This is a genomic window from Marseilla massiliensis (genome assembly GCF_023336985.1).
In the GTDB taxonomy this organism is placed as follows: Bacteria; Bacteroidota; Bacteroidia; order Bacteroidales; family Bacteroidaceae; genus Prevotella; species Prevotella intestinigallinarum.
Genome location: NZ_JAMBLP010000006.1, coordinates 115,344 through 170,944, shown reverse-complemented (window position 1 = coordinate 170,944; position 55,601 = coordinate 115,344). Strand labels below are relative to the sequence as shown.

Sequence of the window (55,601 nt, the reverse complement as noted above, 5' to 3'; positions counted from 1 at the left end):
GCGGTGAAAGACACAACCTACCTCAGCGACGACGGCACCACCATCACGGCGCTGCTCGACCGCAGCAAGCTGTGGGCCGGACAGGCGCCCGAGGCGTTCAGGCTCGCCAAGTACCTGGCGGCCCACCGCGCCATGGACGCCGCAGAGCTGATGAAAATAAACGGCAGCACCGAACTGGCATTCAAGTCGGGCCTCAGTTGCCGCATCATCGAGGGCGACCCGATGAACTTCAAGATTACCACGCCCGAGGACTTGAGCAACTTCAAGACCATCATCAAAGCAAGAAAGAAATGAAAGCATACGTACTACACGCCGTGGGCGACCTGCGTTACGAAGACGCCCCAACGCCCGAGTGCCCCGAGGGGTGGGCCCTGGTCAGGGTCAAGGCTGCCGGCATTTGCAGTTCCGACGTGCCGAGGATATTCACCAAAGGCACCTACCACTTCCCCACCATACCCGGCCACGAGCTCTCTGGCGTGGTCGAGAGCGTGGGCAGCCCCGCCGACGGGGGGCTGTGCGGGCGCCCGGTTGGCGTGTTCCCGCTCATCCCCTGCCGCCGGTGCCCGCAGTGCGAGGCCGGCAACTACGAGATGTGCGACCATTACGACTATGTGGGGTCGCGCCGCGACGGCGGCTTTGCCGAGCTTGTGGCCGTGCCGGTGTGGAACCTCCTGCCGCTGCCCGAGGGCGTCTCGCCAACGGTGGCGGCCATGCTCGAGCCGCTGGCCGTGGCCCTGCATGCCGTGAAGCGCAGCCGCCTGGCCGCCGGGCAGTCGGCATGCGTTGTCGGCACGGGCATGATTGGCATCGGGGCGGCGCTTTGGGCCCGCATGCTCGGGGCCTCTACGGCAGACGTGGTGGTGCGCAACGAGGCCAAGCGGCGCATGGTCGAGAGACTGGGGCTGACGGCAGTGGCCGCCGCCGATGCCTGTGCAGGCCGCTATGACGTGGCCATCGAGGCTGTGGGCACGCCCGGGGCTGTGGCCCAGGCCGTGGGGCTCACGGCGCCGGGGGGCACGGCCGTGCTCATGGGCAACCCGTCGGGCGACATCACCCTGGCGCAAGACGTCTACTGGCGCGTGCTGCGCAAGCAGATCACGCTGCGCGGCACGTGGAACTCTTCTTACCACGGGGCGCAGCCGTCCGACTGGACCGAGGCCGCCGAAGCCATAGCGCGGGGGGCCATCAGCCCCGAGAGGCTCGTCACCCACGTGTTCGCCCAGAATGAACTCGGGCGCGGCCTGGAGATAATGCGCGCCCACTCAGAACCCTATTGCAAGATAATGACCACATGGAACTGATGGAAAGGAAAGGCGAGATATCGGCTTCGATGATGTGCTCCGACCTGGTCAACCTCAAGGAGACCATCGAGATATTCGAGCAGGAGGGCGTCGAGCGCCTCCACATCGACGTCATGGACGGCATATTCGTGCCAAACTTCGGGCTCGGCGTAGACTACATACGGGGCTTGCGCAGCCTCACGGGCATACCGCTCGACCTGCATCTAATGATAAAGGAGCCGGAGTACAAGCTGCAATGGATAGGGATAGAGCCTACCGACATTGTCTCTATACACTACGAGAGCAGCTTCCAGGTGCAGCGCGTGCTCGACTGGCTCGCTCCTTACGGCTGCAAGCGCTTCCTGGCCATCAATCCGGCCACGCCGATAAACTCGCTTGAAGAGGTGCTCGACTATATCGACGGTATCAATGTGCTCATGGTCAACCCCGGGTTTGCAGGCCAGAAGATTGTGCCGAGCACCATGCGCAAGGCCGCAAAGATAGCCGAGCTGCTGCGGCGCGAGGGCCGCGAGGACATAATAATGGAGGTTGACGGCAACATAACGCCCGCCAACGCCCGCAAGCTGCGCGATGTCGGGGCCAGCATCTTTGTCGCCGGCACGTCGTCGATATTCAAGGGCGACATCAGCAAGTACCGCGACAACATCGAAGAGTTGCGCCGCGCCATCGTCTGACGGGGGCTTTTTAGGAGTTAAGGAGTACAGGAGTGCAGGAGTACAGACAATGGTTTAGTGTGTTTTTAGGAGTAAAGACAATAGTTTAGTGTATTTTTAGGAGTTAAGGAGTTAGGGAGTAAAGGAGTTAAGACAATGGTATTTGACTATCTTCCTGCACCACTTTCCCCATGCTCCCACAGCTTCCATGTTTCCATAACTATTGTCTGTACTCCTGTCTACTGTCTCCCGCCTCCAAAATATATACTAAACCATTGTCTGTACTCCTGCACTCCTGTACACCAGCACTCCTGAAAAAGCCTCTTGGATTTTATCTGGTGAGCATTGGTTTCAGCCCAGCATGAAGCCCACAAACAGCGTGCCGTTGTATGCCCACAGCCATGCGGCAAGGCAGCCCGTGGCCACCCGCAGGGCCTTCAGGGCGGCGCCTTTGGCCCTGAGCATGGCGTAGGCCATGGATATTGGCATGACGAAGAGCCAGTGGGGGCCCATTATGTATAACTCGTTGATGGCGAAGCCGAGCCCCATCGACAGCGTCATGTCGACCGCAAACCACGAAAGGCACAGCCAAGCGAACCGCTCGCGGCGCCCGCACCAAGCCCCCAGCGCGAAGAGAAGCACGAGCGCGGCCTCGACCACGTAGTTGGCGGCCAGGCTGTAGCGCACCACCACCGGCCTGTCTATCCACACATCGCCCAGCAGATGGTCGCTGTGCAGCTGCAGGGATTCGCCGAACAGGTTTTCCACGGCGGCGTCAAGGCGCGACGTGGTGGCGTCGGTCCAGTTCATGAACCCCACCGTGCTTATCGGTTCGCCGCCGTGGTCGGCGTGGGTGGGCATATTGTTCTTGCGCAGGGTGGCGTTTTCCTGCTGCAGGTCGGCGTCGGTCTTGGGCTGGGGCACGCCCCCCACGCTGAAGCCGGCCCACAGCAGCAGCGCCGAGGGCAGGGCCACAGCCACCAGCAAGTTGCGCCAAGCGAAAAACCGCCGGCCGTTGGCCATCCACTGGCCGAGCGCCACTTTCACCCCGTTGCTCAGCGTTACGCCAGCCGTGACCACCATGAGCAGCGCGGCGGCCGGGGCCGACAGCGGCGTGCCGTCGCGCATGTGGCGGCCGCACACGTAGAGGGTGAGCAGCAGCAGGCACAGCGAGAAGGCGAAGTGGTCGGGCACAACCATGGGCACCATCACATAGGCGAACGAGAAAAACAGGGCCGTGAGCAGCGCCGTGTCGGCCCGGCAGAGCCCCACCACGTCGCGCAGCAGGCGGTGGAAGAGCACAAACGAGGCGAAGTCGGCCACGGTGAGCATGGCCGCCGTTATCAGTTGGGCGCAGTTGATGCCCGCTATGGGCATGAGCCACTCGTTGAGGCAGGCCGCAGGGTAGAGCATCCACAGCAGCAGCGGATGGCGGAAGCCGCTGAAAAGCACCCGCCATACCGACATGACAAGGTAGAGGATGGGGTCGTAGCCCGACACATGGAACTTGCCGGTGAACATGCCCCAGAAGCCTCCGTGGATGTTTTTGGCAAACACGTCGTAGTATTTGCCCACCATGAGCACGTTGAGCGCCACGATGACGGCCAGCGCCACGAGGGCCGGCCAGCGCTCTTCGCGGCGCAGGCATAGCTGTCTTGGGATTTTCATAAGATTTGACTTACATTTCCGGGCTGCAAAGTTAATAAATTATCTGCACTTAGCCTGCCGGCCGGGGGCAAAAAGCCTGTGGCGCCATGGCCGTTCGGATAAGTTTTAGTATCTTTGCACCCGACATTCAGGCGGGCGGCCCCCGGCACTGGGGGCTATGGGCCTTGTGGGGCAGGCGTGCCCCGGGGCCGGGCCGGCAGGGGCCATCGCGGTGGCGGTGGCATGGCTGTGGGCACGGCGGCGGCTGCCCCGCATCAGGCTACTTGACATAACATCCTACAATTGAACAGTGTAATGGACGTATTGGGTAAACGTGTTTCTATTGTTATGTGCACCTACAACGGGGAGCGGCATTTGCGCGAACAGCTTGACTCTGTGCTCAACCAGACATACGGGCTGCACGAGATAATCATACAAGACGACGGCTCCACCGACGGCACCATGGCCATCGTGGAGGAATATGCTGCACGTAACAGCATCATAAAGCCGTGTGTAAACAAGGGCGGAAGGGGCGTCAACGCCAACTTCTTCAGCGCAATGGCCCTTGCCACGGGCGACTACATTGCCATTTGCGACCAGGACGACATCTGGGAGCCCGACAAGATAAGGCTGCAGATGGAGGCCATCGGCGGCAAGTTGCTGTGCACGTGCCGTTCGGTGCCGTTCAGCAACGACAGCGGCATCAGCCTTAACTACGACAGGCGCTGCCCTAACTACGGGCTCTTCAGGCTGCTCTTCTCGTCGCTCCCGGGCCACACGCTGCTCTTCAGGCGTGAGTTGCTTAACCTATTCCCGCACAAGGGCGAGATATTCAACCGCACTTATTATGACGTGATACTGAGCATCACGGCCGCTGCTTACGACAGCATAGTGATGGTGGACAGGGAGCTTGTGCACCAGAGGCGGTGTGCCACGTCGGACACTTACATCGTGCCCGACAAGCGGCGCGAGCGCTCTGCGGCCAACGGGGCCTACATACTGTGGTGGGCCGTGTGCAACTATGGCCGCATGAAAAAGTACATCGCGTGGCACTTCAGGCCCAGGCTCGACTTCCTCAGGGCCATCAAGTCTGACAGCCGGGTGTGCCGCGACGGCGTGAGGCTGCTCGAGTGCGAGTGCTCCGGGGGCCTGTTGCCGCTGCTGCGCATGGTGCGCCTGTTTGTGAAATACCGCCATACGCTGTTTTACACCTACGAGCCCGACCCCGTGGCCCTGCTCCGCAGCCTGCTCTACCCGCTGATGCAGGCCTACAACTACCGCTATCTGCTCGAGCGCGGCCAGCGGTTGGATTAGCCTCCGAGGGTGCCGCCCGCGCGGGGCGGCTGCGCGGGTGCTCTGCAAAACGGGCCGTTTCACCGTCTGAAACGGGCCGTTTCACAATGCCATACGTGCCGTTTTGCACTGCAAAACGGCACGTATGGCCAACCGGTTGGCTATCAGCGGGTTGATGGCGGCGTCAGCACTGCTCCCTGACGCGGCCGGCCCTAACCTCTATCATCTCCACTCCGCCTATCCTTGCGGCCATGGGCGAAAACGAGCTTCCGGCCGAACCGTATATCCGCTGCGTGCGTGCCAGCGTGTACATGTCTGCCAGTCCGCCCCTGATGCCGTCGGCGCTGCTGCGCGATGCCGCCGCCGCTGCCGTGATGACCCTGCTGCCAAACTCTGCCGTGAGCTCGGCTTTCACCCCCTGGTCGTCGGTGGCGAGGAATATCTTCAGGCCCGGGTGGGCTGCCAGTTCGCGCCTGCCGGCCTCGATGAACAGCGAGGTGGGGCTCTGGGCTGTGGCCTCTCCGTGGTCGGTGCGGCGTATGTGCATGCCTATGGTGTAGTCGGCAAAGAGGCCGGCGTTGGCCTCCACGCTCCGCATCACGCTTGCCACAGGGCGGAACAGCAGCCTGTAGGTGTCGTCGGGATATGCCCCAAACTCTTGGTAGCAGCTCATGTAGCACCGCCGCCCTGCGGCCCACGCCTCGAAGTCGAAGCCGCGCTGCTTGAGCGGCGTGACGCTTTTCTCGTATATCCGCCGTTGGTACGCTAGGGCCTGGGGCAGCGCCGGCAGCCACAGATTGCGCCTGCGGGGGCGCCCGTTGACAATGGCGTCGGCCACGCCTGCCTCGCGCAGGTCGATGCCCGGTGCCGCTATAGGCTCGAAAATGTCGGCGAAGGGCGCGTTGAGTGCCCAGTCGCGGAACCACACCACGTGGAGCCGGCTGCCCACGGCGAGGCACAGCCGGTAGGCAGACGCCACGGCCCGCATCCTGTTTGCCAGTCCGCCTGCGGGCACAAGCGTCAGGCTTCCTTTGTGATTTGTCGTTTTCATGGTCGCAAATTTACGAAAAAGACTTGACAATACGGGCACTGTCAACAAATAACTGCTATTTGCTTTGAATATACGCCTACTTTTCTTATATTTGTTGTAGACTTGAATAATTTATCAGACTATCAACTTTTTATAAGAAACTCGCACGAGAACGGGCAACGGATAAGAAAATGCCGGACTGTTCGGAAGCGCCATATTTCTCATGCTTTCAAATAACGCTTTATCTCATTTGCAAAGGTAACATTTCTTTTTGAAAGAGCTTCATAAAAAGTCCGCAATCTCATAGAATAAACATATCGGGAAGTGCAAGGCATACCGCAGCCGAGTCCCCATAACCACAGGCAAAGGTAATTCGTGTTCTTTTCGTACAAGCAAGGCCAAGCCCTTCTGGTTCGTGGAAAAAATCATCCTCGCCCGGAGGGCTTGCGGTATTTTTTCCCGAAGCCTTGCATGTACGGAACACGACCTTTTTAAGCCTGTAGTTATGGGAACTCCGGCCCCGAAAAGCCGGACTAACAAAAAATCAATCTCATGTTACAGAAAGAAAAGAAAAAGTATACGGTGGAAACACTCAAGCCACTGAACGTTCTGTATGATCGCGAACATAGGCTGACACAACAGGACGTGGATATGGTCAACAACTATGTGGAACTCATCGAGCAGACCCGTTCGGAGCTTACCCCAAAAATCGGTGACAGACTGGTATATGTAACCGAACACGGGGATTATTACGGGCATGCCCTTATTGATGACAGGCACACAAAAGAAGGATATTTTTCCGTTTGTGAAGAACCTTATGTACCTTTCGTATGGGAAGAGGACGGGAATATCCGTCTGAGTGTCAGCGGAGGCGCATTCCATTCCGTAAATCCGAAAGACATGAAATTTCTGAAATGGACGGAAGGCGCATTCAAGAACTGGGGGCATTGCGGAGGATGCGCCAACGGCACGGTGACATTCCTGGCGAGAGTGCCGTTATGGTTCTATGCCGAACCCAATCCCAGGTATGCCGGCTTCACTACCGAAACCTACCGGAAGTTTTATCTGAACAAAAGGAAGGAATCGGAGAAAGGCAATCTCTATCAGAGCTTTGATATCGCTTTCCGTAACGAATCCGAGTTCCAACAATTCCTGAAGGACTACGAAGGAACCGTGTTCAAGGGCAACCGGGAAAACCAGGTCGTGCTCTGGTGCTTCCGCCATGAAAACCGGTTCCTGACATGGCACGAGTGGGACAAGATAGATGCCCCCTCCGTGGAACGCCGGCTCAATTTCTTCCCCGAACAGGTGAAACTGATCAAGGACATGGACAGCCACATCACCTATTGTTACCGGCTCAAGCCCGAAAATAATAATCTCTAAAACATACAATCATGCAGACAACGACAGCAATGACAGCAGGCAGCCAGACTGACCTGCTCACAGGAATCCTTAACGTGCAGATAAGGAACGAGGAAAAAATCACGGAACAAGACAGACGGTACTGCCAACGGCAGCAGGAACTGCTCTACAAGACGCTCGACCAGATAGACAAGTGGTACGCCATCTTCAGGGAAGACGCGGAACGATACCGTGAAGAGAAGAAATTCACCTATGAGGACAACGGCAAGATCTCCATACGGAACTTCCATTTCAACTACAACGAAAAAGAGGATTACACTCACAATGAGTTCAAACCGTTCGACATCATCAATGAGCTTGTGGACAGCAACTGTAATGCCAACGCCAATTTCGCCAACCGCATCGTCTCCTACTTCAACAAGACCTACAATGTGGCGGTTCCCGTACCGGAGATTGACGGGAAAACGCTACGCATGGGCTTCCGTCCCGTCTATGAGACCTATGTGGATGCCGTCATTGAACATCTCGGAGGCAAGAGTTTCCGGGAAACGGCTGAGGAAGAACTGCTGGCCCGTTTCCTGAAGACGGCACAGCCTTCCCGCTGGAGCAAGGTCAAGCCGGAACTGAAAAATGACAGGATCATCCTGCCGAACATACTCCGGTTCGACGACTTCTACATCCAGCATTGCCAGAAATACCATCTCTGTTACAGTTACGACGGAAATCTGGAAAACATCTGTGAAGGAGTCGCTTATGGAGCCGACGACATACTCAACGGCAGTTCCAAAATAATCATGGGCTTCGACAGTCATGACGTGGACATTTCACAATGGTACAATCTCACCCTGTCCAACGCCGAGCAGATCAAGTTCTACAAGAACGGACGCATCGACATCCGCTTCAAGGACGGCCAGACCGCCGGGAACTGCTACAGACGGCTGCGGCTGGACGAAATCACGCTTCCGGAAGACTGATTCATGAAAAAAATATTCCGGCACCCCGTAAGGCATCCTTGCGGGGTGTCTTCGTTTCCAACCATCAAGACAGTAAAGACATGTATGCCATCATACCACAGAAAATACCGCAGGACAGGCGTGCCGAGATCAACGGGAAGATACTTTTCGCCATAGACTCCGGCAAGGACCTCATCCCGAAGGAAAGCATCTACAACTGCTACACGGGCATCGGAGGACTGCACAGCCTCAGACAGTCGGACTTCGCCAGCTACCACGAATATGCCGAGGCCAAGAAAGAGTCCGAGATGGGACAGTTCTTCACCCCGCATGAAGTATGCAGGGACATGGTCGGGATCCTTTCCCCGACATCGACGGAAATGGTCCTTGACATGTGCTGCGGCATGGGAAACTTCTTCAACCACCTGCCCAACCCGCACAACGCCTACGGCTTCGACATAGACGGCAAGGCGGTGGCCGTCGCAAGACACCTCTACCCGGAAGCCCATATCGAGAAATGCGACATACAACAGTACAATCCCGAACATCGTTTCGACATCGTCATAGGCAACCCTCCCTTCAACCTGAAGTTCGATTACAGGCTGTCACAGGAATACTATATGGACAAGGCTTACGACGTGCTCAACCCCGCCGGCATCCTGATGGTCATCGTCCCGCTCTCTTTCATGCAGAGCGAATTCTGGGAAAAGACCCGTGTGGCAGGTGTCAACTCAAATTTCTCCTTCATCGGCCAGACCCGGCTGGACCCGGCAGCCTTCGCCCCCGTCGGAGTGCGGAACTTCGCCACGAAGGTCATGGTATTCCTCCGCCGTTCCATCCACATGGAAATGCATCCCTACAACGCGGAAGAGTTTGTCAGCATGGAGGAACTTAAAGAACGCATTACCGAAGCGCGGAGGATGAAACGCCGGCTGCGCCTTCAACTGATGCGGGAGGCCAGCCACATAGACAGGGAGGAACTGGAAACATTCGAGTACAGGCTGGCCAAGTACATGTACGAGCTGAAGGCACATCCCGCACTGAACAGGCACATCAAGAAAGCGGAGGCCCTGGTCACGAAGTTCCGCAACCAGAAACCGCCGGAGGGTGCCACCAAGGAGCAGATGAAGGAATGGGAACGCAGGAAGCTCACGACGGGCAAGGTCCTCGGCATCATCCGCAGGTACATCACCTTGCAGAACATGGTGCCCCGCAAGGAGGTGGCGCTGGTGAAGACCTCCTACGGCTTCAAGCTGAAACAGTACGCCCCCCGTCTGCTTGACAAGGTCACGCACAAGGCGGCAGGCATCAACGACCTCGTGCTGGGACGTGCCGTACTGCCTGTGCCGGAACTGCCGACAGAAAAGAACATGAGCCAGATCCGTGCCGCAGAGAAGCTGATACGGCGCAAGCGGAGACAGTATGAAATGCAGGACCGGCAGTTCCCGGAAATGGAGGAGGACGGCAGGCTGAAAGAATACCTGGACCGGTGCACATTCATCAACAGGGACGGCGAAATCTGCGAATTCACCTCCCTGCAGAAACACGACCTGAACCTCGTGCTTCAGAAACGCTACGCCCTTCTGAACTGGCAGCAGGGATCGGGCAAGACCGCCGCCGTCTATCACCGGGCGAAATACCTGCTCAAGTTCCGGAAAGTAAGGAACGCCGTTATACTTGCACCGGCCATCGCCACCCACATGACCTGGATACCGTTCCTCACCGTAAACAGGGAGAGGTTCAAGATGATAAAAACGGAGAGTGACCTTGAGAATATCCCGGAAGGGATGTTCCTTGTCGTCTCCACCTCCATGCTCGGCAGGCTGAAACGGGGACTGACACGTTTTGTCAAGCGCACGTCAAGGAAACTGTGCCTGGTCTTCGACGAGTCGGACGAAATCACCAATCCCATGTCACAGCGTACAAGAAATGTCCTGTGCATATTCAGAAGGCTCAGGTACAAGATCCTTGACACCGGGACGACCACCCGCAACAACATAGCGGAACTGTACAGCCAGTTCGAGCTGCTCTACAACAATTCGATAAACATGATATGCTGGAGTCCGCAGATCTACCGCGAGAACAGGAACCGGGAAATAGAAGAGGACAGCAACCCCGATTACGGCACCCCGTTCCCCGCCTTCAGGGGGCATGTGCTGTTCCGCGCCTGCCACTGCCCCGGCAAGGCCACCGTGTTCGGGATAGAGAAACAGAACCAGGACGTCTACAACAAGGACGAACTTTCCGGACTCATCGGCAAGACGGTCATCACCCGGAAGTTCCGTGACTTCGCGGGAGAGAAATACCGGATACGCACACATGCCGTCCGTCCTTCGGAGGGGGAACGCGAGGTGTACCGCGTCATCATAGAGGAGTTCTACCGCATCTGCGAACTGTACTACAACAGCACGGGTGACACGAAAAAGGATGCCGGCCTGAGACTCATAAGACAGATCAAGCTGCTCATCAAGGCCTGCTCGGTGCCGCACCTGATAGACGGATATTACGGAGACGGGTATCCCTGCAAGACAAGATACATTGAAAGGCTTGTGAGGAGAATCCCCGGCAAGGTGGCCGTCGGCTGCACCACGCTGGCTGCTTTCAACCTCTACGACAGCTACATCAGGGAGCGTTTCCCCGACAGGCCGGTGTTTACGGTCAAGGGAGACGTGGCCTTCAGGAAACGCCAGGACATCGTGACGGAGTTCGACTCCACCATCAACGGCATCCTGGTATGCACGCAGCAGAGCCTGAGCAGCTCGGTGAACATCCCCACCTGCAACGACGTGATACTGGAATCCCTGCAATGGAACATCCCCAGGATGGAGCAGTTCTACTTCCGTTTCATACGCCTGGACTCCAGGGAAATGAAGAACGTGCATTATGTCACCTACGAGGATTCGGTCGAGCAGAACCTGATGGCGCTGGTGCTGGCCAAGGAACGCCTGAACGAGTTCATCAAGACCGGGGAGGTCAGGGAACAATCCGAGATCTTCGAGGAGTTCGACATCACGATGTCTGTCATCGACAGCCTGCTTGTCCGCACGGAAGACAGCGAAGGAAAGATACACATCAGCTGGGGCAGCCAGCGCATCAAGGAGTGAGAGAATGAGAATGATGGCAGCAGACCGCAGATTCCATTCCACAGGCAAAGGTAGCCCGTGTCCTTCCTGGCCGTGCAAGGTCAGGCCGCAGGCGGTTTTACGGAAAATCATCCTCGCTTTTGCAGGCTCCGGTATTTTCCGTAAAAACCCTGCACGGCCGGGACACGGCCCTTTGCCGGCCCGTGGAATGAAATCCACGGTCATGAACCATTCATTGACAACGACAAAAAAACAGAAGATTATGGACTTGAACCGCTCAGAAGTGTCCGTGACGACACAACACCTCATAGACATGAGACAGGAAAAGGACAACTGGCTCCGGATGTCGGATTTCGGCGACATGGGCGAATTCCTCAATGCCTGTTCGGACCTGTTCCCGAAGGAACGCGAACCCGAGTACAGATACCTCGGATGGGAAGACATACCCGACCTGCTGATCAGCCGGGAATGGCTGTGTCCCAACTTCTTCGACATCAGGGACGCGCTTGAAACGCTCGGCGGGGAAGACGCGGAGCATTTCATCACATGGAGCGGGCATTACGGGTATGACCTCACCGCCGATGACCCGTACATGATGGTCTCGCACTACCTGGACCTGTACGGGCATATCCTCACGGAACCGGAGGAAGACCCTGCGGACATGCCGGCGGGCGAACTTATATACACGGGAGTCTCAAGCAATTACCTTGACATGGCTCCTTACCGCTACGAGTTATTTGACGATGACTACAATTAAAAACGACGGACATGAGAATCAATTTCAAAGGACCGGTAATGCCGGTGGACCCATATTCACAGCTGGCATTCGTGGAGATACTGAACATCATCCTGGCGGCCAGAAACATCGTGGACGTGAACAGGCTTCTGATAAACAGGAACGTCAACCCGACATTCGGCTCGCTGTCCGGCTATTTCAGATGGTCATTCGCCGGGGACCGGTTCACGCTATGGCAACGCATGGACTACAACTCCATGCTATGTTTCAACCCCGGGATACTGGAAATACACTTCGGTGTCCTGGCCGCAAGGGACAACAGGAGAGACACCAATATGTTCAACTGACAAAAACAACGGAATATGGCAACGACAGTCCCCAGCAACCCAAAGTCGTGAGTCGGGCAACTCAAAGTTCTGAGTTGGGCAACTCAGCTCGGCGAGTTGAGCAACTCAGCAAAGTGAGTCGGGCAACTCGGCAAAACGAGTTGGGCAACTTGGAAAAGTGAGTTGCCCGACTTGGGAAAGCGAGTTGGCGGGAGCTGGAAAATACCAACGAGTAGTCTATGAAGAGGACAAATAACCGGAGGGCGGCCGAAAAGCCGCTCTCTGCATTTATAAACGACATAAAAAAGTAAGAATTATGGCAAAGTACGATGTAAGAGTAAGGTACACCTTCGAGGGCACCTACAAGGTCGTGGCGGAAGACCGCGACGAGGCGGAAAGAATGGTAACGGAAGACTGCGGCCTGGTACTGGGCGGCAATATCCACACTACCCGCGACGATGACGAGGTGACAGACTGGAAATTCGGCAGTCACCCCGACATGCAGATACTGTCTCTCAAGGAAAGGGACAACAAGGGCAAGGTCAAATACACGGCCATGTATTTCAGCGACAGGATTGAAGAACTGCGGAAGGACATCATCGAGGCCACCAGGCAACTGCTTTACGCACATGGCCTGAAAGAGTTCTCATTTACCAACGACGATGAAGACCCCGTATGGGTCATCTGGTTCGACAAGAACGGAGATCCCTATGAATGCCGGGTGACGGGCTTGGAAGTTACGGACAACAGCCTGACGGTATTCGCATGGGAAAAGGAAAGCGGATGCGAAGTGGCCTGCCACACTCCTTACGAGCTCGGTGCCTGCAACATCGACTGGCTCAATCAGATGTACGAGGCGGCCTTGCTGCAACTTGAACATACAAACGGAAACTCTTAAAAAGAACATTATGGTAACTAAAACAATATACAAACCAATTTAATTTAAGATATTATGAATACAAACAATGTAAGCAAATGGTGGCGCAGCCTGCCAGAAAGCATCAGGCTGAAACTCTCCGGACATGGTGTCACGGATATATTGCAGGAACCGGACACTTCAGTCCGGGCGGCTTTATACAAGTATGCCCGGCTCAGAACCATCGGAACAGAGAAAGACAAGAACAAGGAACACTCGCTGCTCAATGAAGTCGCCTGCGGACTGAGCGGCCTTGCCCTCGCCGGAAACAACAGAATGGCACTTGCAGACATGCGTAACGAAGACGGTGAGTTCCTTGAAGAATACCAGGAACAATTCGACAAACTCTACGATCACTATGAGAAAACTCTGGTGGAGATAAACTGGGCTCTCATCATTTCACATACAGGGATGCCGACCTCAGAACTGATCTGGCTGTTGAAAAAGTACGGATACAAACGGGTGAAAATAAGTGAGGACAAAGGAATCCCCAAAACATTCTACACCTATCATAGGAGTCTTAACATCAACGGCACAGAAGACCTGTCCTTCCACATCATGCCGCCCAAAAAGGGCATTATAGGACGCTTTAGTATGTGTGCGACTAAAGACAGGAAAGGTACGCAATTGGATACAGACTATGCCCAGCTTTTCTTTCCTGATTTCTTCGCATTCTTAAAAGGCGAAAAGAGCGAAAAGGAAATCATAGATGAAGTATGCGATTGTGACTGCGAATGAATCCATAGAATATGTACAACGACATAATATAATATGTAATGAAAACAAAAGTTTTGAGATACAAGTTTGACGGCAACACCGTCGTCGCCCCATACATGGAGCTTGAACCGTATGCCGAGAACGTATATGTTTCCCTGTCCAAGAAAAACGAATACGGCAATGAAAGCGAGGACTATTTCCATGTGGTATGCAAGATAAACAACGTCTATTTCTCCTGTGGGCAATATTCGCGGAGAATCCTTGACGAGGATGGACACCGTGAAGAAGCGGCGGCCTATTGCAGGAACTGGATTGCCAATACCCTGAAAGATGCGGAAGAAGAAAAATACATATCAGTCCTGCCCATCCGGGTATTCAACGCGCTCGGCCTTGACCCGGCTCCTTTGGTGAAGGCGCGTGAAGCATACTTAAAAAGGCAGGAACAGAAACGCATGGAATGGAAAATGAAAGAAGAGGAAAAAAGGAAACTGGAGGCAGAGCAATGGCAACGGCAACTTGATGATGCCAAACGGAATTTTCTGGCCGGTGAGAAAATCACGGCGGAACAGTTCCTTGAAATTACCAAACGTGACGGCTTTGACATCCATATCCGGACAAAAGGCACATTCAACAAGCATGTGACAGGCATTAACCGGGACGGAACCATCAGTTACCGGAAATACAGGGGATGCCGCACTCCGGACTTTACGGGATGCCACAAAGCAATCAGAGATTATCTTGTATTCCTTGCCGGAAAGTAAAAGCAATCTGCCAACGGAACTCTTTTATGGGAGCGAATCATAACAACAACAAATCGCCGCCTTGTTATAAGCTCAGTTTCTTGGTCTTATAATTGGAAAGGTCATGACGCTGTCTTTAGGACTGCCATTAATTGATAAATGGCAATTCCCGATAAATGTATTGTTCTCATCTATGCGAAAAGACTTAATGTCGTATAGGTTAATCACATCATCTGCATCAAAACTACCGATATATTTTTCTATCATCCCTTGTTTCCTATATATCCTTTTCTCATTATAATCGTCAAAAAGGGAGGCGGTGACGTAAAGGCGTATGATATATTGTCCGTTTTCCGCAATCTTGGTGCTGTTACTCCCGTATTCATATAGTAAAGCGAAAAGAAGGAATAGACCTTTGGGTATGAATATCAAGACCAATACTCCCACCCAATAGACCGCCCTATAAATCCGCAGGCTGATTTTCATCCATCGGGGCAGACCTTTTGGGAGGAAAGACAAGAGAACGAGCGAGAGAAAGAACAGATAGCCGACAAGGTATCCGAACCCCCACCGTACATGGTCTTTTTCCGGAACAAGGCATATTATCATCACACCTAAAATTCCGCATAGGATATGAACACATAATACAATATTGAAAAATCTGTTCTTTGTTACCATTGTATTTAATCATATCCGGTAGCTACCGATGCTTTATTTTTTTGAATATTCTTTGTTTGTCATCAATCTCAATCAAACCTGTCTTGCGTATTAAGAACTTGTAAACGATGCCATGGTTCAAAGCTTCTTTCCTGTTTTCTTCCCATGCAGGATAACGAAAACAAAGAATCTGTCCGTCATAACGCCTTTGTATTCTCGGAGGAAATAATTCAGGTTCTACATTGCACATAAGGGTGTCTTTGTTTACATACCATCTTCCAATAAGATAATTTCCACCTTCTCCGTCCAAGTTAAAGATATTACCGATATATTCAAAAGTGCCATCAGCGACAAGTTTCATCATCGTCCATACAAGCTCTTCGCCTGCGATATGTAATGTCTGCTGATAGACTCCGACTAATGTTGAAAGGTAATCCTCTTTTTTAACGGGCAGATGTTCTGTCCTGTTATCACCAAAGCGATGCCAACCATTATACGATTTGGGAAAATTCCAAACATGAATATCAGTCGGGGTATCGCTGTTTGCGATACATTCTACTTGAAAACGGAAAGGAGAAGCTGATAACACCTCCAAAACAATGGTATCTCCTCTCAAACACTTGATTGCAAAAACAGTCGTATCTAATGGAATCCTGTTTCGTGGATTACTTTTACAAAATAGATTGTACCTGTACTGTGCTACAATATCCTCTTCCTCCTTCATGTCGTTCACTATATTCCCATGAAAGATGATAGAATCTTGTCCTGTTTGCCCCTTTATTATCAGGGAAGGTAACAATAGCAATATAAGACAGAAAGGTATTCTCATAGATGTCTGTTACATGGTTGTCTGCTGCCAGTCCATCTGTCTGTTTGAATAGGTTATCCAGATTACGGCACGATTTCGTAAACCGTCCGGCTGTCGTTGCGGAAGATGTCCTGCTCAATCTGCCGCCCGACTTTCACGATGCTGTCAATGTCCGCATTGACCTTCAGGCTGAGGACGGGGGCGTATTCCGGATGGTCGTAGTCGATGGGGATATTGTTATAGGTCGTTTCGACAACGGGATAGCCGTGTTCCTCGGCGAACCGTTTCAACGAGTCCAGATAGGGAAGCTGCTCCTTGCCCATGGCTTCAAAATCGATGTAGAATTTCCCGTTTTCCTGCATGAAATAGATGCAGTCCGTGCCGTTGCTACAGATGCCCGTGAAGTCAAACTCCGTGCGCCCTGCCTGCACGTTCCTCAGCACTTCGGGGAGCTTGTCCATCGTGATACGCGCGGCGGTTCTGGCAGGAGGAAGCATGGCGCTCCAGTCCTGCTGCGCCTGCTTGCCCGTGTTCCTGCACCCTGACAGCCCGAAAACAAGGGCCAACATTTCCATCATTATAACTTTCATACTTTTCATATCTATTCCAATTTTTATAGGTTCGTATTCTGTTTTTATTCATTTCCGCAACTAATCGCTATTTGGGTGATTAAGTCGTTTGCTTCCGGCATATAGTTTCATAACATACGAGATTGTCATTGCCACCGCAAGATAAAGCATGATGATTGCGCCAACAATCCAACAAAAGTAGAAATTGTTTTCATCAGACGGTATCATATTCTCCGGCAGCATCCCTGTGCGTTCATATTCCGCTTCGTATGTGCCAAGTGTCGGCAATGAACTAAACCATAATAGGCTCCAAAGGTTAAAAACGGCTTGCAACAGCAAGGCGGACAACCGACACAACGTATTGCGTATAGCCATGTCATACAATACATAAATGGGGCAAATGCCAATCAGTACCATCATGCTTGCCAAAGGTCTGCGGTCGTCATGGGCAATCCATTCTCCTTCTTGCATTCCTATCGCATAATATTCAAAGTATAGAATAACAGCGAAAAGCAAGAAGTATATCGTGAACTTTATAGCATTGGCTTTTCTCATTTTACTTTCCCATATAGCAATTAAAGTCTTTGAATTAATATTCCCTTTTTCATTTATCAGAAAAAAGAGGAAAGCCTCTTGTCAGCATCAAGAGGAATGTTTACCGCATGATGACGATGCAATGCATCTGAATAAAACCGGACTCTCAGGGAGTCACCGGAAATAAGTTCTTTGAGGAACTTCCGCTGGCCGATGGATAGCGAAGAAGGGGCAACAGGCCAACGGGATTCCTTATGGGAACGTGCCATGGCCGCAACCGTATCCTCAAACAGCTTCTGAAAATCCGGATTCTTATAAACAAAAATCCGTGGCATGATAATGACGCGTTTGGATTCGTTTGGAAAAATGGATTCCGCAGCAGAATTCAGATAATCTCCTATAGAGTCGCCTTCACTCCTATAAATGAGTTCGTAATTCCACCTCTTGTAAGGATTGTTTTTAAGCTTATATATGGCTTCATTGACACAGCCGTAATAGAATCCAGAAAGCACTGACAGCCTGTTTTTACCTATGTTATGTATCATAAACTCGACCGGACATTCTATCCACATCAATTTGCCTCTCTTGGAAGAGTAACCGAACACCGGATACAAACCGGTACTGGTTTGAACAATTTCGTATTCCTGAGCAATGTTCCGGTGAATCAATTTTTTGACAGTCTGGATTGAAAAAGCGCATAAAGTAAGTGGTTTTTCAGTGCGGAACTTGTATTCCACGGTTTTACTTTCCGATTCAGGAAACGGCCTGTCTATAATTTCTTCTTTGTATCCCGCCAAAACAAAATCATCCAGCCTTTCTGAATATCCAAATCGGGCATAGCCGATATAAAGGTAGAAACCTTCGCAGTACGAACATTTGATTGTAAATCCCTTGTCCGAGCCTTCAATGCTTATATCTTCTTCATCAGGACAGTCGCCTGGTAACGGAAAGACGCTTTCTCCTGCCGGCTTCCCTCCCTTGGTAAGTTTCACGGACACGATAACCGGGCTTTGGGCACATCCGCCCTTAGCGGAGTCCACGGACATGGTAAGTTCATACGTCTGTTTATGAACCTGAATCCTTACGGTATCCCTCATGCTTCCCTTACCATAAACCATGATAGGGAAAAGCAGGCACAATATGAATGATTCTATCTTTATCATTGTTTTACGTTGTCAATAATGTCATACTACCAGCGGAATCCGCCGTCATTCCCGCCAAGTCACTTTTCCCAGTCGGGCAACTCGCCTTTCCAAGTTGCCCGACTCGTTTTGCCGAGTTGCCCAACTCACTTTGCCGAGTTGCCCAACTCAGAACTTTGAGTTGCCCGACTCACGACTTTGAGTTGCCCGACTCACGGAAACGGGTCGAGCAAATTACAAAGATAAAGGATTCACCTGTAGATGATAAACTTTTTATGCAAACAAACGTTAAAGCCAAAATCGGTGCAAAATCCCGCTTATTTTATTTCCCACCAGCAAAGGTAGCCCCGCGCCTCGCGTACCGTACAAGGTCGGGCCCCGCCGGGGTTGGCTGAAAGAAAATCATCCTCGCTGCGCTGCGGTATTTTCTTTCGCCAAACCTTGTTACGGTACGGGCACGGGACAGCCGGGCAGGTGAGAAATAAAAATACCGGCTCCCGGAGCCGGACGTGTCTAACAGATAAAATACAAGAGTTATGAAAATTCCGAATCAAGAACATTTCGAGAATGTAAAGCGTTATGCCGAATCCATCGGCGACACCTCGTTGCAGAAGTGCCTGGACAGGCTGAAACAATGGGAGGAGAATCCCAGTCATCCCTGCGAGATCACACTCTACTACGACCACGCCCCGTACTCGTTCGGCTTCACGCAGCGTTATCCCGACGGGCGTGTCGGCATCGTGGGAGGCCTGCTCTACCACGGGATCCCCGACAGGTCCTTTGCCGTCACGCTGACACCGTTCCACGGATGGCAGATACACACCTAAAGAAACAGCAAACAACCATAGTATTAACTTCATAAAAAATCAAGATTATGGACACATTAGCAGTATTGGAAAGACAGCGGCAGTTCGACTTCCAGAAAAACGGAATCGAAACGATGAACTTCGAGACACTCCAGCGTACCTACAAGGAAAACGACATCTACAACAAGCCCGTGCAGGGCATCTACCATTACCAGGTCATCCAGCGCATGATGGACATCTGCGAGAAGTACAACCTCGACTACGAGGTGGAGGAAATCTTCGCGGCACAGAACCGGAACAAGACACAGCCCGGCGTGAGCATTCTCCCGCAGGTGGAGCAGACGCACGGGGAAAAGGCCGTGGAAGCCCATATCCTCCGGCGCATCTTCGCCACCATCCGCATCAAGGACTGGGAGACGGACGAACTGACGACCACGCTGGTCGTCGCCTACCATCAGGACGGCATACAGGCGGCCATAGGCCCGTGCGTGAGAATCTGCCACAACCAGTGCATCCTTTCGCCCGAACGGAGCGTCTGCAACTACGGCAAGAAGAAAGTGACCACGGAAGAGGTGTTCGAGACGGTGGACGGCTGGCTGGCCAACTTCGAGGTGAACATGAACGAAGACATCGGGCGGATACAGCGGATGAAGCGCCGGATCGTCTCCCTGGAAGAAATATATATGTATATCGGTCTGCTGACGGCCATGCGCGTGGCCCACGACAGTTCGGACAGGAACCTGTCATCTTCCGTGGAGACCTATCCGCTGAACCAGGGACAGATATCCCAGTTCACGGAAGAGGTGCTGAAACTGGTCGCGGAAAAGGGGCAGATTACCGCCTGGGACCTGTATAACGTGGCCACCGAGATATACAAGCCAGGCAAGACGGACTTTCCGGCACTGATTCCGCAAAACGGAGCAATGGCGGAGCTCCTGCTTTCCCGCCTGCCCGCAGAGGCGGAAATACAGGAGGCTGTTCCGGTGAACTGAGACACGACAAAATGAAAAAATCATACTATAAAGGGAGAACCTGACAGTCAAAGGACTGAAAGATTCTCCCTCTTTTTTATTCATCGAACAGCAGCCTGAACTCTTCCTTTCTTCTGCGCTCGATGCTCGGAACCACCTTGCCCCGGTAACATCGGAAAGAAACATACTCGTCATAGATGTCCCGGTCGCCGGCCTCCAACTTTTTCAACAGCCGGCTCTTGGGCATCTTCCCGTACCCCTTTAGACGGAAAGCTCCCACGTTGTAGGCCAGTACGCTGACCAGCAAGGAATCACGCCCCAAATAGCTGAACATACGGCACAGTTTGCGCAAATCCGCCCTCAGAATGGAATCCCCCTGAGCTTTGGAGATGTTGTTGGTGAATTTTTCTCCGGGCAGTACCTTGTGCCCCCAACCTACATAAGGCCAGTGCTTTCTTTCTCCATGCCAGCCTTCGAACCGCTTGATGCACTCGACGGCAAGGTTGAACTTGTCCTGTCCCTCCTTTACCGGATTTTCCGCCCGCAGCGGTATGCTCAAAAGACAGACGGCAGCCAGTATTCCAATCCTCATGGCAACAAGGGCTTTATTGCCATACTGACAGCTGGATGAAGGGCAACGGCCGTATCGCCAGGCTGCACTATAATCTGGGTGCCGTTGTCTCCGCTGCCGTCGTCATCTCCTTCATCCTCTCCATCGGCACTCTCGTTGTTGAAGTCGAAGGTCAGCAGGCAGAGCTGGGCGGGCTCGCTGTTGTCCTCGAAATAGATGTCTATGCTCTGCTGGTCCTCGCATTCCGAAGTATAGTACAGGCGGAATACCTCCCTGCCCAGCGGATAACGGTCGTTGGGCAGCAGCACCATGCCGTCGTCCATGCGCAGCGTGCCCTCACCGTCCGGCTGGAAATAACGGACGGTATAGCGGGCGTCGGAGAACCTCCCTTCCCGTTTCAACTCGCATCTGATTTCCACGGTCTCGCCTTTCACGATGCGTGTGGGTACGGGCATCGTCTCCACCGTGAATGGATAGGACTGCTGCACATCAAGGTCATCGCTGCACGAGGCCAGCATACTAAAGGTCATGCCCGTCAGGGCGCACACAAGGGCAGACAGCCCTTTCCTGTTCATAATCGTTTTCATATTCATTTCTTGTTTTAACGGTTTGTAAAAGATATTTCTGTCCGGACGGGAAATTGCTTTCCAAATATTCGTTCAGATCCTTGCAGCCGGCATACAGGTCGGAACAGTCGTCAATCCTGTCCCCGTAGCGTTTCCGCAGTATAGCCAGCGTCTTTTTCCCGGCGTCGTCATTGTCAAGGTAACACCGTATCTTCCCGTAACGGTCCAGATAAGGGAACGCGCGTTCAACCAGGGCCACCGAATTGAGTACCAGATAGTCCTCGCCGCAGCTGATGCCGAGCACCATCCACGAAAGATAGTCGATGAATCCCTCGAACAGGTTGCAGGTAAGGGAGCCGTTACGGATGACGGAAATGTCCTTGGGCGGCAGGCACCATTTTATGAACCTGCTCCGCAGCTCGTAACCCCCGCTCACGTTCCTGAACCCGACGGCGAAATACCGCTTGCTGTACAGCCGGAACCGGACCTCCTCGCAGTTCGCCCGTGCGATGCCGGCAGGGATGCCGCGCCCTTTCAGGTAGCCGAGCAGGGCTTCGGAGGACAAGGGACTGCGGACCACCTCCTCGAACCGGGAGGCTTCCTTCCGCTTCGCCGTCCGTGTCCCGTCCTTCACACGCACCTTTCCGGCATGTTCCGGTACCGTGCCCCCATACACCCCGGCGATGAACCTCGCCTGCGCCAAGAAGCTGCCGTTTCCGGAAAGTTCCCCGGCGAGGGTGAAGATGTCGCCGCCATGCCCCGTGCCGAAGTCATGCCAGACCCCCTTTCGGGTGTTCACATGGAACGACGGCGTCCTTTCCTCCCGGCACGGGGAGAGATACCAGCATTCGTCCCCGTGCCGTCTGACCGGCTCATGCCCCAGGCGGGACAGGAATTCCTCGATGGGAATGCCTCTTATCATTTCTATATCCATAGGCGGCTAATTGATGATGAATTTCAGTCCCAGCCCGAACTGTGTCGTGAACACACCGAGCGAGCTTCCCCAGAGGGCACGCTCCCGCACATGGGCAAGCAGTACGATGCGGTCCGTGATGTAAGTCTCAAGCTCCAGTGTCAGGGCGCCGCCATAGATGAAGGCGTCCCCGTCAAGGAGCGTGGAGCCGTCGGGCATCATCCTTTCGCCCCAATTCACCGTCTCATAGCCGGCCAACGCCGAACCGCCGATGGACAGGAATAGGGTCTTGGTCGGATCGGAGAGGAATTTCAGGTAATAGCCGCCTTCCGCCGTGAACTGCGCACGGGGAACCGGGCTTTCACGGTAATCGTAATTCCTCAGCAGGTATTCGGCGCCGGCTACCCAGTGGTTGGCCTTTTTCGTATATCCCGACACGGCGAATCCCGTGTACCAGTTCACCGGAGCTTCCGAGCCCCCGGCAAAGCCGCCCCTGAGTTCCACGCCCTTCATCCCGGGCAGGTACCGCTGGGCGTATGCCTGCCCCGACGACAGGGCAAGCGATACGCAGGCGGAAAGTAAAAACAGGCACCTCTTCATGGTCATTTCACTTTAAGTTCATTGATTACCCTCGCTCTCACGATGTCCTCACTTTCCACGGTGAAAGTCTGGTGACGGCCTCCGCTCTTCTCGTGCATCTCCACCACCAGCATCTTGTCGGCGGGGATGGTGAACTTGTCGAATACGAAGACGGTACGCTCATCCTTCTTTCCGGCAACAGCCGTGGCATAGTTGTAGGCACGCAGTGGAAATATCACCTGCTCCTGGATGGCCGTGCGTTTGAGAACTTTCTTGTCCACGATCTTGAATGTCACGAAATCCACCTCATAAGGCACGTTCGATGTATTCTTCACCTGGGTGTGGAAATAAAGCAGCCCGTTATGGGTATAGAGTCCGCGCAGCAGGTACTGGATGCCGAACGCCTTGCTCCCGATATGCTTGACATGGCGCCGGTTGTCCTTGTGGATGGCCTTGGAGATAAGGTGCACCAACTTCGGCGACTCGCTGCCGAGTTCCTTCAGGTAGATGTCCATGGCATTGTTCGGGCGGTTCACCTCGCTGCCGTCATGGATGAAGTCCTTCATCTCGATGTTGAGCAGCAGGGGTTCGTCGGCATACTTCACATTGAAGGTGTAGAAACTTCCGCTTTCGGTAATCACCGACATGTTGGTCTCCTCACGGAAATTCCTCACCGTGGCCTTTACACGGATGACATTCTCCGCGCCGTCGGCCTTGCCCGCAATCAGGTTCGGGGAACCGAGGTCCACATACCGCACCGCCGAGGGGAAGATGATGTGGGTAGTCTTCCCGTATGTCACTTCCAGGCCATAGGGAGGAATCATCCGGTCAAAGGTGAGTTTCCGGGACAGCCCGTGGTAGATGTCCCCGTCCTCCTGTCCGGGATAGATATCCGCTTTCAGGGTCAAATCATTTACGGCCGTGGTATCAGCCGACTGTGCATGGGCACTTGCAACGCCCGTAACGAGGGCAAGCATCAAAAGAATCTTTCTCATACTTCTTGAATTTTAATGGGTTGTTGTCATTGGTTGTCTTTCTGATAGAGCATCAGCTCATATCCCGATTTGAGATGCACTTTCTCCTCGCGCATCTTCTTGGAAATGTACTGCGACAGGCCCTGTATGGCTCCCCTTCCAAGCTCGGAGAGAATCTGGTCGCCCGCCGACTGGTTGGTGATGGAGATGGTCGTGCCGAGGTTCTGCCCCATGTTGGCGGCCACCTCCCTGACCGCGTTCGCCTCCGTCGAGCCGGGAATGAATATCCCGTCCTGTCCGTCACTGTCCAGCACGGCCAGTCCCACGGGGATGACGGTGCCGTCATATTCCACCTGAAGGATGTCAACGGCAAGGCGTTCGCCCTGGATACGCCCCTCGCCGGTCAGCAGGGTATTGCGCGGCAGCACGAGTCTTCCCACCCGCATGGCCTCCAGCAACCGGAGCCGCACGTTCTGCCCGCTGACGACGGTCTGGTCGCCGTGTACGCAGGCACGTATGGTGTTCCTTGCCACCTGTGTCCCGGCACTGCCCACAGCCGTATGGAAACCGGCATCCGTACCGGAAAGCAGCCTCACGGACTGGACCGAATCGGCGAGGGACTGAGGAAGGGACGACACGACCGGAGAGGACACCAGCCCGACGGGAACGGCTTCCGCATTTCTTTCCCTTGACGGACTTTCCGCCTCCTGACTGTCCGCTGTCCCCGTATTACCGCCCGAAGGCATATACTTGGCGGCAAGCTCGTAGGATTTTTCCAGCAGGGCCACCTGTTCCTCGTAGCTCGGTCCGGCGGTCTGTGCTGCGGCAGCCTGGCGGAGCTGTTCCACCTCTGCTTTCAGGGCCTCCTTTTCGGGATCTTCTTCCGGCGTCTCATAGAAACTGCCGAGTGTGGCGTTGATATCGTTGTAGGCCGAGGCTGAAGAGGCGAAGGCTTCCGACCTGCCGCTCCCGCCGCTCCGGTGCTGCCGGCTGCCGCCTTCACGGGCAACATCCACCGTCATATCCGGTTCCGGGACATTCTCCTGCCTGCGTTCATCAGCCAGGGCGGAGAAGTCGGCCAACGTGCGCATCTTCTCCTCCTGCCTGCGTCTCATGTCCGCCTGTTCGTAGGCGGCCATCTTGTCCGCCTCGATGCCGGTGCCTCTCGGGTCGGGCAGTTCGGCATTGAAGCCGGCCTTCCTTTCCTCTTCCTGCCTGTCCTTCTCCGACGGGGCGAAAATCAGCCACATGCATCCGAGGAACAGCAGGAACATGCCTGCGAAAACCAGGTATTTCCTGACTTTCTGCTTCTGTTTCAATTTATCAGTGTCCGTACTCATAACCTTACTTGTTGAACTGGTTAAAAAACTCTTCCATCTCCCGTATCCTCCCCTCGGAGAGGGAATCGGAAGGAACAAATTCTGGAATGTCAAGAGGCTCTATCCTGATGACCTCCCTTCGGGTATCCTCACGCCCGATGTCATAAATCGCCCGGAAAATCATGTAGAAATTGACCAGCGCGAAAAGGGAGGCCGTCACTATGACGGCGATTGCCCTCTGGCGGGGTGTGAGCCTGTCACAAAGGCCGCGCAGCCTGCCCCCGATACAATCCTTGATCTTTACATACATCTTTCTCATACATACATTTTTTATCTGTCATACATTCTGATATCCCTGTTTTCCACCACGCGGAACGCCTCCAGGATGAACCCGTGGGGATTGTTATCGCTTCGGGTGGAGTTGAGCAGCCGCCCCTGCGTCACGAGGCTTCGCTCCGTGACGCTCTTCTCCCTGATGATGAGAAGCCGGGCGTAGGTCGTGACACCATACGGGTAGGCGTTGAAGTCGCACCTGACGCTGTCCACCTCGATGCGCTGGTTCACATTGCCCGAGATGACACGGTTGTAGTACCCCTGTTCCGCCAGATCCACATAGTGTGTATAGGCGGAACGGTCGCTCAGGAACATGGCCCGCTGGATGTTGCCCTCGATGGCGTCCTTGTCGGGCGACAGCGTGTAGAACAGTTCGTGGAAGCGCCTGACATGCTCCCTCGCCTCGACGGGACGGTTCTGTTCCAAGTCTTGCGAGAGGGCGAGCATGAGCGACTTGCCCGCGTCCAGGACATAGATTTTCTGCCGCTGTGATTCGGCGAAGCTGTACGCCTTCCATACGGAGAAGCCCACGAGCAGGGTGCATACCCCCAGATAGACAACCCCGAACAGGCGCAGGTGCCTGAAAGCGGTCTCGATGTTTGTCAATGATTTGAATTCCATTCTTTTTCAGTTTTAGATGATTGTCATTTGAACAGCCTTCCGACCACATTACCTGCGGCGGCACCGGCGGTACCGGCCACCACGGAACCTGTCTTGGACGCCGTCTGGCTCACATTCTTCCCGTAGTTGCCTGCCCCTCCGCCTGCCTGCACGATCCAGTTCGCCACGGTCGGAATCGTGAAATACCCGATGATGCCGATGATGAGGAACGTGATGTACACGGCGTTGGAACTGTCCGGAATGAAATTGGGGTCGGACAGCTGCTCGATGTCCCTCTGAAGCATCAGAGTCTGTATGCGGGCCAAGACGCTGCTGAACAGGTCGCTCACCGGCAGCCACAGGTAGATGCTGATGTAGCGCACGAACCACTGGGAAAGCGAGGCCTGGAATCCGTCCCAGCACGAAATGGCAAAGGAAATCGGTCCGAGAATGGAAAGCACGATCAGGAAGAATGTCCTGAGCGTGTCGATGACCAGCGCGGCGGCGTTGAACATCAGTTCCAGCAGCTCGCGGAAAAAATTCTGCACCGACTTCTTCATGTTGTACATCGCGCGGTCCACATACATCCCGCAGGCCTCTATCGCGTCCAGCGCCCCCAGTTCGTCCAGTTTGTTGTCGAACGCCTCCTTGTCCACCAGGTAGGCCGTCTCGGGATTGCGCTTCATCGCTTCGAACTCCAGCCTGTCCTTCTGCTCCCTGTACTCGTTCATGTCGAAGGTCTGCGTTTCCAGAATCCTGTGCGTCCCGGTCACGACGGGAGAAAGGATGCTGTTGAGCGTGCCCAGAACGACCGTCGGGAAGAACATGATACAGATGCCCAAAGCGAACGGGCGAAGAAGCGGGAACACGTCTATCGGCTCGGCCCTCGCCAGCGACTGCCAGACGCGGTACGCCACATAGAAGAGGGCTCCCAGTCCGGCAAGGCCCTTGGCCACGCCGGTCATCTGCGAACAGAGCGGCATCATGTCCGTGTACAGACTTTGCAGGATCTGGTGCAGATTGTCAAAACTCACAGCCAACAATACCATAAGCAATCCTCCTTGAAATTACCAGTAGCGTTCGCCGGGCGATCCGTAAAGGGCCATCACGCGGTCCAGGTCATTCTGCTTCTTGGCACGCAAGTAGGACACGCCGATGTTCTTGTTGGTGTAATACTGAACGAGGCTGCGGTATTGCAGCATGTCGGTATAGCAGCGGTCGATGATGTCCATGCGTTCCTTGTCGTTCATGGAAAGCCCGTTCTCGTTGACCACCGTCTTCAGGTCCGTCAGCAGGTTGGCACTCTCCTCCAGCAGTTTCGTGTAGCCCAAGGCGATGGCGCTCAGTTCCTCCGGCGTGAAATAAGGGTCGCTGAGCATACGCTCATAGCTGGTCACATAGATTTCCGTGATGTCGCCGACCATCAGGATGGTCTGCTGGACTTTCCGAGCGTCGCGTACCAGGTCCTTCACTTTCTTCAGACCGTCATAGAACTCCTTTCCCTGCTGGTAGATCTTCACGGTTTCCTGAAAATTGTTGAGCATGTTGCTGGCCGTCGAGGACGTGTGCACGATGTTCTTGGCGGCGTTGATGATGCCCTGGGCCAGATTGGTCGGGTCAGTCACCACCCACTGCGCGTGTGCCCTGCCTGCAGACAACAGGCAGAACAGGCATAATGCCGTAATGATTCTTGTTTTCATTGTCGTTTGATTTTAATTGTTGGTAAATCGGTTGTCTGTAATTTCAAATTCCCCTTCCGCGTCCTTTCGCCTTAGGCTTGAAGGAAATGCGGGGCTTCCTGCGCGGCGTGTCCTCACGGAATGCGGCCTGTTCCTTCTTTGCCCGTTCATTTTTGAGGAAACGAAAGAACTCGTCGGCATACGGCCTCCGGCCGGTCATTTTCACAAAGCGGACGTCCAGCTCCCGGTACGCCTTTTCCGCTTGTCTGCATATGACCTCTGCCGGACTGTCCTTGTCAATGCCGTATTTGGCCAGGAAGGACGGGGTGACATGGATGATGTCATGGACAGAATCCGGCCGGGCGGCAATCCGTCCGAGTCTCTCCAGCTCCCCGTTCAGCCTGTCAAGATAGGGGTCGGGAGGACGGCGGCAGACACTCTCGAAGGCTTTTTCCACCGCGTTGGTCAGCCGCGCGTCCACCTCCAGCACATCCGGAAACCTGCCTTCCTCCCGTTGCCTCAGGTATTCGTCATAATCCATCCCGTTGATTTTCTCATACAGCAGGTAGTCCCTGTCGAACCCGAAATGTTTCCGGACCGGTTCTGGGATGTCCGCCCCCATTGTCAGGTATTCATAAAGGAATGCCGATGTGTCCCTGTCAAGCCATTCCCAGCCGCTTTTTCTTGAATTGTCATTCATAATGAATCCGTTTAATGTCTTTCATTCCGTTTCATTTCAGCCAGTTGCTTGATGGCCAGTTCGATATTGCCTCCCAGTTTCCGGGTGAGCCGTGCCAGTTCGAGCTTTTCTGTCTCCTCGGTGGTGTAGCAATAGTATTCCTCGGGGGAAACCTCCGTGGCATAGACCGCAGACTGCGTTCCGCCCAGTCCGATCCACACTTCCTTGTACTTCCGGGAAGGGCTGTTGGCCATGTTGATGGAGAGAATCTGGGCCCGTTCCTTGTCGGTCAGGCCGAGCAGGGACTGGATCTCGTCGAACTTGTTCATGTACTTCCGCTGGTCGAGAAGAATTTTGCAGTCGCTGTTGTTGATGATGGTGCCCTTGACGATGGGGGACGAGATGATGTCATCCACCTCCTGCGTGACCACCACCGCCTCGCCGAAGAACTTGCGGACCGTCTTGAAAAGGTATTTCAGATACTCGGCCATGCCCTCCTTGCTGATGGCTTTCCACGCTTCCTCCAACAGTATCATCTTGCGGACTCCCTTCAGCTTCCTCATCTTGTTGATGAAGGTTTCCATGATGATGATGGTCACAATCGGGAACAAAACCTTGTTGTCCTTGATATTGTCCAACTCGAAGACAATGAAGCGCTTGTTCAACAGGTCGAGCTGTTTGTCGGAGTTCAGCAGGTAGTCATATTCGCCGCCCTTGTAATAAGGTTCCAGCACGTTCAGGAATCCCCACACGTCAAAATCCTTTTCCCGTGTACGCTTGGTCTTCAGGATTTCCTGATACTCGTCCCGGATGAATTCATAGAACGTGTTGAAAGAGGGAACGACCGTACTGTCCGTACGTATCTTCTCCAGGAAAAGGTTGACCGCGTTGGAGAGCGCCACCTCCTCGGCGCGTGTCGGCGGCTCGTCGTCCCGTTTCCACAGGGTGAGGATAAGCGTCTTGACGGACTCCTTCTTCTCGATGTCAAACACGCCGTCCTCCACATAGAAAGGGTTGAAGGCGATAGGGTCACTCTCCTCGTAGGTGAAATAGATGCCGTCCTCGCCATGCGTGCGGGCATGGATAAGATTACACAGCCCCTGATAAGAATTTCCCGTATCTACAAGCAGCACATGGGCTCCCTGTTCGTAATACTGGCGCACCATGTGGTTGGTGAAGAATGACTTTCCGCTGCCCGATGGTCCGAGGATGAACTTGTTGCGGTTGGTAATCGTACCGTTCTTCATCGGCAGGTCGGAAATGTCCAGATGGACGGGCTTTCCGGTCAGACGGTCCACCATGCGAATCCCGAATGGCGAGAGTGAATCCTTGTAGGACGTTTCCCCGATGAACAGGCACAGGGCCTGCTCGATGAAGGTGTGGAAACTCTCCTCCGCCGGGAAATCGCCGGCATTGCCGGGAATGGCCGCCCAGAAGAGCGTCGGCACATCGACCGTGTTATGACGGGGCTTGGCCTCCATCAGGGCAATCTGGCTGCCCACATCGTTCTTGATACGTTTCAGCTTCTCGCGGTCGTCACTCCATGCAAAGACATTGCAGTGAGCGCGGACGGAAGTGAGCCCCTTGCTGTGCGCCTCGTTCAGGTACCCGTCTATCCATTCCTTGTTGATCTGGTTGGAACGGCTGTAACGGGACAGCGAGTGCATGTTCCGGGCGGTCTGCTCGAACTTCTGCAGCGTTTCGGCAGGGCTGTCGATGAAGACATACTGGTTCACGATATGGTTGCACGTGAGCAGGATGCCTATCGGCGCGGCGAAGGAGAGGCGGCAGTCGCTGCGGTCGGTGGAGAGCCGTTCATACCGGCTGTCCGTGCCGACGGCTGACGGCAGGTCCTCCGGGTCTGACAGCGTGTGCAGGCAGAGCAGGCTGTCCCCGATTTTCATCTCCCCGGCCCCGATGGTGATGTCCTGAAGGCAGGTGCAGCCCTCCTGCGAGAGCGAGAGGTACTTCTCGATGATGCCCGCCGAGGTTCCCGTACCGGTGATTTCCCCGTCGGACAGCCTTTCCATGCGGACCAGGCCGCTGTCGTTGACGATGCGCTCGAACTGCCCGCAGCATTCCAGGAACTGCGCGACGGCTTCCTTGTCACGCATCTCCTTGGGGATGATGAACCCGCGCGTGAGGGCGTTGAAGCTGCTTGTCGTGCGGCTGTGCTCTTTCGTGGTCCGGGTCAGGAACAGGTAGCAGGTATGCTTCAGGTACGGACGCTCGTTGAAGTGCCGCTCGAAACTGCGGCTGAGGAAACTCCGCTCCTCCCCGCAGGCCTTCGGCCTGTAGCTCTCCTCGATGAAGATGTCCTGCTTGTGCACGATGCTGTATTCCGGCAGGACCTTGACGGCCTTTACCCAGGTGGAGTGCATGGCCTCGTATTCAGCCCGGGTCAGCGTGAACACCTCGGGCAACTCCACCCGGTAGGCCACGGTGATGTCCGCGTCCTTGCTGATGATGCACCCGTGCTCGACGGCCATCAGCGGGAAGCGGCTTTCCAATGTGGCGGCTTTCATTACATTTCTCATACGCTTCTTCTTTTTGAATGGTTGGGAAAAAACAGCCGGATAAAACTTTTCCGGTTGATGATGTAGCGGGGATGGCGGCGCAGCGCCTGGAGCTTCATCAGTCCCCATTCACCGTATTTCGCGTTCAGACGGAAAGTCGCCCACACGAGCACCGAGGCGCAGGTGACGCCGAAACCGATGCACACCCACTGGTCGATGCCCGCCATGTACATGACGACGAACATCACGAACAGGGCGAGCAGCCCGCCGGCAAAGATGAACAGGTACTGGCTTTTCAGCCCCTTGAACTCAGGGCTGCGGCCAATCCCCTTGTTGACCGTGTACTCCGCCATAATCAGAGGAAGAATGAACGTAAGATGGTGGCGGCGACAATCAAGAAAATGCAGGCGCCGAACCATGAGGCCGCCGTCTTGGAAGTGTCCGGGTCGCCGGACGAGAACTTGGAATAGACCTTCACGCCTCCGATAAGGCCGACCACGGCGCCTATCGCATAAATCAGCTTGGTTCCCGGATCAAAATAGGAAGTGACCATGTTGGTGGCTTCCGTGATGCCACCGATACCGTTACCTTGGGCGAAAGCCCCTGTCGTTGCAAGCAGCAGCGCGGCTGCGAAAATGAATCTTTTTTTCATGCGTCGAAACTTTTAATTGGTGAGACAAAAAATGATTTCGACTGCGAATGTATAGCATATAATTCATTGATTTACAAGTCTGTCGATATGTGTCACCGGGTGTCGTCACGTTACATCGGCAGGGTGTTCCCGGGCAGGTGAAAACCGTATGGAAGGCGTCCTTTAATCCTTACCGCAAAGGTATCCCCGTGTCCTGACGGATGCGGCAAGGCGGACCGCCCCCGGCCGTCAGGGAGAAAATCATCCTCGCTGCGCTTGCGGTATTTTCTCCCGCCGGGCCTTGCCGCATACCGGACACGGGGCTGTCAGGCCGGTAAGGAATTAAACTCCGGAGGTAAAAGCCGGGGATGGTAACACTAAAAAACAGAAAAGAATGGATATGGAAGAAAGGAAAGTGGCGGCGTTCACGGGCCACAGGAAGAAAAGGCTGCTGTGTGAAGGCACGGACAGACAGGTTCCGGTCAGCCGGATCAGGGAAGAAGTCGCGGATCTGGTCATGTACCTGTACGGGCAGGGATACCGGGAGTTCTATTCAGGCATGGCCGAGGGGTTCGACATGATAGCGGCGGAAGCGGTTCTGCAACTGAGGGAACACCATAAAGACATGGCATTGGTGGCGGCAATTCCTTTCAGGGGCCAGCCCGCATGGTTTGACCCGCAGGACCAACTGCTTTACCGTGAACTGCTCGGAGAAGCGGACAGGGTGGTCATGCTCTCTGAAAAGTATTACAGGGGATGCTACCTGCGCCGGGACGAATACATGGTCAGCAGGGCCTCCATCGTGGTGGCGTATTGGGACAATGTCCGTGAGGGCGGCACTTACTATACAGTCAGAAAGGCCGTGGAAAGGGGACGCAGGGTCATCAATCTGTACACGGGCGAGGAAATAACAGGAGCGACGGATTTGTAAAAAAACCATTAACAATAAATACAAAACAAAGATGAGAAGAACAGAAAAAGAGAAATCCACGCCGCCGGGGGAACTGCTCCGGCAGGCGGAAAATCAGCTGGTGTCCGCACTCTGCGGCATCCGGGAAAATTCCGACGGATGGCTGCCGCATACCGTATATGTGGAGGAGGATGGCGACTGCCCGGTATATACCATGTACCGTCTGCTGGACATCCGGAAGGACGGAGGCTGTACATTGTACAATCCGCAGACGGGAGAACACTTCACTTCCAGGCACCTGCGTGAAATCAACATCGAGTGGCTCGTCACCCTCTGGGAACGGTACCTTGAACTGTGTCCGGAAAAGCGTGCGGCTTCCGTTCCGGAAACTTGCCCGGGAAAAGGGACGGACATCCGTGCCTTCGTATGGTACTGCGGTCTGACGGGACGAAACGTGTCCGATGACAGGCTGGTCAGAATGTGGAAGGAATCACCGCTCCGAAGTACGGAGGATCCGGAGGATGAAACGCTTTATGAGGTGGAATGCCTGACACTGGACGAACTGGCGGAGCGCATCAACGATGACTGTTTCGCCTATACGGAGGATTATGTCCGCTTCATCGATATGGGACACCTGCAACCGGGTATGGAATGACATAAAAATCCCCCTGCATCTCCCGCGTTAGGAAGATACAGGGGGATATGAAGCCCGGCATTTATTCCGCTGTCATGGAAGAAGCGGCATCCCGTTCCTTGCGCCGTCTGTCCTTTTCCTTTTTCCGCTGTTGTTTCCTGATTTCCATATCCTTTAATATCTGCTTCAGCGGCCTGACCGTTTCCGGCTCTTCACGCTTGAAGCACTTGAAATAGATGTCCTCGATAAACTGCGGCAGAGGGGCTTTCCACGGCTCCTGCCTGTGGTTGTCGATTTTCCCGAGCTTGTCGGGATTCAATCCCAGTTCCCGTGCCATCTGGACCTGCTTGTCTGAAAGGCGGTGGCGTTTTTGCGCCGCCAACCATTTTTCCAATATTACTTTCGTTACTGCCATAATCAATTCGTTTACTGCAAAAGTAAGAGCTGTAAAAGCAGAGATATCGGTTTTTCTCTTAAAAATCTCAAAATGGTAGTTCAAGCATATTTGTTGATATCAAAAGCCTCTTTTCCCTTGGATACCGACTTCCGTTTTGCAAGCGGCCTGCCGGATTCGTCCAAATATTCGTTGAGCAACCGGGATACCTTTTCCTGATTGCACAGTTTGTCAGTAAGAAAAGAGAGTATGACCGTCTCCTGCATCTTATGATGTATGGTTGTGGCGGCACGGACAGCTTTCTGTTCATCCGGGGTGTCGGAAACAAGGACCTCCGCAACATTGTTTATCTCCTCGAATGTCAAGGCTGTGCTAAAGTCCGGGTCAGGTTCGGCGTCCACAGGAGCCATCAGTTCCTCCTTGTCCTCGGCTGTAAGTCCTTTGTTCTCCTGCTCCACATCATCGGAACTGATATCCCCGTCTTCCTCTATGGGAACTTTCTCCATCGGCTCGGAACGGACCGGAACAGCCTTCATGGTATTCGGATCTTCCAGATAGACAATCTTCGTCTTGCCTATCACATCGTCGTCTGCTGGAGAAGAAGACGGCGTGTCCGGCTCCGGCTTTCCCCGTGAGATGCCTGTCCCTGCTTCCGGTATTTTATGTCTTGCTTTTCCGCAGGCATTGCGCCCCGCCTGCTCCATGCGTTTCCTGCGGCGTTTCCATAGACGGATGCGGACAATCCGCATCAATCTGAAAAGACGCTCCCATATCCCGTACATCCGCCGGCCGAAGATGAATGCCCACAAGTGCCACAGCACATAAACGGCACATGCCGTCTTTACCGTAAAATAAAGTGTCGTTTCCATAATCATAGCGGTTTGCTTATGCTGTCCGAATGTAATTGGGATATCTCGTCACGGTAATTTCTCAGATGTTCCTCCACAACCTTGTTCACATAACCGGAGATAGGCACATTAGGAGCGACAACGGCTAAGAAACGTCTGATAAGGGCATGGTTCTCTTTGCTGATATAGACCTGGGCACGGCTGCCGACAGGCTTGCAGTCCAGATAGGTGGCCGTGTATAGCGATATCAGCGAATGTCGGATATCCACTTCCTTGATACATTCCATGACGGGAGGCACGGATACACACTCCTCACCATTATCCGGTTCAATCCCCTCAATTATCCTGTCAGGAGAGGCAGAAACCCTTTGGGAAGCTTTTTCTGTCTTACGTGATTTCCTGACTATAAAAAGTACGATTCTGTAAGCGGTGTAGATGCAGCAGGCGATGGCTGCGGCTTGAAAAACAATCTGTGTCATGTCTAAAACGGTTTTAATGGTTTGTAATATTCTTTGTTGTATAATTCGCTGATTTCCTCCCAATGCCGTTGGATGTGCTCCACGAGGATATTGCTTATGTATCCGGATATGCTCATGTCCGGAGCGATGACCGGAAGGACACGCTTGATGCATTCGGCCACCTCGCGGTTTATATAGACATGGGAACGGTTGGATGCCGGAATATTGACCAGGAACCTTTCCCTGTAACCGTCCGTTTCCTCTTTCTTTTTCCTGGACCTTACAGAGACGGTCTTTCCCGGCGGGTGGCCGGCAGGTTCTGTGGCGGGAGGGGCTTCCGGTTCCGGCTGTCCCGTACTTTCTTCCGCAGGCATCTCCCTGCCGAAGACGGGAATCTCCCCGACAATGATATCCTTGAGGATGTCCTCATCCACCTCCACCTTTTTCTTTGTCATGGCTGTTTCAGTTTAAGTTTGACAATAAGTTCCTCCGCCAGTTCCGCCAGACCGCTTCCTTCAAGCTGCCTGGCAGGAGGAGGCAGCAGGGTACAGCGGAAAAAGGCGCGTTGGGAATGGGTGATTTCTTTCTCATAGCGGCACAGGTCGGGAAGCGTGCTGTCGAGGACTGTCAGGCGCAGTTCCTTCATGACTTCCGAATAGGACTTGTAGATTCCCACGTTGGTACGCTTCTTCATCCTGTTCCAGAAGAAGAGAATGTCCTTGAGCGGCACATCTTTCCTGCTTCTGACATAATCAAGCACCGTGGTCGAGAAGGCGAGCGTACTCTGCATGATGATGAGGTCGGGAATGGTGGGAGTCAGGACATAATCCATATTGACGATGGTGCGGAACACCCCCGAAGACTCCACCGTTCCCGGCAGGTCCACGAATACAAGGTCATAGTCCCCGCTTGCGGCAACCGCGTCCGCCGCCTCCCTTGCCTTTTCCGCTGTGGAACCGACAATGGGATACGCCTTCTTCTGTATACGTTCCCACTGCTGCCGCAGCAATTGCTGGTAATAGGTGCTGCCTGTGACGGTTTTCTTGTCCCGTTCCCTCATGCGCACAAGGCTGTGCTGGGGGGAATCGCAGTCAATGATTGCCACGTTCAGGTCTTTCTCGAAATGGAAGTAGCTGGCAAGCACTACCGTAAGGGCCGATTTCCCGACCCCGCCTTTCTGGTTGCTGATTGCAACGAATAAAGGTTCTTTGCTCATAATCTTTCTTTTTTAAATGGTTATTGAATAATTGTCTGTTTCATCCGTCCGTCAATCCGTGAACGCCTCTTTCCGACCGTCCGTCCGATGCCGCATCCGTTATCGTGTCCATCCTTCCGACCGACAGCGTATCCGTTACCGTATCCGACTTTCCGTTAATGGCCGGTCTGTTGGTCATGACATTCCGACAACCGTCATATCCGACATTGTTTCCACTATCCCGACCGCTAACGGAAGCATCGGACAACATGACCATCATTCCACTATTGGAGACCCGGTTTCATCCGTTCACGCTGCAAATAAAAAGGGATTTTTCCGAATAACCGCCATCATCCGGGGGCGGTGACGACCCTTGTCGCCATATGACATCATGTTACATATAATGAACTGTTTTACAGAAAGATAAACAACAATAACTTTGCACCGGAAACGGAAATGGATACCGCTGTGGGGCAATCCCGGGGCCGAAGAATGAGGCCGACGGTCAAAACTCAATTTGACGAAGGCAAATTCATGTTCAAGCGAACATAGCAAGTTGTGTTTCGGGCAGCCCGAAATGATTCGGGCATCCCGAAACAAACTTGCCGCTCGCCTGGCGGCTCGGGAGGGATTTCCTCCAAAGTCGGAAATCCATGACGGAAGATACAGAACAGAAAATCTCAATGCGTATGGAAGAAAACAACAAAAGGAGGACAAGGAGAAGCACGGGCAGGAAGCCGAAAACTGACCCGGCTGTATTCCGTTACGGCATCAAGCTGACCTCGGAAGAGAACGGAAAATTCGAGCTGCTGTTTGAGAAATCGGGCATGAAACAGCGGGCAAGGTTCATCAAGTCCATGATTTTCGGACGCGAGATGAAGGTCGTCAGAATCGACAAGGCGGCGATGGACTACTACATCCGCCTGACGAATTTCTACCACCAGTTCCAGGCCATCGGCAACAACTACAACCAGACGGTGAAGGCCGTCAAGTCCAACTTCGGGGAGAAACGGGCGTTCGCCCTGCTGCGCAACCTGGAGAAGGCCACCATCGACCTGGTGGTGCTGGGCAAGCGGATCATCATGCTGACCCGGGAGTTCGAGGAGGAGTACCTTATAAAAAGGAAGAAGGAGGAACAGCGGAATGGTGGCTAAGATCAACAGGGGCGCATCGCTCTACGGGGCGGTCGCCTACAACCAGCAGAAAGTGGATGAATCCACAGCCCGCATCATCGCGGGCAACCGCATGATGACCGACCTCACCGGAAATCCCCACAATGTCATGCAGCAGACGCTGTGGGCGTTCGAGAGCTACCTCGCCGCAAACAGGAACACGGAGAAGCCGGTGCTGCACATCTCCCTGAACCCATCGGCGGACGACCGCCTCACGGACGGGCAGTTCGCGGAACTGGCCCGTGAATACATGCGGAAGATGGGCTACGGCGACCAGCCCTATATCGTGTATCTGCACGATGACATCGGCCGCAGGCACGTCCATATCGTCTCCACCTGCGTGAAGGAGAACGGGGAGAAAATCAGCGACACCTATGAATGGAACCGCTCGATGAAAGCCTGCCGGGAACTGGAGAGCAGGTTCGGGCTCAAGCCGGTGGCGGACAAGCGGAACGAACTGCTGGAGCCGTATCTCAAAAAGGCGGACTACAGGGGCGGGGACGTGAAACGGCAGGTCGGCAATATCCTCAAAAGCGTGTTCACCGCCTACCGCTTCCAGACATTCGGGGAGTACAGCGCCCTGCTTTCCTGCTTCAACATCGAGGCGAAACAGGTCAGGGGTGATTTTGAGGGCACGCCTTATAACGGCATAGTCTATACCCTGACCGACGACAGCGGCAGGCCGGTATGCACGCCCATAAAGTCGTCCCTCATCGGCAAGCGCTTCGGCTATGAAGGCATAGAGAAACGGATTGCCGCCAATGTCCGTGACTTCAGGAACCGGAAATGGCAGCCGAAGATACGGGATGATGTGGCGCTTGCCGTGCACGGATGCCGGGGAAACCGGGAGGACTTCGTCCGGCTGCTCGGGGAAAAGGGCATTGACGTGGTGTTCCGGGAAAATGAGGAAGGGCGTATCTACGGCGTGACCTTCATCGATCACAGGAACCGGGAGGTGTATAACGGTTCCCGTCTGGGCAAGGAGTTCTCCGCCAATGCCTTCGAGCAGCTCTTCAACAGGCCGCAGGAGTTCCCCGAACCGGAATTCCCCGGACAATATGCCGGCGAACGGGAGAACCTTTCCGACAGCATGGAGAGCGCCATCGAGCAGGCTTTCGGAATATTCAGTCCCGACATCAACGGCCCCGACCCGCAGGAGGAGGCGCTTGCCCGCAGGCTGCAACGCAAAAAGAAAAAGAAACGCCGTTCACGCGGCATATCCTGATTGTCAATTACCAACCATCAAAATTTTTAATTTATGCAACAAGAAGATGATTTAAGGGGATTGGCCAAGGTCATGGAATTCATGCGGGCCATTTCCATCGTGTTCATTATCGTCCACGTCTATTGGTTCTGTTACCGTTCATTCGTGGATATGGGTATAGACATAGGTGTATTGGATAAGATACTCCTTAATTTCCAGCGGACGGCGGGGCTGTTCAGCAACCTGCTGGTGACGAAAGTGTTCGCCTTCATATTTCTGGGACTGTCATGCCTCGGCACAAAGGGCGTGAAGAACCAGAAAATGACCTGGCGGAAGATATACGCCGCCTTCCTTTCGGGGCTGGTGCTGTTCTTCATGAACTGGTGGATGCTCGACCTCCCGTTCAGTCCGACGGTGAACGCGGCCGCATATACGCTGACGCTCACCGCAGGCTATATTCTCCTGCTCATGTCGGGAGTATGGATTAGCCGTATGCTGAAACACAACCTCATGGAGGACGTGTTCAACACCGCCAACGAGAGTTTCATGCAGGAGACAAGGTTCATGGAGAACGAGTATTCCGTCAACCTGCCCACGAAGTTTGTCTATCAGGGCAGGGAATGGGACGGCTGGATCAACGTCGTCAATCCTTTCCGCGCCTCCATCGTGTTGGGAACGCCGGGGTCGGGAAAGAGCTATGCCGTGGTGAACAACTACATCAAGCAGCAGATTGAGAAATCCTTTGCCATGTATATCTATGACTACAAGTTTCCGGATCTCTCGGAGATAGCCTACAACCATCTGCTCAAGCACAGACAGCAATACAAGGTCAAGCCGGAATTCTACGTCATCAATTTCGACGATCCCAGACGCAGCCACCGGTGCAATCCCATCAATCCGAGATTCATGGCAGACATATCGGATGCCTATGAGTCGGCCTACACGATAATGCTCAACTTGAACAAGACCTGGATACAGAAACAGGGTGACTTCTTCGTCGAGTCACCGATTATCCTGCTTGCCGCAATCATCTGGTATTTGCGGATTTACAAAGACGGAAAGTATTGCACGTTCCCTCATGCCATTGAATTTCTGAACAAGCCCTATGCGGATATTTTCACGATTCTGACCTCATATCCGTCCCTTGAAAACTACCTTTCCCCGTTCATGGACGCCTGGCAGGGAGGCGCACAGGACCAGTTGCAGGGCCAGATAGCGAGCGCGAAAATCCCGCTTTCGCGCATGATTTCGCCACAGCTGTACTGGGTGATGACGGGTGATGATTTCACGCTGGATTTGAACAATCCCGAACACCCCAAGCTCCTCTGCGTAGGCAACAATCCGGACAGGCAGAATATCTATTCGGCCGCTCTCGGTCTGTATAATTCGCGCATTGTCAAACTGGTGAACAAGAAAGGTCAGCTCAAGAGCTCCATCATCATCGACGAGCTGCCCACCATCTACTTCCGTGGCATTGACAACCTGATCGCCACCGCCCGGAGCAACAAGGTGGCCGTCTGTCTCGGCTTCCAGGACTTCAGCCAGTTGGCGAGGGATTACGGGGACAAGGAGGCGAAGGTCATCCAGAACACGGTGGGCAACATCTTCAGCGGGCAGGTGGTCGGCGAGACGGCAAAGAGCCTGTCGGAGCGGTTCGGCAAGATACTCCAGCAGCGGCAGTCCCTCTCCATCAACCGGCAGGACACCTCCACATCCATCAACACGCAGATGGACTCCCTCATACCCGCCTCCAAGATCGCCAACCTCTCGCAGGGTACCTTCGTGGGCAGCGTGGCCGACAACTTCGGGGAAGAGATAGAACAGAAGATTTTCCATGCCCGCATCATCGTGGACAGCGCGAAAGTGTCGGAGGAGATGAAAGTCTATAAGAAAATACCGGTCATCAACGAGTTCAGGGACGCGGACGGAAACGACATCATGCAGCAGCAGATAGACCGCAACTATTCGCAGATAAAGGCCGACGTGCTGCAAATAATCGAGGACGAGATGGAGCGCATAGCCAACGATCCGGACTTGAAGCACCTGATTCCAAAGGAAGAAGGGAATAAGGAATAATATCCGACAGGCCGCTTTTTTATTTCCGCCTGCAAAGGTCGTCCCGTGCCTGTCAGGATTGAGCAAGGCCGGGTCCTCGCGGGTTTCCGCAAAAATCTTCCGCGCTCCGCTTGCGGTATTTTTCCGGAAAGCCTTGCACAATCCGGCACGGGACGGTATGGCAGGCAAGAAATAAAATATCGGCTCACGAGCCGGTGGATGTTTAACAGAATAAAACCAGAAAGTCATGGACAAGACAAGAACGGCCGATATCCGCAAGGAAGCCTGTGGTGAGATGTGCAGGAAGGAACGCATGGCGGCTGAAAACGGGGACAGAACAGTCATTGGACAAATCCATTGGAAAGGACGCGCCTATCCCGTCAGGGAAATTGATGCTGGCAGCAGCACGTTCAGGGTGTCGGTAGAAAGCCTGCGGGATGAACTGATAACCGATATGCGCAGCGGTATCTACGAGGCGATGGAGGTATGCGAAGAAATCGACGGTTTCTGTACCGGAGAGGAATTGCGCACACTGCCGGATGCCGAGTTGTATAGAATGTATTGTTGAACGAGTTATGGAAAGAAATATGAAAAAGAGAAGCAACTTCACACCAATGGAAAGATTCCGGGAGATTCTTCACGGGAACGGATTACAGTCCATGAATGTAGGGACCAACCATATCCGCATATTCAAGGACGGCAGGAAACTTTTTGACTATTATCCGCTGCGGATGAAACTTTTCGATTACCACGACTGGCACCAGCTGACTTATCCCTTTGCCGGGAACGGTGACAGGACATGGGAGACGGAACTTGGGAACATTATCCGGAAACTGACGGCATCACCGCAATAAGCATCCCGATGTATGAAGGAGAACAATTACATGCCGCCCGTTTGGGACAACATACCCGAATGGGCGGTCTTTTCATTGGAATACGGCATTGAGGAAGAACTCTTCCTTTCCGAAGAGGACAAGGGAATGATAACCCGGTTCATTGCCGAAAATTTTCCGAACGGATACACGATGAGCGTGGATTGGGATTCATTCCGGGAGTTTGACCCTCATCCCGCATTCGGGAAACCGTGCAAGACCTACAGGGTCAGTTTTGTAACATCCAAATAAAATGCAATGTCATGAGAAAGATTACATTAAGTGAGTACAACTCCATTCCGGAAACCTGGCGCGGAATCTGGACAACAGAGCGTTGGGACTTGCCGGATTGGGCAGGGATGCGTGAGAGGCATATGGGCAAACGTACCCTGATGGTGAACGACAACGGGACTTGCCTGTTGGTCGAAGGATCGGGTTTTGAAATCGTGGATGACAGTTCATGGAAAAAGCCGGAAGAAATCAAGAAGGAAATCCGCGAAAGATATCTGGAATACCGCGCGGGAAAGGGGCATGAACCGCATTTCCTGGATTGCGTCATACGATGGAATGACACCTTTGAAACCCAAGAGGCAAGAATCGCCCTGGACATGGAGTCGGATACGGAAAAGGATGATGAGATTTTCTTCTACTGTGATTCCCTTGACGGTCTGCAATCGCTGGCCGACAAAGGCGGGGAAGATTTCGTCTTGGCCGAATGTTACGGCTTCGGTGAGTATGAAGAACTATTGCAACAACTTAAAGACAACCGGATATGACAATCAAATGCCAGGAACACTACGACAAGGTGGTGGAATACGCAAAAAGCATCGGAGACAAGACCTTGCAACGCTGCATTGAAGACTTGAAGCAGTGGGAAAAGAACTCGAACGGGAAAAGTGAAATCGAACTCTATTGGGATATGGCGCCATATTCTTTCGGATTCGCCGAAAGGACACCCGACGGACGGACAGGCGTCGTCGGAGGGCTGCTCTATCACGGCAGGCCGGACAAATCCCTTTCCAAAATCCTGGAGCCGTTCCACGGCTGGAGCATACACACGTAAGAGAAAGACATAAAAAACAAGAAGTCCCGGCCGTAATGACCGGGACTTCTCTACTTCCTTTTTATAGTGCAGATACGACGACTAAGCTCGTACGGGCACTTTTTACATTGCAAATGTAAGTATAACTTTTGTTCCGCCAACCAATATAGTGAATATAGTGAATATATGGTTCTTTCCAATAATTTTTTCCAAGATTTTTTTGTAGATAAGAAAATAACCTGTACCTTTGCATACGAGTTCATCCCTCATTTGAGGGAAGGAAATCGAAAAACGCAAGCCATAGAAGCTCTGCGTTTTTTGCTTTTATAACAGTTCCGGTAATCTGAGCCGGTTATATTTCCTTATTATTTTATCACGGGCGTAATCCTTTCCTTCCAGACGATACGCCGTCAGAAGATAATATGATGACTGATCTCTTCTGGGTTCAAGAACAATGACATAATGCTCGTCAATGTCATATATATAAGTCCGTTTGCCCCTTGGCTCACTGACGGAAAAATACAACATCCTGTCCACTTTGTTCTGTTCCACATGATACTTGATCCAATGCAGCCGCTGTGACCGGGACATGTCAAATTCCCGATGATGCTCCTCCTTGTCGGTCTCTTTCCTTGTGAGATGATTGAACAGTACTTCCATGGCAATTATGCCATCCTCTTTGGGTGTAGGATATATGGGCTTGCCATTGAAACTGAAATTCGGATTGTTCTGAATATCCCTGTTGAAGACCCCGCGCAATGACTTCGTCCTCTCAAACTCTGACATACCGAGCAACTCAAGCAAATCATTATATCTCTTCATTAAATTGAACGGCATGGCTATTTCAGGTTTATAAAGAAAAGGTTCAACTTTTCAGAATGGTTTGTCATATCCAGATTCTGGGTATGCAGATGCTTCTTTATACGCTCGATTATCATCATCTTGGCTGCATTCTTATGTTCCTTGTCATTCACATTATAAGATACGGCTCCCATGATAAGGTCTGTGAGCTGCATAAGCAGACTCTCATGAGAACAAATATTTTGTACATTACGGAATACTCCATATTTCGTATTCAGAATCTCCTTCAGCTTACGCACTTTTCGGGCACTGAATGCATCTTTGATATCAAGGTAAACATTATAACAATCCAAGGTGTCAATTTTATAATTGAGCAGCAGATAATACATCTTGTAAAAGAAGTCGTCATAGGAGAAACCCATCTCATCGCATTTGATTTGCGATTTTTTTATTCCTATTGCACGGAATCTCAAATCAGTGTCGAAAAAATAATCAATCAAGGCCAGATAAAATCTCACTTTTGACATTGAAACCTTGCTCCATTTTATCTCTGCATAAAAGTTATGCTCCTTTTTAAGTTCGTCTATTCTTTTACAATGTCTTCGAATCTGCGGATAAGCACAACTTACCGATCCCAAAAACATATAGTCCTTGTGGTCATGCTCAATATGGCAGCTCTCATCGCAATAAATATTGAAGGTCTTGTTCATAACAGGACAAAGGTACTCTTTTTATTTGAATTCGCTGTCCTATGTCTGCATAACTTTTCAATATACAGTTCCTTTTCCATATTTTTCTATGAAACGGCATCATAAGCCCCGCTTCACTTGACAAGTCCCCCGGAGAAGATAACTCGGAGGGCGAATACCTCCACGTTCGGGCCTCCGGTTTTCGGGACAGAAAATTCCCGATGGTAATTTTCAGCCCGAAAAAACGCTCCGGTATTGCCGTCCGAGTTGGGGAAAGGAGCGGGACTTGGCAAGCGAAGCGACCTACGACGCATAAGTACAGGGTCAAAGAAAAGCAATCTGGCGGGGCTGTTTTTTGCAACATCGGAAATCCCAATGGGTTGCCGCCTTCACATCACATTCCCACCGAATATCCGCCTCCTGTCTCCAGGAACACATCAGGACGGGACAAGGGCTTCGCTCGCTCCCAACTCTGCATATTACAGTTTCCGTTTTGCCGGTGTTGTCCCGTCCGGCGGTGACGCTGCCCGGTTTTGTTCCCGTGCCGTCCCTTTCCCTGCCGCACCCTCCGCTGCGGGGCTGTTTCCCCTCGTGTTACCACGATTTCTCCCTTTCCGTACCCGAGCCTGCGGTGAAATAGGATGACATACGGTGTAATGTGTCTCCTAACGCATTATAAATCAATTATTTATCAAAATCAATCCTATATATTTGCACCGACAACATCAGTATTAACGCTAAAAAACTTTCAGTTATGGCAAAGAAAAACGCAAGGGAAGAACCCCCGAAACCGACGGTCGCCGAGAACGCCCAGATGAGCGACATCGTCTTCATCCTCGACAAGATGGAGCTGCTCCTGAAGGCGGTGTCTGAAATCGGGCAGGACGGCAAGTTCAAGACGGTGGACGCCGACAAGCGGCACCGCAACTCCTTTCTGAAGATTGACCGCTATGCGGACATCTTCGAGAACTTCATCAAAAATTTCTGGAGCCAGTTCAAGGACCCGACCCGTTTCGGCATCCTCTCCGTCAGGGAAGGCAGTCTGGACTCTCCGGAAGTGCAGCAGGCCATAGAAGATATGGCAAACGGAAAAAAGACAGAGGCCGTGGAGGAATTTCTGAAAAAGTATGAGATTGTCCCACGGAACAAGGAAAACCAAAGTATCAACCCACAAAATCAAGAAGAAATGGCAAAAAAAGAAGAAAACCAGCCGCAGGTCGCCGCAGAAGGAGGCCAGCAGCAGAACCCGTACCGTTACAACGAGTCCATGATCAACTGGGAGCAGCTGAAGAACTTCGGACTGTCCCGCGAGTACCTCCAGGAGCGCGGGCTGCTTGACCAGATGCTCAGGGGCTACAAGACCAACCAGGTCGTGCCCATCACCATGAACTTCGGCTCAGCCGCGCTGCGTACCGACGCCCGCCTGTCCTTCCAGCAGTCAAGAAACGGGGAAATCGTGCTGGGCATCCACGGAATCCGCCAGAAGCCCGACCTCGACCGCCCGTATTTCGGGCACATCTTCTCCGACGAGGACAAGCGCAACCTGCTGGAGACGGGCAACATGGGGCGTGTCGTGGAACTGAAAGGACGTAACGGGGAGTATATCCCGTCCTTCATCAGCATAGACAGGCTTACCAATGAGGTGGTGGCCACCAAAGTGGACAACGTGTTCATCCCGAACGAGATAAAGGGGGTGGAACTGACCGAGCAGGAAAAGAACGACCTGCGGGAAGGCAAGAAAGTCTATATCGAGGGCATGACAGCCAAATCCGGCAACGAGTTCAACGCCTTCATACAGGTCAACGCCGAGCGCAGGGGCATCGAGTACATCTTCGAGAACGACAAGCTCTTCAACCGGCAGTCGCTGGGAGGCGTGGAACTGACACAGAAGCAGATCGAGGACCTGAACGCGGGCAAGGCCATCTTCGTGGAGGGGATGAAGCGCAAGGACGGCGAAATCTTCTCCTCCTTCGTGAAGCTGGACGAGGCGACCGGAAAGCCCGCCTATACCCGCTACAACCCGGATTCCCCGGAAGGCGCCCGTGAGATTTACATCCCGGACGAAATCAACGGGGTGAGAATCACGCCGGAAGAAAAGAAGGAGCTTCTGGCGGGGAGGCCGATTTTCCTCAACGACATGGTGAACCGCAAGGGCGAGGAATTCTCCTCGTTCATCAAGGCGGACCTGGAGACGGGGCGGCTGAGCTACTCCCGCACGCCGGACGGCTTCGACCAACAGGTAGAGTTCAAGATACCCGACAAGGTATGGAACGTGGAACTGACCCGGAAGCAACGCGCCGACCTCCAGGACGGCAAGGCGGTGCTGGTCGAGGGCATCAAGGGCTACGACGGAAAGACCATCTCGCAGTATGTCAAGGCGAACTTCAACCAGGGCCGCCTGGACTTCTACAACGAGAACCCGGACCACAAGCAGAACGCCTCGCAGCGCAACGTGGTGGCGGCGGCCCAGAAGCAGGGACAGGAAAAGGGCAGCCGCAAGTCCAAGGGAATCAGCGCTTCCTGACATGTATCCGTGAAAAGGAAAAAGAAGTTTTAACTCAAAATGAACAAGAAGATGAACAAGGAAAACAACAATGCGCCTTTCAAGGCGGAGGATGTGGACTGGAACGAGCTGGCCGCCATCGGCATCCTGAAGGACGAACTGGAAATGGCCGGGGAACTGGACACCCTCCTCAGGGGGGATAAGACCGGCGTGATACCGCTGAGCCTCGTGCTCCTCGGCGTGGACGTGGTGATGGATGCCACGCTCCAGCTGGTACGCAAGGGCGAAGCGCCACTTCTTGAAATCCAGGGTGTCACCCCATTGGGCAGATAACCGGACAGTAATATCGAATAAAGAATGTCAAACCGCCGTTTCCTGTCTTCCGCATGGAAAACGGGAAACGGCTTAAATTTTATCGAACAACATGATAGCAATCATCGCAGAAAAGCCGAGCGTAGGCATGGACATAGCCCGTGTGGTCGGGGCAGACAGTAAAAATGACGGCTACTGTGCCGGAGGCGGGTACATGGTCACATGGGCATTGGGACACCTCGTGTCGCTGGCCCTGCCGGACGCATACGGTTACACGAAAACGGCGGCGGAGGACCTGCCGATGCTGCCGGAACCGTTCCGCCTGGTATCCCGCCAGGTACGCACGGACAGGGGCATGGTGCCCGACCTTGCCGCCTCGAAACAGTTGAGAATCATAGAAAGCGTGTTCAACCGGTGCGGCAGCATCATCGTGGCCACCGATGCCGGACGCGAGGGCGAGCTGATATTCCGCTGGATATACGACTACCTGGGCTGTACGAAACCGTTCAGACGGCTGTGGATCTCCTCGCTCACCGACGAGGCCATACGGAAAGGGCTGGAGGAACTGAAGGACGGTTCGGCGTATGACAGCCTGTATGCCGCCGCCGACAGCCGCGCCAAGGCGGACTGGCTGGTGGGCATGAACGCCAGCCGTGCCCTGGCCATAGCCTCCGGCACCCCGAACAGCTCCATCGGGCGGGTGCAGACCCCGACGCTGGCCATGATATGCGCCCGGTTCAAGGAGAACAGGGAATTCGTGTCCGCCCCTTACTGGCAGCTCCACATCACGCTGGACGGCAAGGAATCGTACCGCCGTTTTTTCCGTGTCGGGAACTTCGGCGACAAGGCGGAGGCAGAAGCCGCATACAGGGCCATCCCGTCCGGTTCCGTGGCGGAAATCACCAAAGCGGAACGCAGGGAAGTCCAGCAGCAACCGCCGCTGCTCTACGACCTGACGGCGCTCCAGAAGGACTGCAACGTGCATCTCGACCTGCCGGCGGCCAAGACGCTGGACATCGCCCAGACGCTCTATGAAAAGAAGCTCATTTCCTACCCGAGGACGGGAAGCCGCCACATCCCGCAGGATGTCATGGCGCATGTTCCGGAACTGCTGGAAAAGATTTCCGCCATGCCGGAATTCCGGGAATACGGGAAGACGCTCGACCTCTCCGCCTTGAACACCCGCAGCGTGGATGACACGGAAGTGACCGACCACCACGCCCTGATTACGACCGGCATCGCCCCCGAAGGGCTTTCCGAAGCAGAGTCCGCCGTCTATGCCCTGATTGCCGGACGGATGCTGGAAGCGTTCTCGCCCTGCTGCAAAAAGGAGGCGCTGCTGATGGAGTGCCGTATCGGGGAGACGGTTTTCCGCTCGAAGAGTTCCGCCGTCACCAGTCCAGGCTGGCGCGGGGTCTTCGGCAGGAAGGAGGACAAGGAAGAGGACGGGCTGAACGACGGTCATGCCGTTTTCTCCGAAGGGGACCGGATTCCGGTATCGGGCCACGGGCTTGTGCAGAAAAAGACCGTGCCCAAACCGCTCTACACCGAAGCCACGCTGCTGGCGGCAATGGAGACATGCGGAAAGGACATCGCCGACGGAGAGGCGCGTGAGGCCGTCAAAGATATTGGAATAGGCACGCCGGCTACAAGAGCCGCCATCATCACCACTTTGTTCAAGAGGGATTATGTCGAACGGAACGGGAAAAGCCTCGTGCCTACGGGAAAGGGACTTCTCCTCTACGGGGCGGTGAAGGACATGCTGGTGGCGGATGTCTCCCTGACCGGAAGCTGGGAGAACGCCCTGTCGCAGATAGAGCGGCACACGCTCGACCCGGATGCGTTCATGGCGTCCATCAGGGACTATACCCGCAAGGCCACCGGGGAGATCCTGAGACTCTCCCTGCCGGCAGCGCCCGTCCGCACGTTCACCTGCCCCAAATGCAAGACCGGCCATGTCATCCTCAAGGGCAGGACGGCCAAATGCGACAATGAGGGTTGCGGCCTGCTCGTGTTCCGCAAGTTCCTGAACAAGGAACTGACGGACCAGCACCTGGAGCAGCTTTTCTCCTCCGGCACTACCCGTCTCATCAAGGGGTTCAAGGGAAAGAAAGGGGTTGCTTTCGATGCGGCGGTAGCCTTTGACGCGGGGTTCAACCTGGTCCTCTCGTTCCCGAAAGACGGGAAAGGCAGGAAAAGGAAATGACGGCGCCATTCCAGTTCGCGGGCAAAGGTCGCAGCCCGCCCGGTTCCACCGGCAAGGTCGGGCCTTACGGTTTCCGGGAAAAATCATCCTCGCCGGTGCTCCGGTATTTTCCCCGGAAAACCTTGCCTGTGGAGGCGGCCTGCACGACAGCCCCCGAAACCGGGAATGGCATTCCCATAAAACATGAAGATTATGAAAGCGAAAGAAAAAATCAGGAAAATAGCCGGCAACAGGTGGGCAAGGACGGCAGCATTGGCCCTCACAGCCGCCATCGCGTTCAGCTGGCTTTATTCGCACGGCATATCCCCCGTATGGACAGCCGTGGCCATCGTGTGTTTCAGGGGACTGTTCAGGTTCCTCTACCGGATAGCCTGTATTCTCGTGGCGTTCGCCATCATCCTGTGCATCCTGAGTTTTTTGGTCTTCTGAAATCTGACCTTGGGACGGCACCGGCCAACAGATACAGACCTGCATGACAACGGGAGTGACCGCCTGCGGTTGCCCCGTTTTTTTATTTCCGGCGGCAATTTTCTTCCGACACCCATTCCCGCAAAGGGATATTCCAGCTTCTTCCTTGCAAAAATAGCCTTTTGCCCTGTCATGTGCAAGGCGGCCCTTACGGGCTGGTTGGCCGGGAAAAAATCATCCTCGCGGCGCTCCGGTATTTTTTCCCGCCAAGCCTTGCCGTTGACAGGGCAAAAGCCAGACCGTGGCAAGTAAGAAACCGGAATACCGGCTCCTCGGAGCCGGGCATGTAAAACATCTAATTCTAAAAGTCATGGACAGAACAGAGAAACAGAAAATCCGCCGGGAAAACAGGACCGGAACCGCTTGTGGCCATCCTGCCGGGAACAAGGAGAGCAATCCCAAAAGAGAGGCTTCCGCATTGTCTAACCCATCAATCCGATAGCGTATGTTATATTACAGTTTCAAGAACTTCGACGAGTTCAAAAGCATTTTCAGGATTGAAAAGAGGGACGGCATTACCGTCAGAAAGAACAAGATCCTGCTTGCCCACCTGAAGAATCCGGAACTGTTCAGGTATTGTCAGGAAACCGGCGATTACAGCCTGCTGAGGGTAAAAGACATGGCAGGCCTGCGGAATATGGTCTTCAAGGCCGTGTGCGAATCAGGAAAGGAAGACGAGTCTCTTCCCAACAAGATTGAACTGATGGGCAAGGAATACTGGAGCGCCCGCTACAAAACCGATGAAATGCAGGGAATATGCGAGGACGGCGACAAATGCTCCATCCGCTACGTCAACACGGAGCAGGGAAAGGCATTCAAGATGAAGTCATCTAAATTCATGAGGGCCGTAATGCTTGAGACGCAGGCTGGGAAAGCCCTTTCCCCGAGTGTCGTAAACTGGATATGCGGCGACGTGTTCGCCAAAGAATGGCATACCTTCACCTATGGCTGCACCTGCGGCATGAAGCTCCATGTGGACGGCGATTTCAGAAAAATATACGACAGCGGAGAATGCCGGGGGGATTTTGATTCCTGCATGACGGACAGGGACAGGCATCCATTCTATATGTATGCGGTAAGGGCAAAGGCGGCATACCTCACGGATGAAGACGGCCGCATCGTGGCAAGGGCGGTCCTTTTCACCGACGTGACGGACCAGGACGGCAGGAAATGGCGCCTTTTGGAACGGCAATACGCCACAGGCAGGGATGACATGCTGAAATACATCCTTATCAACAAACTCATACAGGAAAAACAAATAGACGGGTACAAAATCGTGGGAGCCTCCTGCAACGAGGCGAACGCATTCGTGAGCGTTGACGGACAGTCCCTTTCCGACATGAAATTCGAGATTGGCTGCAACCTGGGCATGGATGATGTCCTTTCCTACCAGGATTCCTTCAAATGGTACGACATCATGGCGAGGAAAGCCTACAACTACCCATACGGCGAGGATTATTACGAACTGGACACCACCGACCGTAACCTGTGCGGGGATGAAGATGACAATGGGGAAGAATCGGAAGAATGGGACGAATACCACCAGTATTATTGCGAGGAAACGAGAACCTGCTACAGGAGCGGACTGGAAATCAGCGTGGATGTCGATTGCCTTGACGATTTCGATTACATCGAATCAAGAAATGAATACTACCATAGGGACGATACCGCCTGCTGCGGATGTTGCGGAGAGCATATACTGAAGGAGGACGGACTATATTCGGAACTCACCAGAGAATATTGCTGCTGTGAACTGTGCAAGTGGGAGGCGGAAAACCAATACAGGAAAGAATTCATGGGTCATACCGACTATGAATTATGCGCCAAGCCCGACGGCACCGCTGAAATCGTAATCTGGAACGAGCAGGCTGGAGCTTACAGGAAGTTCTCCATCCGTACCGCCGTCCTTGACAAGCTGATAATGGAACTCAGACGCGGTTATCTCAACGGGCAACCGATCGAAAATCCTGATGAAAGGCATTACAATTCTTATCTTGATTCATTCCTAAGCGAAGTGAGCTATGAATACGACACTTTTGAAGAAGCTGTATAGCATATACAGCCCGAGCGGGAACGAGCAGCGCATGGTCGGATTCCTCTGTTCCTACATCAGCCGCCTTCCCGGAAACATCAGCCTGGCACAGGACAATTACGGGAACCTATATGTGACAAAGGGGGAAAGCGATACCTTTCCGTGCCTGGTAAGCCATATCGACCAGGTATCCTGCTGCCATCATTCCGGAGATTTCAAGGCCGTTGAGACCGAAGACATCATATTCGGCTATTCACCGTCGATGAAACGGTTTGAAAACCTGGGGGCGGATGACAAGAACGGGATATTCGTATGCCTGGAATGCCTGAAAAAGTTCGACACCCTCAAGGTCGTGTTCTTCAGGGAGGAAGAAACCGGATGCAGGGGAAGCGGAGCCGCATACATGCCCTTCTTCGACAATGTCCGCTTTGTCATCCAGCCGGACCGGAAAGGCGACTCCGACCTGATTACAGCCATCAGTTTCACCGGGTTGTGTTCCGAACCGTTCATTGAAGCCGTGGAGCCGGGAAAATGGGGGTACCGTGAAACGGAAGGGCTGGTGACGGATGTCCTTGTGCTGAAAGAGAACGGGCTGGATGTCTGTTGTGCCAATGTCAGCTGCGGATACTACAATGCGCACACGGACGAAGAGTTAACGGTAAAGAAAGACCTCCGGAAATGCCTGCGGTTTGTCGGGCATATCATCGAAGACTGTACCTCCGTCTATCCGCACCGGCCGGCAGATTTACCGAACTTTTTCCTTGCTGCAATGCGAAGACATCATCCATAGGACGCTGGACCGGGATCCCATGCTTACTCCGGAAGAGCTCCACGACATATTCTGCACACATTTCACGCATCTGACTTTGGACGATTATAACAGGATATGCGAGGAATACTGGATGATGGAAACCGACACGGAGGACATGGACACGGCGGGCAATGAAGAGGATGCGTAAGCCGCGCGGATACGGGACAGGCAGGTGCATGACATCAGCCCAAAGTTATTTGACATCAAAATACATCATAATAAAATGGAAGAGCCATGAATAGAAAAGCCAGACAACTTACAGATTATGTGCCACAGTACGTAAACCTTTACCATGTGGACTACCGCGATGACCTTGACGAACATGAGGACATCCAGGAAGAATGCATCCGCTCCAACAGCCTGGAAAAGCTGTATGAAAAGACATACGAGTGGTATGAGGAGCAGGAAAGCTTAAACATGCAAGGCTACCTGGAGGAAACAAGGAAGAGCATGGAAGCGGACAGCCTTGCGGGACAGTTCGAAGAACATGAGGACGAAATCAGGGACCTCATCTATGACCGGAACGATTCCGACCCGGCCAAGGACCTGATACGCAACTCTTCCGTCACGAATTTCTTTTATTCGCTCGGAGTGGAAATCTGCGGATACCAAGCCGGCATCCCACAGCGGGGAGAATCGACCGCCATGGCCTGCTACAAGGTGCGCCGGGCACTCCATCTGAAGAAAGGACAGTTTGACGAGAAAATTGAAGAACTGGTGGAGAATGCCGCATACGGCGGGGAACTGCGCGTCTATTTCAATGCCATGTTTGACAGACTTGTCAGTGAAGACGCGGAAAACGATTTCAGGAGCATCCGTTTTTATGGGAACGTAGTGGTGGCCATTGCCGACAGCCTGAACGGTTCCGGATACCATGTGCGGCTTCCATTGGACCTCACGCTGCCTTTCCGGAGGGACAACCTGTTTGTCGATTCGCAGGTACACTATTCCTATGCGGATGAAGTCTGCGGCATGGCCAATGGCTGGTGCGACTCCACAAAATGGGAAACAGGCATGGCGCCTCTTACCGGTTCAGTCCGTAAAAGCCGGATGGCTGAACACCAGGAACAGGAGGCCGCTTACGAGAAGGCATTCCGAAGCGGGAAATGCACCTTCGGTGACATGAACTACAAACGCCACCGTGACGTGCGTTATTCCAACGGGTATCCTGCCGGATGCAGGTGTCCCCATTGCGGAACTTTCTGGATTGACTGAGCAAACAGGCGGAATTGCAGCATACATACCTGGATTTTTATGAAATCAGTTTTTTCTTTTTCCATGAGCCTCATGCAATATGGGGCTCTTTTCATACCCGTTATGCCCGGATTCCCCTGCATCCATTGTCCCCATGTGCCCTTGGTTTCCACATACATTGCATGGGAAAAGTGGAAAGACAGGAATGGAAGACACAGACATTGGCGACCCGATGAACTACAGGGCAAAGTTGGCAAATGCTTCTTGTCGGACGGCAAGGTCTGGCCTTGCGGTTTCGGAAAAAATCATCCTCGCCGGAGGCTCCGGTATTTTTCCCGAAAACCTTGCCTTTCCGGAAGCATTCGCCGCCCGGCCCCCGTAGTTCAACGGGCTGCCAAAGCCCGAGTATTCACATTAAACAATAAAGAATTATGCGACAAGCAATCATCACAAGACAACCGTCACCGGCCCCGATAGGGATGCCCGTGGCAAGAAGACCGAAAGTGCACATCCCGCAGCCGGCAATCAAGCTGCCGCCAAGAGGAAGCGGTCCGGTACATATCTCCAGACTGCTGAACCCGATACTGGAAATATGCAGCCATCCCGACAGGGACAGGCTGCTGGCGGAGTTCTTCAAGGAAGATTGAAAACATTGTCAAACCATTTAATACTGAAGTTATGTTTTTTACACAGTTCAATCAACTGATGGCCGGAAGCGTGGACATCACGCTGGTCATCCACAAATCAGCCACGGGCATGACGGTATCCGTACTGCCCAAGTCAAACGGGCTCAAGGACGAGGCCCAGAACCACATCGTGCCGCTGACCCTGTCCGGGACACCGGAAGAGCTTGACGGCGGTTTCTTCCAGATTATCGCAAGACCCGTACAGAAGGTATCGGGGCTGCTGACCAACATGGCGGAGTTCGAGAAACAGGCGGACAAGACCGCGAAAGACAGCAAGGCGGCAAAAGAAGCGAAGGCGAAAGAAACCAAGGAGGAAAAGGAAAAGCGGGAGAAGTATGAGAAACTGATGAAGAAGGCGGACGAGCTGGCAACGGCGAAAAACCACAAGGAGGCCGTGACCGTGCTCGGACAGGCCAAGGCGTATGCCAACCCCCAGCAGACGAAGGAAATCGAGGAAAAAATCAAGGCACAGACCGCCGAACTCGACAAGGGCAGCCTGTTCGGCATGGAAGCCTTTGACCAACAGCCGGCTCCACAACCCGCACCGCAGCCACAGCCGCAACCTGCGCCACACCCCCGTCCGCTACAAGGACAGGCTCCGGGGAACATTCCGCCGCAGCCGCATCCGGCAAGCTGGGGGCAGCAGCCTGCCAGACAGCCGATACCGCCACGACAGCCTGTGCAGCAACCGGCTCCTTATCCCGGAGGACAACAGCCATACCATGCGCAGCCGTATCCCGGTCAGGGAGGACAATACCCGCAGCCGAACGCATACGGACAGCAGCCGGCCCCACAGCCGCTACAGCCGGCAGCAGGCTTTGACGGGGACATGCCGCAGTATGACGGGTATTCGATGATGGAAGGCGGAACATCCTCCTACGGGCAGGACGAACCGGACTACAACCCGGAAGAGTATGCGAACTACCCGGATTTTCCGATGGAAATGCTGAAAGGCGGAAACAGATACCAGACAACTAACCAACAAATGTAAGATTATGCCACTCGAAGTAAAAGGAATGACACGTTCATTCAAGTTCAAGAAAGGAACGGAGTATGTGACCCTGGCTGATCCGGGTACGGATTTCACGCCGGACATGGTCATGAGTTATTATTCGAACATGTATCCGGAACTGACGACGGCAACCGTCCACGGGCCGGTCATCAGGGAAGACATGGCGGAATACGAGTTCAAGACCACCATCGGGACAAAAGGGTAAAGATATGGCAAAGGACAACAGAAAAAAGAAGGAATCATGCAGACTCTTGAGCGAATCCCAGATGGAACAACTTGCAAGGTACATCATACAAGAAACCGGGCAAGCCTACCGTTACGGAACGGAAAAGGAAAGAAGGATTGCGGCGCCCAGCGGTGCCGTAATCGTTTTTTAAGCACGGTTTTCTCCGGCATCGTGCCCGGATTCCTCATAAAGGACCATGCCGGGGAACCGTTCAACATACTGACGGATGAAAACTACAGGTTCCTGCTCGGCTCCTACCGGAAGTATGCGGAA

General features: G+C 53.6%; 64 protein-coding genes and 1 pseudogene (2 of these 65 cut by a window edge). 36 read left to right on the top strand and 29 right to left on the bottom strand.

Translation table 11 applies throughout. From position 1 onward, the window contains the following. The 3 genes in view from M3089_RS06945 to M3089_RS06935 are tightly spaced (each overlapping or abutting the next) and all read left to right on the top strand, a layout consistent with a single transcriptional unit that may run on beyond the window. Positions 1-294, top strand: the final stretch of a protein-coding gene (locus M3089_RS06945) for an IspD/TarI family cytidylyltransferase (RefSeq protein WP_249082824.1). The gene continues 408 nt to the left of window position 1, outside the view; only the last 294 of its 702 coding nucleotides appear in the window; its start codon lies off the left edge, out of view; the stop codon is at positions 292-294. After that, the gene (locus M3089_RS06940; RefSeq protein WP_249082823.1) at positions 291-1,301 is read left to right on the top strand and encodes a galactitol-1-phosphate 5-dehydrogenase; all 1,011 of its coding nucleotides are present in this window, start codon (positions 291-293) and stop codon (positions 1,299-1,301) included. The genes M3089_RS06945 and M3089_RS06940 overlap by 4 nt, the downstream gene beginning before the upstream one ends. Further along, complete coding sequence (locus M3089_RS06935) at positions 1,292-1,975, top strand: ribulose-phosphate 3-epimerase (RefSeq protein ID WP_249082821.1); 684 nt, start codon at positions 1,292-1,294, stop codon at positions 1,973-1,975. The genes M3089_RS06940 and M3089_RS06935 overlap by 10 nt, the downstream gene beginning before the upstream one ends. Positions 1,976-2,305: 330 nt before the next feature. On the opposite strand, the gene M3089_RS06930 is transcribed toward M3089_RS06935, so the two are convergent. After that, on the bottom strand, positions 2,306-3,622 hold the full coding sequence (locus tag M3089_RS06930; protein ID WP_249082819.1) for a DUF6080 domain-containing protein: 1,317 nt from the start codon (positions 3,620-3,622) through the stop codon (positions 2,306-2,308). A gap of 294 nt (positions 3,623-3,916) precedes the next feature. Between M3089_RS06930 and M3089_RS06925 the strand changes: the two genes are divergently transcribed. Further along, the gene (locus M3089_RS06925) at positions 3,917-4,915 is read left to right on the top strand and encodes a glycosyltransferase (RefSeq protein WP_262922164.1); all 999 of its coding nucleotides are present in this window, start codon (positions 3,917-3,919) and stop codon (positions 4,913-4,915) included. Between the two features lie 163 nt (positions 4,916-5,078). Here M3089_RS06925 and M3089_RS06920 read toward each other — a convergent pair whose 3' ends face one another. Beyond that, positions 5,079-5,945 (bottom strand): O-fucosyltransferase family protein, encoded by an 867-nt coding sequence (locus tag M3089_RS06920; RefSeq protein ID WP_249082812.1) that lies wholly within the window; start codon positions 5,943-5,945, stop codon positions 5,079-5,081. A gap of 531 nt (positions 5,946-6,476) precedes the next feature. Here M3089_RS06920 and M3089_RS06915 point away from each other — a divergent pair. From M3089_RS06915 to M3089_RS06880, 8 genes are all read left to right on the top strand, one after another. Further along, entirely contained in the window at positions 6,477-7,307 is an 831-nt protein-coding gene (locus M3089_RS06915) for a DUF4121 family protein (protein ID WP_249082809.1), read from the top strand. Positions 7,308-7,318: 11 nt separating this feature from the next. Then, on the top strand, positions 7,319-8,260 hold the full coding sequence (locus tag M3089_RS06910; protein WP_249082807.1) for a hypothetical protein: 942 nt from the start codon (positions 7,319-7,321) through the stop codon (positions 8,258-8,260). Positions 8,261-8,340: 80 nt separating this feature from the next. Beyond that, complete coding sequence (locus M3089_RS06905; RefSeq protein ID WP_249082805.1) at positions 8,341-11,343, top strand: N-6 DNA methylase; 3,003 nt, start codon at positions 8,341-8,343, stop codon at positions 11,341-11,343. A 241-nt stretch (positions 11,344-11,584) separates the two neighbouring features. Then, a complete protein-coding gene (locus M3089_RS06900; protein ID WP_249082838.1) occupies positions 11,585-12,079 on the top strand; it encodes a hypothetical protein in 495 nt (164 codons plus the stop codon). Positions 12,080-12,090: 11 nt separating this feature from the next. Continuing rightward, positions 12,091-12,405, top strand: a complete 315-nt coding sequence (locus M3089_RS06895; protein WP_249082802.1) for a hypothetical protein — start codon at positions 12,091-12,093, stop codon at positions 12,403-12,405. A 295-nt stretch (positions 12,406-12,700) separates the two neighbouring features. Further along, entirely contained in the window at positions 12,701-13,282 is a 582-nt protein-coding gene (locus tag M3089_RS06890; RefSeq protein WP_249082799.1) for a hypothetical protein, read from the top strand. 54 nt (positions 13,283-13,336) lie between these two features. After that, positions 13,337-14,038, top strand: coding sequence for a hypothetical protein (locus tag M3089_RS06885; RefSeq protein ID WP_249082795.1), 702 nt, complete (start codon positions 13,337-13,339; stop codon positions 14,036-14,038). Between the two features lie 38 nt (positions 14,039-14,076). Further along, complete coding sequence (locus M3089_RS06880) at positions 14,077-14,778, top strand: hypothetical protein (RefSeq protein ID WP_249082792.1); 702 nt, start codon at positions 14,077-14,079, stop codon at positions 14,776-14,778. A 72-nt stretch (positions 14,779-14,850) separates the two neighbouring features. On the opposite strand, the gene M3089_RS06875 is transcribed toward M3089_RS06880, so the two are convergent. The 5 genes from M3089_RS06875 to M3089_RS06855 all read right to left on the bottom strand — a co-directional run bounded on the left by M3089_RS06875 (position 14,851) and on the right by M3089_RS06855 (position 18,488). Beyond that, on the bottom strand, positions 14,851-15,435 hold the full coding sequence (locus M3089_RS06875; RefSeq protein ID WP_249082789.1) for a hypothetical protein: 585 nt from the start codon (positions 15,433-15,435) through the stop codon (positions 14,851-14,853). Positions 15,436-15,457: 22 nt separating this feature from the next. Beyond that, a complete protein-coding gene (locus M3089_RS06870) occupies positions 15,458-16,138 on the bottom strand; it encodes a hypothetical protein (protein ID WP_249082787.1) in 681 nt (226 codons plus the stop codon). A gap of 167 nt (positions 16,139-16,305) precedes the next feature. After that, positions 16,306-16,821 (bottom strand): hypothetical protein, encoded by a 516-nt coding sequence (locus M3089_RS06865; protein ID WP_204434978.1) that lies wholly within the window; start codon positions 16,819-16,821, stop codon positions 16,306-16,308. A gap of 51 nt (positions 16,822-16,872) precedes the next feature. Then, a complete protein-coding gene (locus M3089_RS06860; protein ID WP_249082784.1) occupies positions 16,873-17,346 on the bottom strand; it encodes a hypothetical protein in 474 nt (157 codons plus the stop codon). Between the two features lie 56 nt (positions 17,347-17,402). Then, positions 17,403-18,488, bottom strand: coding sequence for a hypothetical protein (locus M3089_RS06855; RefSeq protein ID WP_249082781.1), 1,086 nt, complete (start codon positions 18,486-18,488; stop codon positions 17,403-17,405). Between the two features lie 515 nt (positions 18,489-19,003). Here M3089_RS06855 and M3089_RS06850 point away from each other — a divergent pair. Both M3089_RS06850 and M3089_RS06845 read left to right on the top strand, forming a co-directional pair. After that, positions 19,004-19,294 carry a DUF4120 family protein gene (locus M3089_RS06850; protein ID WP_249082778.1) on the top strand — a complete coding sequence of 97 codons (291 nt, stop codon included), beginning with the start codon at positions 19,004-19,006 and terminating at the stop codon, positions 19,292-19,294. 47 nt (positions 19,295-19,341) lie between these two features. Further along, positions 19,342-20,265: a DUF932 domain-containing protein gene (locus M3089_RS06845; protein WP_249082776.1), complete on the top strand. Its 924-nt coding sequence runs from the start codon at positions 19,342-19,344 to the stop codon at positions 20,263-20,265. A gap of 76 nt (positions 20,266-20,341) precedes the next feature. On the opposite strand, the gene M3089_RS06840 is transcribed toward M3089_RS06845, so the two are convergent. Genes M3089_RS06840 through M3089_RS06775 form a run of 14 tightly spaced genes read right to left on the bottom strand, consistent with a single transcriptional unit; the run spans position 20,342 to position 31,625 of the window. Further along, complete coding sequence (locus tag M3089_RS06840) at positions 20,342-20,836, bottom strand: glycoside hydrolase family protein (RefSeq protein WP_249082773.1); 495 nt, start codon at positions 20,834-20,836, stop codon at positions 20,342-20,344. Continuing rightward, positions 20,833-21,390, bottom strand: a complete 558-nt coding sequence (locus M3089_RS06835) for a DUF3872 domain-containing protein (RefSeq protein ID WP_249082836.1) — start codon at positions 21,388-21,390, stop codon at positions 20,833-20,835. Before M3089_RS06835 ends, M3089_RS06840 begins: the two co-directional genes overlap by 4 nt. After that, positions 21,335-22,315, bottom strand: coding sequence for a toprim domain-containing protein (locus M3089_RS06830; RefSeq protein WP_249082771.1), 981 nt, complete (start codon positions 22,313-22,315; stop codon positions 21,335-21,337). Before M3089_RS06830 ends, M3089_RS06835 begins: the two co-directional genes overlap by 56 nt. Before the next feature lie 6 nt (positions 22,316-22,321). Then, a complete protein-coding gene (locus M3089_RS06825) occupies positions 22,322-22,894 on the bottom strand; it encodes a conjugal transfer protein TraO (RefSeq protein WP_249082768.1) in 573 nt (190 codons plus the stop codon). Between the two features lie 2 nt (positions 22,895-22,896). Then, positions 22,897-23,868, bottom strand: a complete 972-nt coding sequence (traN, locus tag M3089_RS06820) for a conjugative transposon protein TraN (RefSeq protein ID WP_249082766.1) — start codon at positions 23,866-23,868, stop codon at positions 22,897-22,899. A 26-nt stretch (positions 23,869-23,894) separates the two neighbouring features. Next, the gene (gene traM / locus M3089_RS06815; RefSeq protein ID WP_249082764.1) at positions 23,895-25,187 is read right to left on the bottom strand and encodes a conjugative transposon protein TraM; all 1,293 of its coding nucleotides are present in this window, start codon (positions 25,185-25,187) and stop codon (positions 23,895-23,897) included. A gap of 4 nt (positions 25,188-25,191) precedes the next feature. Beyond that, positions 25,192-25,485: a TraL conjugative transposon family protein gene (locus M3089_RS06810; RefSeq protein ID WP_249082762.1), complete on the bottom strand. Its 294-nt coding sequence runs from the start codon at positions 25,483-25,485 to the stop codon at positions 25,192-25,194. A gap of 11 nt (positions 25,486-25,496) precedes the next feature. Further along, entirely contained in the window at positions 25,497-26,120 is a 624-nt protein-coding gene (gene traK, locus M3089_RS06805) for a conjugative transposon protein TraK (RefSeq protein ID WP_249082759.1), read from the bottom strand. Between the two features lie 23 nt (positions 26,121-26,143). Further along, entirely contained in the window at positions 26,144-27,148 is a 1,005-nt protein-coding gene (gene traJ / locus M3089_RS06800) for a conjugative transposon protein TraJ (RefSeq protein ID WP_249082757.1), read from the bottom strand. An 18-nt stretch (positions 27,149-27,166) separates the two neighbouring features. After that, entirely contained in the window at positions 27,167-27,799 is a 633-nt protein-coding gene (locus tag M3089_RS06795; RefSeq protein WP_249082754.1) for a DUF4141 domain-containing protein, read from the bottom strand. Between the two features lie 43 nt (positions 27,800-27,842). Continuing rightward, the gene (locus M3089_RS06790; protein ID WP_249082750.1) at positions 27,843-28,478 is read right to left on the bottom strand and encodes a hypothetical protein; all 636 of its coding nucleotides are present in this window, start codon (positions 28,476-28,478) and stop codon (positions 27,843-27,845) included. Positions 28,479-28,489: 11 nt separating this feature from the next. Beyond that, entirely contained in the window at positions 28,490-30,994 is a 2,505-nt protein-coding gene (locus tag M3089_RS06785) for a TraG family conjugative transposon ATPase (protein WP_249082747.1), read from the bottom strand. Next, the gene (locus M3089_RS06780) at positions 30,991-31,326 is read right to left on the bottom strand and encodes a DUF4133 domain-containing protein (protein ID WP_249082745.1); all 336 of its coding nucleotides are present in this window, start codon (positions 31,324-31,326) and stop codon (positions 30,991-30,993) included. Before M3089_RS06780 ends, M3089_RS06785 begins: the two co-directional genes overlap by 4 nt. 2 nt (positions 31,327-31,328) lie before the next feature. After that, positions 31,329-31,625, bottom strand: a complete 297-nt coding sequence (locus tag M3089_RS06775) for a DUF4134 domain-containing protein (RefSeq protein WP_087340119.1) — start codon at positions 31,623-31,625, stop codon at positions 31,329-31,331. A 373-nt stretch (positions 31,626-31,998) separates the two neighbouring features. Here M3089_RS06775 and M3089_RS06770 point away from each other — a divergent pair, with 373 nt between their 5' ends. Next, positions 31,999-32,535: an SLOG family protein gene (locus M3089_RS06770; protein WP_249082743.1), complete on the top strand. Its 537-nt coding sequence runs from the start codon at positions 31,999-32,001 to the stop codon at positions 32,533-32,535. A gap of 31 nt (positions 32,536-32,566) precedes the next feature. Then, positions 32,567-33,169, top strand: a complete 603-nt coding sequence (locus M3089_RS06765; RefSeq protein ID WP_249082741.1) for a hypothetical protein — start codon at positions 32,567-32,569, stop codon at positions 33,167-33,169. Positions 33,170-33,230: 61 nt separating this feature from the next. Here M3089_RS06765 and M3089_RS06760 read toward each other — a convergent pair whose 3' ends face one another. From M3089_RS06760 to M3089_RS06735, 6 genes are all read right to left on the bottom strand, one after another. Further along, entirely contained in the window at positions 33,231-33,563 is a 333-nt protein-coding gene (locus tag M3089_RS06760) for a hypothetical protein (RefSeq protein ID WP_249082738.1), read from the bottom strand. Between the two features lie 80 nt (positions 33,564-33,643). After that, positions 33,644-34,411 carry a DUF4122 family protein gene (locus M3089_RS06755; protein WP_249082737.1) on the bottom strand — a complete coding sequence of 256 codons (768 nt, stop codon included), beginning with the start codon at positions 34,409-34,411 and terminating at the stop codon, positions 33,644-33,646. A 2-nt stretch (positions 34,412-34,413) separates the two neighbouring features. Beyond that, the gene (locus M3089_RS06750; protein WP_249082736.1) at positions 34,414-34,869 is read right to left on the bottom strand and encodes a DUF3408 domain-containing protein; all 456 of its coding nucleotides are present in this window, start codon (positions 34,867-34,869) and stop codon (positions 34,414-34,416) included. 2 nt (positions 34,870-34,871) lie between these two features. After that, on the bottom strand, positions 34,872-35,303 hold the full coding sequence (locus tag M3089_RS06745) for a DUF3408 domain-containing protein (RefSeq protein WP_249082734.1): 432 nt from the start codon (positions 35,301-35,303) through the stop codon (positions 34,872-34,874). Then, on the bottom strand, positions 35,300-36,064 hold the full coding sequence (locus M3089_RS06740) for a ParA family protein (RefSeq protein WP_249082731.1): 765 nt from the start codon (positions 36,062-36,064) through the stop codon (positions 35,300-35,302). Before M3089_RS06740 ends, M3089_RS06745 begins: the two co-directional genes overlap by 4 nt. Before the next feature lie 40 nt (positions 36,065-36,104). After that, a complete protein-coding gene (locus M3089_RS06735) occupies positions 36,105-36,323 on the bottom strand; it encodes a hypothetical protein (RefSeq protein ID WP_249082729.1) in 219 nt (72 codons plus the stop codon). Positions 36,324-36,726: 403 nt separating this feature from the next. On the opposite strand from M3089_RS06735, the gene mobA reads away from it, so the two are divergent. The 8 genes from mobA (at position 36,727) to M3089_RS06695 (ending at position 42,409) form a co-directional block, all read left to right on the top strand. Further along, positions 36,727-37,197: a conjugal transfer protein MobA gene (gene mobA, locus M3089_RS06730; RefSeq protein WP_249082833.1), complete on the top strand. Its 471-nt coding sequence runs from the start codon at positions 36,727-36,729 to the stop codon at positions 37,195-37,197. Beyond that, positions 37,187-38,440 carry a conjugal transfer protein MobB gene (gene mobB / locus M3089_RS06725; protein ID WP_249082728.1) on the top strand — a complete coding sequence of 418 codons (1,254 nt, stop codon included), beginning with the start codon at positions 37,187-37,189 and terminating at the stop codon, positions 38,438-38,440. Before mobA ends, mobB begins: the two co-directional genes overlap by 11 nt. A 33-nt stretch (positions 38,441-38,473) precedes the next feature. Then, the gene (gene mobC, locus M3089_RS06720; protein ID WP_249082726.1) at positions 38,474-40,495 is read left to right on the top strand and encodes a conjugal transfer protein MobC; all 2,022 of its coding nucleotides are present in this window, start codon (positions 38,474-38,476) and stop codon (positions 40,493-40,495) included. A gap of 226 nt (positions 40,496-40,721) precedes the next feature. Next, a complete protein-coding gene (locus M3089_RS06715; protein ID WP_249082724.1) occupies positions 40,722-41,042 on the top strand; it encodes a hypothetical protein in 321 nt (106 codons plus the stop codon). Positions 41,043-41,061: 19 nt separating this feature from the next. After that, positions 41,062-41,328: a hypothetical protein gene (locus M3089_RS06710; protein ID WP_071149234.1), complete on the top strand. Its 267-nt coding sequence runs from the start codon at positions 41,062-41,064 to the stop codon at positions 41,326-41,328. Between the two features lie 12 nt (positions 41,329-41,340). Further along, positions 41,341-41,598, top strand: coding sequence for a DUF6926 domain-containing protein (locus M3089_RS06705; RefSeq protein WP_249082722.1), 258 nt, complete (start codon positions 41,341-41,343; stop codon positions 41,596-41,598). 11 nt (positions 41,599-41,609) lie between these two features. Beyond that, positions 41,610-42,122: a hypothetical protein gene (locus tag M3089_RS06700; protein WP_249082720.1), complete on the top strand. Its 513-nt coding sequence runs from the start codon at positions 41,610-41,612 to the stop codon at positions 42,120-42,122. Next, positions 42,119-42,409, top strand: coding sequence for a DUF4120 family protein (locus M3089_RS06695; protein WP_249082718.1), 291 nt, complete (start codon positions 42,119-42,121; stop codon positions 42,407-42,409). Before M3089_RS06700 ends, M3089_RS06695 begins: the two co-directional genes overlap by 4 nt. 303 nt (positions 42,410-42,712) lie before the next feature. Here M3089_RS06695 and M3089_RS06690 read toward each other — a convergent pair whose 3' ends face one another. Both M3089_RS06690 and M3089_RS06685 read right to left on the bottom strand, forming a co-directional pair. Further along, a complete protein-coding gene (locus M3089_RS06690) occupies positions 42,713-43,210 on the bottom strand; it encodes an SAM domain-containing protein (protein ID WP_249082717.1) in 498 nt (165 codons plus the stop codon). 17 nt (positions 43,211-43,227) lie between these two features. Then, positions 43,228-43,899 (bottom strand): DUF3800 domain-containing protein, encoded by a 672-nt coding sequence (locus M3089_RS06685; protein ID WP_249082713.1) that lies wholly within the window; start codon positions 43,897-43,899, stop codon positions 43,228-43,230. A gap of 733 nt (positions 43,900-44,632) precedes the next feature. On the opposite strand from M3089_RS06685, the gene M3089_RS06680 reads away from it, so the two are divergent. The 12 genes and pseudogenes from M3089_RS06680 to M3089_RS06620 form a co-directional block, all read left to right on the top strand. After that, positions 44,633-46,402: a DUF3945 domain-containing protein gene (locus tag M3089_RS06680; protein WP_249082710.1), complete on the top strand. Its 1,770-nt coding sequence runs from the start codon at positions 44,633-44,635 to the stop codon at positions 46,400-46,402. Between the two features lie 51 nt (positions 46,403-46,453). Beyond that, positions 46,454-46,714: a DUF4099 domain-containing protein gene (locus tag M3089_RS06675; protein ID WP_249082832.1), complete on the top strand. Its 261-nt coding sequence runs from the start codon at positions 46,454-46,456 to the stop codon at positions 46,712-46,714. Between the two features lie 91 nt (positions 46,715-46,805). Next, on the top strand, positions 46,806-48,899 hold the full coding sequence (locus tag M3089_RS06670) for a type IA DNA topoisomerase (RefSeq protein ID WP_249082707.1): 2,094 nt from the start codon (positions 46,806-46,808) through the stop codon (positions 48,897-48,899). A gap of 192 nt (positions 48,900-49,091) precedes the next feature. Continuing rightward, positions 49,092-49,328 (top strand): hypothetical protein, encoded by a 237-nt coding sequence (locus M3089_RS06665; RefSeq protein WP_249082704.1) that lies wholly within the window; start codon positions 49,092-49,094, stop codon positions 49,326-49,328. Positions 49,329-49,812: 484 nt separating this feature from the next. Next, positions 49,813-51,420: a hypothetical protein gene (locus M3089_RS06660; RefSeq protein ID WP_249082702.1), complete on the top strand. Its 1,608-nt coding sequence runs from the start codon at positions 49,813-49,815 to the stop codon at positions 51,418-51,420. Further along, positions 51,389-52,358, top strand: a pseudogene (locus tag M3089_RS06655) (hypothetical protein). The gene M3089_RS06660 and the pseudogene M3089_RS06655 overlap by 32 nt, the downstream one beginning before the upstream one ends. A gap of 86 nt (positions 52,359-52,444) precedes the next feature. Further along, positions 52,445-53,425 (top strand): hypothetical protein, encoded by a 981-nt coding sequence (locus M3089_RS06645; protein WP_249082694.1) that lies wholly within the window; start codon positions 52,445-52,447, stop codon positions 53,423-53,425. A 184-nt stretch (positions 53,426-53,609) separates the two neighbouring features. Continuing rightward, on the top strand, positions 53,610-53,786 hold the full coding sequence (locus M3089_RS06640; RefSeq protein ID WP_204969635.1) for a hypothetical protein: 177 nt from the start codon (positions 53,610-53,612) through the stop codon (positions 53,784-53,786). Between the two features lie 49 nt (positions 53,787-53,835). After that, complete coding sequence (locus M3089_RS06635; protein ID WP_249082692.1) at positions 53,836-54,051, top strand: hypothetical protein; 216 nt, start codon at positions 53,836-53,838, stop codon at positions 54,049-54,051. A 31-nt stretch (positions 54,052-54,082) separates the two neighbouring features. Then, positions 54,083-55,081, top strand: a complete 999-nt coding sequence (locus M3089_RS06630) for a PRTRC system protein E (RefSeq protein WP_249082685.1) — start codon at positions 54,083-54,085, stop codon at positions 55,079-55,081. 4 nt (positions 55,082-55,085) lie between these two features. After that, on the top strand, positions 55,086-55,307 hold the full coding sequence (locus M3089_RS06625; RefSeq protein ID WP_071149244.1) for a PRTRC system protein C: 222 nt from the start codon (positions 55,086-55,088) through the stop codon (positions 55,305-55,307). Between the two features lie 36 nt (positions 55,308-55,343). After that, positions 55,344-55,601: the beginning of a hypothetical protein gene (locus tag M3089_RS06620; RefSeq protein WP_249082683.1), read on the top strand. It continues 849 nt past the right edge of the window; 258 of the gene's 1,107 nt are visible here — the first part of the coding sequence; it begins with the start codon at positions 55,344-55,346; the stop codon falls past the right edge of the window.

What these genes read in the sequence shown, in the direction of transcription:
- M3089_RS06940 (WP_249082823.1), top strand. Translation starts at nt 291, where the DNA reads ATGAAAGCATACGTACTACACGCCGTGGGCGACCTGCGTTACGAAGAC.
- M3089_RS06935 (WP_249082821.1), top strand. Translation starts at nt 1,292, where the DNA reads ATGGAACTGATGGAAAGGAAAGGCGAGATATCGGCTTCGATGATGTGC.
- M3089_RS06930 (WP_249082819.1), bottom strand. Translation starts at nt 3,622, where the DNA reads ATGAAAATCCCAAGACAGCTATGCCTGCGCCGCGAAGAGCGCTGGCCG.
- M3089_RS06925 (WP_262922164.1), top strand. Translation starts at nt 3,917, where the DNA reads ATGGACGTATTGGGTAAACGTGTTTCTATTGTTATGTGCACCTACAAC.
- M3089_RS06920 (WP_249082812.1), bottom strand. Translation starts at nt 5,945, where the DNA reads ATGAAAACGACAAATCACAAAGGAAGCCTGACGCTTGTGCCCGCAGGC.
- M3089_RS06915 (WP_249082809.1), top strand. Translation starts at nt 6,477, where the DNA reads ATGTTACAGAAAGAAAAGAAAAAGTATACGGTGGAAACACTCAAGCCA.
- M3089_RS06910 (WP_249082807.1), top strand. Translation starts at nt 7,319, where the DNA reads ATGCAGACAACGACAGCAATGACAGCAGGCAGCCAGACTGACCTGCTC.
- M3089_RS06905 (WP_249082805.1), top strand. Translation starts at nt 8,341, where the DNA reads ATGTATGCCATCATACCACAGAAAATACCGCAGGACAGGCGTGCCGAG.
- M3089_RS06900 (WP_249082838.1), top strand. Translation starts at nt 11,585, where the DNA reads ATGGACTTGAACCGCTCAGAAGTGTCCGTGACGACACAACACCTCATA.
- M3089_RS06895 (WP_249082802.1), top strand. Translation starts at nt 12,091, where the DNA reads ATGAGAATCAATTTCAAAGGACCGGTAATGCCGGTGGACCCATATTCA.
- M3089_RS06890 (WP_249082799.1), top strand. Translation starts at nt 12,701, where the DNA reads ATGGCAAAGTACGATGTAAGAGTAAGGTACACCTTCGAGGGCACCTAC.
- M3089_RS06885 (WP_249082795.1), top strand. Translation starts at nt 13,337, where the DNA reads ATGAATACAAACAATGTAAGCAAATGGTGGCGCAGCCTGCCAGAAAGC.
- M3089_RS06880 (WP_249082792.1), top strand. Translation starts at nt 14,077, where the DNA reads ATGAAAACAAAAGTTTTGAGATACAAGTTTGACGGCAACACCGTCGTC.
- M3089_RS06875 (WP_249082789.1), bottom strand. Translation starts at nt 15,435, where the DNA reads ATGGTAACAAAGAACAGATTTTTCAATATTGTATTATGTGTTCATATC.
- M3089_RS06870 (WP_249082787.1), bottom strand. Translation starts at nt 16,138, where the DNA reads ATGAAGGAGGAAGAGGATATTGTAGCACAGTACAGGTACAATCTATTT.
- M3089_RS06865 (WP_204434978.1), bottom strand. Translation starts at nt 16,821, where the DNA reads ATGAAAAGTATGAAAGTTATAATGATGGAAATGTTGGCCCTTGTTTTC.
- M3089_RS06860 (WP_249082784.1), bottom strand. Translation starts at nt 17,346, where the DNA reads ATGAGAAAAGCCAATGCTATAAAGTTCACGATATACTTCTTGCTTTTC.
- M3089_RS06855 (WP_249082781.1), bottom strand. Translation starts at nt 18,488, where the DNA reads ATGATAAAGATAGAATCATTCATATTGTGCCTGCTTTTCCCTATCATG.
- M3089_RS06850 (WP_249082778.1), top strand. Translation starts at nt 19,004, where the DNA reads ATGAAAATTCCGAATCAAGAACATTTCGAGAATGTAAAGCGTTATGCC.
- M3089_RS06845 (WP_249082776.1), top strand. Translation starts at nt 19,342, where the DNA reads ATGGACACATTAGCAGTATTGGAAAGACAGCGGCAGTTCGACTTCCAG.
- M3089_RS06840 (WP_249082773.1), bottom strand. Translation starts at nt 20,836, where the DNA reads ATGAGGATTGGAATACTGGCTGCCGTCTGTCTTTTGAGCATACCGCTG.
- M3089_RS06835 (WP_249082836.1), bottom strand. Translation starts at nt 21,390, where the DNA reads ATGAACAGGAAAGGGCTGTCTGCCCTTGTGTGCGCCCTGACGGGCATG.
- M3089_RS06830 (WP_249082771.1), bottom strand. Translation starts at nt 22,315, where the DNA reads ATGGATATAGAAATGATAAGAGGCATTCCCATCGAGGAATTCCTGTCC.
- M3089_RS06825 (WP_249082768.1), bottom strand. Translation starts at nt 22,894, where the DNA reads ATGAAGAGGTGCCTGTTTTTACTTTCCGCCTGCGTATCGCTTGCCCTG.
- traN (WP_249082766.1), bottom strand. Translation starts at nt 23,868, where the DNA reads ATGAGAAAGATTCTTTTGATGCTTGCCCTCGTTACGGGCGTTGCAAGT.
- traM (WP_249082764.1), bottom strand. Translation starts at nt 25,187, where the DNA reads ATGAGTACGGACACTGATAAATTGAAACAGAAGCAGAAAGTCAGGAAA.
- M3089_RS06810 (WP_249082762.1), bottom strand. Translation starts at nt 25,485, where the DNA reads ATGAGAAAGATGTATGTAAAGATCAAGGATTGTATCGGGGGCAGGCTG.
- traK (WP_249082759.1), bottom strand. Translation starts at nt 26,120, where the DNA reads ATGGAATTCAAATCATTGACAAACATCGAGACCGCTTTCAGGCACCTG.
- traJ (WP_249082757.1), bottom strand. Translation starts at nt 27,148, where the DNA reads ATGGTATTGTTGGCTGTGAGTTTTGACAATCTGCACCAGATCCTGCAA.
- M3089_RS06795 (WP_249082754.1), bottom strand. Translation starts at nt 27,799, where the DNA reads ATGAAAACAAGAATCATTACGGCATTATGCCTGTTCTGCCTGTTGTCT.
- M3089_RS06790 (WP_249082750.1), bottom strand. Translation starts at nt 28,478, where the DNA reads ATGAATGACAATTCAAGAAAAAGCGGCTGGGAATGGCTTGACAGGGAC.
- M3089_RS06785 (WP_249082747.1), bottom strand. Translation starts at nt 30,994, where the DNA reads ATGAGAAATGTAATGAAAGCCGCCACATTGGAAAGCCGCTTCCCGCTG.
- M3089_RS06780 (WP_249082745.1), bottom strand. Translation starts at nt 31,326, where the DNA reads ATGGCGGAGTACACGGTCAACAAGGGGATTGGCCGCAGCCCTGAGTTC.
- M3089_RS06775 (WP_087340119.1), bottom strand. Translation starts at nt 31,625, where the DNA reads ATGAAAAAAAGATTCATTTTCGCAGCCGCGCTGCTGCTTGCAACGACA.
- M3089_RS06770 (WP_249082743.1), top strand. Translation starts at nt 31,999, where the DNA reads ATGGATATGGAAGAAAGGAAAGTGGCGGCGTTCACGGGCCACAGGAAG.
- M3089_RS06765 (WP_249082741.1), top strand. Translation starts at nt 32,567, where the DNA reads ATGAGAAGAACAGAAAAAGAGAAATCCACGCCGCCGGGGGAACTGCTC.
- M3089_RS06760 (WP_249082738.1), bottom strand. Translation starts at nt 33,563, where the DNA reads ATGGCAGTAACGAAAGTAATATTGGAAAAATGGTTGGCGGCGCAAAAA.
- M3089_RS06755 (WP_249082737.1), bottom strand. Translation starts at nt 34,411, where the DNA reads ATGGAAACGACACTTTATTTTACGGTAAAGACGGCATGTGCCGTTTAT.
- M3089_RS06750 (WP_249082736.1), bottom strand. Translation starts at nt 34,869, where the DNA reads ATGACACAGATTGTTTTTCAAGCCGCAGCCATCGCCTGCTGCATCTAC.
- M3089_RS06745 (WP_249082734.1), bottom strand. Translation starts at nt 35,303, where the DNA reads ATGACAAAGAAAAAGGTGGAGGTGGATGAGGACATCCTCAAGGATATC.
- M3089_RS06740 (WP_249082731.1), bottom strand. Translation starts at nt 36,064, where the DNA reads ATGAGCAAAGAACCTTTATTCGTTGCAATCAGCAACCAGAAAGGCGGG.
- M3089_RS06735 (WP_249082729.1), bottom strand. Translation starts at nt 36,323, where the DNA reads ATGATGGTCATGTTGTCCGATGCTTCCGTTAGCGGTCGGGATAGTGGA.
- mobA (WP_249082833.1), top strand. Translation starts at nt 36,727, where the DNA reads ATGCGTATGGAAGAAAACAACAAAAGGAGGACAAGGAGAAGCACGGGC.
- mobB (WP_249082728.1), top strand. Translation starts at nt 37,187, where the DNA reads ATGGTGGCTAAGATCAACAGGGGCGCATCGCTCTACGGGGCGGTCGCC.
- mobC (WP_249082726.1), top strand. Translation starts at nt 38,474, where the DNA reads ATGCAACAAGAAGATGATTTAAGGGGATTGGCCAAGGTCATGGAATTC.
- M3089_RS06715 (WP_249082724.1), top strand. Translation starts at nt 40,722, where the DNA reads ATGGACAAGACAAGAACGGCCGATATCCGCAAGGAAGCCTGTGGTGAG.
- M3089_RS06710 (WP_071149234.1), top strand. Translation starts at nt 41,062, where the DNA reads ATGAAAAAGAGAAGCAACTTCACACCAATGGAAAGATTCCGGGAGATT.
- M3089_RS06705 (WP_249082722.1), top strand. Translation starts at nt 41,341, where the DNA reads ATGAAGGAGAACAATTACATGCCGCCCGTTTGGGACAACATACCCGAA.
- M3089_RS06700 (WP_249082720.1), top strand. Translation starts at nt 41,610, where the DNA reads ATGAGAAAGATTACATTAAGTGAGTACAACTCCATTCCGGAAACCTGG.
- M3089_RS06695 (WP_249082718.1), top strand. Translation starts at nt 42,119, where the DNA reads ATGACAATCAAATGCCAGGAACACTACGACAAGGTGGTGGAATACGCA.
- M3089_RS06690 (WP_249082717.1), bottom strand. Translation starts at nt 43,210, where the DNA reads ATGAAGAGATATAATGATTTGCTTGAGTTGCTCGGTATGTCAGAGTTT.
- M3089_RS06685 (WP_249082713.1), bottom strand. Translation starts at nt 43,899, where the DNA reads ATGAACAAGACCTTCAATATTTATTGCGATGAGAGCTGCCATATTGAG.
- M3089_RS06680 (WP_249082710.1), top strand. Translation starts at nt 44,633, where the DNA reads ATGGCAAAGAAAAACGCAAGGGAAGAACCCCCGAAACCGACGGTCGCC.
- M3089_RS06675 (WP_249082832.1), top strand. Translation starts at nt 46,454, where the DNA reads ATGAACAAGGAAAACAACAATGCGCCTTTCAAGGCGGAGGATGTGGAC.
- M3089_RS06670 (WP_249082707.1), top strand. Translation starts at nt 46,806, where the DNA reads ATGATAGCAATCATCGCAGAAAAGCCGAGCGTAGGCATGGACATAGCC.
- M3089_RS06665 (WP_249082704.1), top strand. Translation starts at nt 49,092, where the DNA reads ATGAAAGCGAAAGAAAAAATCAGGAAAATAGCCGGCAACAGGTGGGCA.
- M3089_RS06660 (WP_249082702.1), top strand. Translation starts at nt 49,813, where the DNA reads ATGTTATATTACAGTTTCAAGAACTTCGACGAGTTCAAAAGCATTTTC.
- M3089_RS06645 (WP_249082694.1), top strand. Translation starts at nt 52,445, where the DNA reads ATGAATAGAAAAGCCAGACAACTTACAGATTATGTGCCACAGTACGTA.
- M3089_RS06640 (WP_204969635.1), top strand. Translation starts at nt 53,610, where the DNA reads ATGGAAGACACAGACATTGGCGACCCGATGAACTACAGGGCAAAGTTG.
- M3089_RS06635 (WP_249082692.1), top strand. Translation starts at nt 53,836, where the DNA reads ATGCGACAAGCAATCATCACAAGACAACCGTCACCGGCCCCGATAGGG.
- M3089_RS06630 (WP_249082685.1), top strand. Translation starts at nt 54,083, where the DNA reads ATGTTTTTTACACAGTTCAATCAACTGATGGCCGGAAGCGTGGACATC.
- M3089_RS06625 (WP_071149244.1), top strand. Translation starts at nt 55,086, where the DNA reads ATGCCACTCGAAGTAAAAGGAATGACACGTTCATTCAAGTTCAAGAAA.